At 57.6% G+C, this 56,365-nt stretch carries 63 protein-coding genes (2 of these 63 cut by a window edge); 17 read left to right on the top strand and 46 right to left on the bottom strand.

The genetic code is table 11. The annotated features are described in order from the left end of the window. The 4 genes from glgX to glmS all read right to left on the bottom strand — a co-directional run. Positions 1–2,158 carry the 5' portion of a glycogen debranching protein GlgX gene (gene glgX, locus ACQR35_RS02365; protein WP_430266410.1) on the bottom strand. 41 nt of this gene lie to the left of the window's left edge, so 2,158 of the gene's 2,199 nt are visible here — the first part of the coding sequence; the start codon lies at positions 2,156–2,158; its stop codon lies off the left edge, out of view. Positions 2,159–2,301: 143 nt separating this feature from the next. Beyond that, the gene (locus ACQR35_RS02360; RefSeq protein WP_430266409.1) at positions 2,302–3,933 is read right to left on the bottom strand and encodes an NAD(P)H-hydrate dehydratase; all 1,632 of its coding nucleotides are present in this window, start codon (positions 3,931–3,933) and stop codon (positions 2,302–2,304) included. A 22-nt stretch (positions 3,934–3,955) separates the two neighbouring features. Next, positions 3,956–4,303 carry a holo-ACP synthase gene (locus ACQR35_RS02355; protein WP_430266408.1) on the bottom strand — a complete coding sequence of 116 codons (348 nt, stop codon included), beginning with the start codon at positions 4,301–4,303 and terminating at the stop codon, positions 3,956–3,958. Positions 4,304–4,307: 4 nt separating this feature from the next. Continuing rightward, entirely contained in the window at positions 4,308–6,200 is a 1,893-nt protein-coding gene (gene glmS / locus ACQR35_RS02350) for a glutamine--fructose-6-phosphate transaminase (isomerizing) (RefSeq protein WP_430266407.1), read from the bottom strand. Between the two features lie 95 nt (positions 6,201–6,295). Between glmS and coaA the strand changes: the two genes are divergently transcribed. Further along, positions 6,296–7,261: a type I pantothenate kinase gene (gene coaA / locus ACQR35_RS02345; RefSeq protein ID WP_430269091.1), complete on the top strand. Its 966-nt coding sequence runs from the start codon at positions 6,296–6,298 to the stop codon at positions 7,259–7,261. Here coaA and ACQR35_RS02340 read toward each other — a convergent pair. Beyond that, on the bottom strand, positions 7,212–7,562 hold the full coding sequence (locus tag ACQR35_RS02340; protein WP_430269090.1) for a hypothetical protein: 351 nt from the start codon (positions 7,560–7,562) through the stop codon (positions 7,212–7,214). The genes coaA and ACQR35_RS02340 overlap by 50 nt on opposite strands. A gap of 19 nt (positions 7,563–7,581) precedes the next feature. Here ACQR35_RS02340 and ACQR35_RS02335 point away from each other — a divergent pair, with 19 nt between their 5' ends. Then, positions 7,582–8,151, top strand: a complete 570-nt coding sequence (locus ACQR35_RS02335; RefSeq protein ID WP_430269089.1) for a M15 family metallopeptidase — start codon at positions 7,582–7,584, stop codon at positions 8,149–8,151. Positions 8,152–8,299: 148 nt separating this feature from the next. Further along, on the top strand, positions 8,300–8,686 hold the full coding sequence (mscL, locus tag ACQR35_RS02330) for a large conductance mechanosensitive channel protein MscL (RefSeq protein ID WP_430269088.1): 387 nt from the start codon (positions 8,300–8,302) through the stop codon (positions 8,684–8,686). A gap of 87 nt (positions 8,687–8,773) precedes the next feature. Here mscL and glmM read toward each other — a convergent pair whose 3' ends face one another. The 3 genes from glmM to rplM all read right to left on the bottom strand — a co-directional run bounded on the left by glmM (position 8,774) and on the right by rplM (position 11,255). Continuing rightward, entirely contained in the window at positions 8,774–10,135 is a 1,362-nt protein-coding gene (gene glmM / locus ACQR35_RS02325) for a phosphoglucosamine mutase (RefSeq protein ID WP_430269087.1), read from the bottom strand. Between the two features lie 131 nt (positions 10,136–10,266). After that, the gene (gene rpsI, locus ACQR35_RS02320; protein ID WP_430266402.1) at positions 10,267–10,773 is read right to left on the bottom strand and encodes a 30S ribosomal protein S9; all 507 of its coding nucleotides are present in this window, start codon (positions 10,771–10,773) and stop codon (positions 10,267–10,269) included. Positions 10,774–10,811: 38 nt separating this feature from the next. Beyond that, positions 10,812–11,255 (bottom strand): 50S ribosomal protein L13, encoded by a 444-nt coding sequence (gene rplM / locus ACQR35_RS02315; protein WP_430266720.1) that lies wholly within the window; start codon positions 11,253–11,255, stop codon positions 10,812–10,814. 338 nt (positions 11,256–11,593) lie between these two features. On the opposite strand from rplM, the gene ACQR35_RS02310 reads away from it, so the two are divergent. From ACQR35_RS02310 to ACQR35_RS02270, 9 genes are all read left to right on the top strand, one after another. Continuing rightward, positions 11,594–12,253: a prepilin peptidase gene (locus ACQR35_RS02310; RefSeq protein ID WP_430269086.1), complete on the top strand. Its 660-nt coding sequence runs from the start codon at positions 11,594–11,596 to the stop codon at positions 12,251–12,253. Positions 12,254–12,478: 225 nt separating this feature from the next. Continuing rightward, the gene (locus ACQR35_RS02305) at positions 12,479–12,679 is read left to right on the top strand and encodes a Flp family type IVb pilin (RefSeq protein ID WP_430269085.1); all 201 of its coding nucleotides are present in this window, start codon (positions 12,479–12,481) and stop codon (positions 12,677–12,679) included. 111 nt (positions 12,680–12,790) lie between these two features. Continuing rightward, on the top strand, positions 12,791–13,243 hold the full coding sequence (locus ACQR35_RS02300; protein ID WP_430269084.1) for a TadE family protein: 453 nt from the start codon (positions 12,791–12,793) through the stop codon (positions 13,241–13,243). Then, positions 13,231–14,256 carry a TadE/TadG family type IV pilus assembly protein gene (locus tag ACQR35_RS02295; protein ID WP_430266398.1) on the top strand — a complete coding sequence of 342 codons (1,026 nt, stop codon included), beginning with the start codon at positions 13,231–13,233 and terminating at the stop codon, positions 14,254–14,256. Before ACQR35_RS02300 ends, ACQR35_RS02295 begins: the two co-directional genes overlap by 13 nt. Positions 14,257–14,316: 60 nt before the next feature. Beyond that, positions 14,317–15,087 carry a Flp pilus assembly protein CpaB gene (gene cpaB / locus ACQR35_RS02290; protein WP_430266397.1) on the top strand — a complete coding sequence of 257 codons (771 nt, stop codon included), beginning with the start codon at positions 14,317–14,319 and terminating at the stop codon, positions 15,085–15,087. Beyond that, positions 15,084–16,310, top strand: coding sequence for an AAA family ATPase (locus tag ACQR35_RS02285; RefSeq protein ID WP_430269083.1), 1,227 nt, complete (start codon positions 15,084–15,086; stop codon positions 16,308–16,310). The genes cpaB and ACQR35_RS02285 overlap by 4 nt, the downstream gene beginning before the upstream one ends. Then, on the top strand, positions 16,307–17,749 hold the full coding sequence (locus tag ACQR35_RS02280) for a CpaF family protein (protein ID WP_430266395.1): 1,443 nt from the start codon (positions 16,307–16,309) through the stop codon (positions 17,747–17,749). The genes ACQR35_RS02285 and ACQR35_RS02280 overlap by 4 nt, the downstream gene beginning before the upstream one ends. Beyond that, positions 17,746–18,699 carry a type II secretion system F family protein gene (locus tag ACQR35_RS02275; RefSeq protein WP_430266394.1) on the top strand — a complete coding sequence of 318 codons (954 nt, stop codon included), beginning with the start codon at positions 17,746–17,748 and terminating at the stop codon, positions 18,697–18,699. Before ACQR35_RS02280 ends, ACQR35_RS02275 begins: the two co-directional genes overlap by 4 nt. 9 nt (positions 18,700–18,708) lie before the next feature. Then, complete coding sequence (locus tag ACQR35_RS02270; protein ID WP_430266393.1) at positions 18,709–19,584, top strand: type II secretion system F family protein; 876 nt, start codon at positions 18,709–18,711, stop codon at positions 19,582–19,584. Between the two features lie 67 nt (positions 19,585–19,651). Here ACQR35_RS02270 and truA read toward each other — a convergent pair whose 3' ends face one another. The 7 genes from truA to infA all read right to left on the bottom strand — a co-directional run bounded on the left by truA (position 19,652) and on the right by infA (position 23,932). Beyond that, positions 19,652–20,542, bottom strand: coding sequence for a tRNA pseudouridine(38-40) synthase TruA (gene truA / locus ACQR35_RS02265; protein ID WP_430269082.1), 891 nt, complete (start codon positions 20,540–20,542; stop codon positions 19,652–19,654). A 31-nt stretch (positions 20,543–20,573) separates the two neighbouring features. Beyond that, positions 20,574–21,284, bottom strand: a complete 711-nt coding sequence (gene rplQ / locus ACQR35_RS02260; RefSeq protein ID WP_430266391.1) for a 50S ribosomal protein L17 — start codon at positions 21,282–21,284, stop codon at positions 20,574–20,576. 65 nt (positions 21,285–21,349) lie between these two features. Next, the gene (locus ACQR35_RS02255) at positions 21,350–22,360 is read right to left on the bottom strand and encodes a DNA-directed RNA polymerase subunit alpha (protein WP_430266390.1); all 1,011 of its coding nucleotides are present in this window, start codon (positions 22,358–22,360) and stop codon (positions 21,350–21,352) included. A 149-nt stretch (positions 22,361–22,509) separates the two neighbouring features. Then, positions 22,510–22,911: a 30S ribosomal protein S11 gene (gene rpsK / locus ACQR35_RS02250; protein WP_430266389.1), complete on the bottom strand. Its 402-nt coding sequence runs from the start codon at positions 22,909–22,911 to the stop codon at positions 22,510–22,512. A 50-nt stretch (positions 22,912–22,961) separates the two neighbouring features. After that, complete coding sequence (rpsM, locus tag ACQR35_RS02245; protein WP_430266388.1) at positions 22,962–23,339, bottom strand: 30S ribosomal protein S13; 378 nt, start codon at positions 23,337–23,339, stop codon at positions 22,962–22,964. Positions 23,340–23,524: 185 nt separating this feature from the next. Continuing rightward, positions 23,525–23,638: a 50S ribosomal protein L36 gene (rpmJ, locus tag ACQR35_RS02240; protein ID WP_011775570.1), complete on the bottom strand. Its 114-nt coding sequence runs from the start codon at positions 23,636–23,638 to the stop codon at positions 23,525–23,527. A 72-nt stretch (positions 23,639–23,710) separates the two neighbouring features. Continuing rightward, positions 23,711–23,932 (bottom strand): translation initiation factor IF-1, encoded by a 222-nt coding sequence (infA, locus tag ACQR35_RS02235; protein WP_009358723.1) that lies wholly within the window; start codon positions 23,930–23,932, stop codon positions 23,711–23,713. A 582-nt stretch (positions 23,933–24,514) separates the two neighbouring features. Here infA and ACQR35_RS02230 point away from each other — a divergent pair. From ACQR35_RS02230 to ACQR35_RS02220, 3 genes are all read left to right on the top strand, one after another. After that, entirely contained in the window at positions 24,515–25,393 is an 879-nt protein-coding gene (locus ACQR35_RS02230; protein ID WP_430266719.1) for a carbohydrate ABC transporter permease, read from the top strand. 119 nt (positions 25,394–25,512) lie between these two features. Next, positions 25,513–26,331: a carbohydrate ABC transporter permease gene (locus ACQR35_RS02225; protein WP_430266387.1), complete on the top strand. Its 819-nt coding sequence runs from the start codon at positions 25,513–25,515 to the stop codon at positions 26,329–26,331. Between the two features lie 44 nt (positions 26,332–26,375). Beyond that, the gene (locus ACQR35_RS02220) at positions 26,376–27,722 is read left to right on the top strand and encodes an ABC transporter substrate-binding protein (protein WP_430266386.1); all 1,347 of its coding nucleotides are present in this window, start codon (positions 26,376–26,378) and stop codon (positions 27,720–27,722) included. Between the two features lie 203 nt (positions 27,723–27,925). Here the strand turns inward: ACQR35_RS02220 and map are convergent, their stop codons facing one another. From map to rpoB, 30 genes are all read right to left on the bottom strand, one after another. Next, a complete protein-coding gene (map, locus tag ACQR35_RS02215) occupies positions 27,926–28,753 on the bottom strand; it encodes a type I methionyl aminopeptidase (protein WP_430266385.1) in 828 nt (275 codons plus the stop codon). Between the two features lie 122 nt (positions 28,754–28,875). Next, positions 28,876–29,448 (bottom strand): adenylate kinase, encoded by a 573-nt coding sequence (locus tag ACQR35_RS02210; protein WP_430269246.1) that lies wholly within the window; start codon positions 29,446–29,448, stop codon positions 28,876–28,878. Positions 29,449–29,453: 5 nt separating this feature from the next. Next, entirely contained in the window at positions 29,454–30,764 is a 1,311-nt protein-coding gene (gene secY, locus ACQR35_RS02205; protein WP_430266384.1) for a preprotein translocase subunit SecY, read from the bottom strand. 186 nt (positions 30,765–30,950) lie between these two features. Next, positions 30,951–31,445, bottom strand: a complete 495-nt coding sequence (rplO, locus tag ACQR35_RS02200) for a 50S ribosomal protein L15 (protein ID WP_430266383.1) — start codon at positions 31,443–31,445, stop codon at positions 30,951–30,953. Then, entirely contained in the window at positions 31,446–31,652 is a 207-nt protein-coding gene (gene rpmD, locus ACQR35_RS02195; protein ID WP_430266382.1) for a 50S ribosomal protein L30, read from the bottom strand. It abuts the gene before it with no gap. 2 nt (positions 31,653–31,654) lie between these two features. Beyond that, positions 31,655–32,335: a 30S ribosomal protein S5 gene (gene rpsE, locus ACQR35_RS02190; protein WP_430266381.1), complete on the bottom strand. Its 681-nt coding sequence runs from the start codon at positions 32,333–32,335 to the stop codon at positions 31,655–31,657. A gap of 29 nt (positions 32,336–32,364) precedes the next feature. After that, positions 32,365–32,751: a 50S ribosomal protein L18 gene (rplR, locus tag ACQR35_RS02185; RefSeq protein ID WP_430266380.1), complete on the bottom strand. Its 387-nt coding sequence runs from the start codon at positions 32,749–32,751 to the stop codon at positions 32,365–32,367. 2 nt (positions 32,752–32,753) lie between these two features. After that, on the bottom strand, positions 32,754–33,290 hold the full coding sequence (gene rplF / locus ACQR35_RS02180) for a 50S ribosomal protein L6 (protein ID WP_430266379.1): 537 nt from the start codon (positions 33,288–33,290) through the stop codon (positions 32,754–32,756). Positions 33,291–33,308: 18 nt separating this feature from the next. Continuing rightward, positions 33,309–33,707 carry a 30S ribosomal protein S8 gene (rpsH, locus tag ACQR35_RS02175; RefSeq protein WP_430266378.1) on the bottom strand — a complete coding sequence of 133 codons (399 nt, stop codon included), beginning with the start codon at positions 33,705–33,707 and terminating at the stop codon, positions 33,309–33,311. 79 nt (positions 33,708–33,786) lie between these two features. Then, positions 33,787–34,368 (bottom strand): 50S ribosomal protein L5, encoded by a 582-nt coding sequence (gene rplE / locus ACQR35_RS02170; RefSeq protein WP_430266377.1) that lies wholly within the window; start codon positions 34,366–34,368, stop codon positions 33,787–33,789. Further along, the gene (gene rplX / locus ACQR35_RS02165; protein ID WP_430266376.1) at positions 34,368–34,727 is read right to left on the bottom strand and encodes a 50S ribosomal protein L24; all 360 of its coding nucleotides are present in this window, start codon (positions 34,725–34,727) and stop codon (positions 34,368–34,370) included. Before rplX ends, rplE begins: the two co-directional genes overlap by 1 nt. Positions 34,728–34,730: 3 nt before the next feature. Next, a complete protein-coding gene (gene rplN, locus ACQR35_RS02160) occupies positions 34,731–35,099 on the bottom strand; it encodes a 50S ribosomal protein L14 (protein WP_056626628.1) in 369 nt (122 codons plus the stop codon). A gap of 384 nt (positions 35,100–35,483) precedes the next feature. Then, positions 35,484–35,780, bottom strand: a complete 297-nt coding sequence (gene rpsQ, locus ACQR35_RS02155) for a 30S ribosomal protein S17 (RefSeq protein WP_430266375.1) — start codon at positions 35,778–35,780, stop codon at positions 35,484–35,486. Then, positions 35,777–36,106: a 50S ribosomal protein L29 gene (gene rpmC / locus ACQR35_RS02150; protein ID WP_430266374.1), complete on the bottom strand. Its 330-nt coding sequence runs from the start codon at positions 36,104–36,106 to the stop codon at positions 35,777–35,779. The genes rpsQ and rpmC overlap by 4 nt, the downstream gene beginning before the upstream one ends. A gap of 2 nt (positions 36,107–36,108) precedes the next feature. Further along, positions 36,109–36,525, bottom strand: a complete 417-nt coding sequence (gene rplP, locus ACQR35_RS02145; protein ID WP_430266373.1) for a 50S ribosomal protein L16 — start codon at positions 36,523–36,525, stop codon at positions 36,109–36,111. After that, entirely contained in the window at positions 36,526–37,362 is an 837-nt protein-coding gene (rpsC, locus tag ACQR35_RS02140) for a 30S ribosomal protein S3 (RefSeq protein ID WP_430266372.1), read from the bottom strand. Continuing rightward, the gene (gene rplV, locus ACQR35_RS02135; RefSeq protein ID WP_430266371.1) at positions 37,363–37,728 is read right to left on the bottom strand and encodes a 50S ribosomal protein L22; all 366 of its coding nucleotides are present in this window, start codon (positions 37,726–37,728) and stop codon (positions 37,363–37,365) included. 38 nt (positions 37,729–37,766) lie between these two features. Beyond that, positions 37,767–38,048, bottom strand: a complete 282-nt coding sequence (rpsS, locus tag ACQR35_RS02130) for a 30S ribosomal protein S19 (protein ID WP_003803803.1) — start codon at positions 38,046–38,048, stop codon at positions 37,767–37,769. Positions 38,049–38,060: 12 nt separating this feature from the next. Next, the gene (gene rplB / locus ACQR35_RS02125; RefSeq protein ID WP_430266370.1) at positions 38,061–38,900 is read right to left on the bottom strand and encodes a 50S ribosomal protein L2; all 840 of its coding nucleotides are present in this window, start codon (positions 38,898–38,900) and stop codon (positions 38,061–38,063) included. 29 nt (positions 38,901–38,929) lie between these two features. Next, complete coding sequence (rplW, locus tag ACQR35_RS02120; protein ID WP_430266369.1) at positions 38,930–39,235, bottom strand: 50S ribosomal protein L23; 306 nt, start codon at positions 39,233–39,235, stop codon at positions 38,930–38,932. Beyond that, positions 39,232–39,852 (bottom strand): 50S ribosomal protein L4, encoded by a 621-nt coding sequence (gene rplD / locus ACQR35_RS02115; RefSeq protein ID WP_430266368.1) that lies wholly within the window; start codon positions 39,850–39,852, stop codon positions 39,232–39,234. Before rplD ends, rplW begins: the two co-directional genes overlap by 4 nt. A gap of 4 nt (positions 39,853–39,856) precedes the next feature. Further along, positions 39,857–40,507 carry a 50S ribosomal protein L3 gene (gene rplC / locus ACQR35_RS02110; protein WP_430266367.1) on the bottom strand — a complete coding sequence of 217 codons (651 nt, stop codon included), beginning with the start codon at positions 40,505–40,507 and terminating at the stop codon, positions 39,857–39,859. A gap of 17 nt (positions 40,508–40,524) precedes the next feature. Continuing rightward, the gene (gene rpsJ, locus ACQR35_RS02105) at positions 40,525–40,833 is read right to left on the bottom strand and encodes a 30S ribosomal protein S10 (protein ID WP_003803825.1); all 309 of its coding nucleotides are present in this window, start codon (positions 40,831–40,833) and stop codon (positions 40,525–40,527) included. Positions 40,834–41,290: 457 nt separating this feature from the next. Then, on the bottom strand, positions 41,291–41,419 hold the full coding sequence (locus tag ACQR35_RS02100) for a hypothetical protein (RefSeq protein ID WP_430266366.1): 129 nt from the start codon (positions 41,417–41,419) through the stop codon (positions 41,291–41,293). Between the two features lie 154 nt (positions 41,420–41,573). Further along, a complete protein-coding gene (tuf, locus tag ACQR35_RS02095) occupies positions 41,574–42,764 on the bottom strand; it encodes an elongation factor Tu (RefSeq protein WP_430266365.1) in 1,191 nt (396 codons plus the stop codon). 244 nt (positions 42,765–43,008) lie between these two features. Then, the gene (fusA, locus tag ACQR35_RS02090) at positions 43,009–45,123 is read right to left on the bottom strand and encodes an elongation factor G (RefSeq protein ID WP_430266364.1); all 2,115 of its coding nucleotides are present in this window, start codon (positions 45,121–45,123) and stop codon (positions 43,009–43,011) included. 69 nt (positions 45,124–45,192) lie between these two features. Further along, the gene (gene rpsG, locus ACQR35_RS02085; RefSeq protein ID WP_427015310.1) at positions 45,193–45,663 is read right to left on the bottom strand and encodes a 30S ribosomal protein S7; all 471 of its coding nucleotides are present in this window, start codon (positions 45,661–45,663) and stop codon (positions 45,193–45,195) included. A 1-nt stretch (position 45,664) separates the two neighbouring features. Next, complete coding sequence (rpsL, locus tag ACQR35_RS02080; protein WP_055239341.1) at positions 45,665–46,039, bottom strand: 30S ribosomal protein S12; 375 nt, start codon at positions 46,037–46,039, stop codon at positions 45,665–45,667. A gap of 484 nt (positions 46,040–46,523) precedes the next feature. Continuing rightward, a complete protein-coding gene (locus ACQR35_RS02075; protein WP_430266363.1) occupies positions 46,524–50,426 on the bottom strand; it encodes a DNA-directed RNA polymerase subunit beta' in 3,903 nt (1,300 codons plus the stop codon). A gap of 97 nt (positions 50,427–50,523) precedes the next feature. Beyond that, positions 50,524–54,033 (bottom strand): DNA-directed RNA polymerase subunit beta, encoded by a 3,510-nt coding sequence (gene rpoB, locus ACQR35_RS02070; RefSeq protein WP_430266717.1) that lies wholly within the window; start codon positions 54,031–54,033, stop codon positions 50,524–50,526. A gap of 413 nt (positions 54,034–54,446) precedes the next feature. On the opposite strand from rpoB, the gene ACQR35_RS02065 reads away from it, so the two are divergent. Both ACQR35_RS02065 and ACQR35_RS02060 read left to right on the top strand, forming a co-directional pair. Beyond that, positions 54,447–55,646 (top strand): acetyl-CoA C-acetyltransferase, encoded by a 1,200-nt coding sequence (locus ACQR35_RS02065; RefSeq protein ID WP_430269081.1) that lies wholly within the window; start codon positions 54,447–54,449, stop codon positions 55,644–55,646. Positions 55,647–55,655: 9 nt separating this feature from the next. Beyond that, positions 55,656–56,132 carry an aminoacyl-tRNA deacylase gene (locus ACQR35_RS02060; protein ID WP_430266361.1) on the top strand — a complete coding sequence of 159 codons (477 nt, stop codon included), beginning with the start codon at positions 55,656–55,658 and terminating at the stop codon, positions 56,130–56,132. 106 nt (positions 56,133–56,238) lie between these two features. Here the strand turns inward: ACQR35_RS02060 and ACQR35_RS02055 are convergent, their stop codons facing one another. Continuing rightward, positions 56,239–56,365, bottom strand: partial view of a bifunctional metallophosphatase/5'-nucleotidase gene (locus ACQR35_RS02055; protein WP_430269080.1) — the end only. 1,715 nt of this gene lie beyond the right edge of the window; only the last 127 of its 1,842 coding nucleotides appear in the window; its start codon lies off the right edge, out of view — the gene reads right to left on this strand; the stop codon is at positions 56,239–56,241.

Below are 56,365 nucleotides of genomic sequence, written 5' to 3'. Positions count from 1 at the left end.
TGGACAGTGCTGCTAGTGATGCCGCCACCGTGTGGCCGGCTTCGGACACGGGCTCGGTGTGAGCTCGAAGGACCACCATGGCTTTGGCATGAACCGGGACCTTAGCTCCGGCGGCAACGGGCCCGGAGTCAGCTCCCTCACCCGCCGTGTCGATGACCATGTCCCACTCTGATGCGTATTCGTCCGCAGGGATGGTGAATTCAACGGTGTCGTCATGGGCGTTGAAAAAGAGCAGGAAGTTCACGTCCGTAATTCGACGTCCCCGTGAATCGCGGCCATGAATGCCGTCCCCGTTGAGGAAAACGCCTACGGAACGGCCAAAGCCACTATCCCAGTCCTCGGGTTTCATGGGACTGGCATCAACGTCCAGCCAGACAATGTCCGGCAAAGGTTCGCCTTCACCACGGGACACGGGCCGGCCATCAAAGAAGCGGCTACGGCGGAATGTGGGGTGCTTAGCGCGGAGCGTGGTAACTGCTGCGGTAAATTCCACGAGCGGTTGGTCCTGAGTTTCCCAGTTGATCCAGGTCAGTTCTGAGTCTTGGCAGTAACCGTTGTTGTTTCCCTGTTGGGTGCGGCCCAACTCATCACCGTGCAACACCATGGGCACACCCTGCGAGAGCAAAGTGGTGGCTAAGAAGTTGCGTTGTTGGCGAGCTCGCAGCGCAAGGACGGCAGGGTCCTCAGTAGGCCCCTCCGCTCCGCAGTTCCACGAACGGTTGTGGGATTCGCCGTCGTTATTTCCCTCGCCGTTGGCTTCATTGTGTTTCTCGTTATAGGAAACTAGGTCAGCAAGCGTAAACCCATCGTGGGCGGTGACGAAGTTGATCGAGGCGACGGGACGGCGGCCGGAGTGCTCGTAGAGGTCAGCCGAACCGGTGATACGGGAGGCAAATTCGCCCAGTGTGGACGGTTCTCCCCGCCAGAAGTCGCGGACAGTGTCGCGGTATTTGCCGTTCCATTCCGTCCATTGCGGCGGGAAGTTACCCACTTGGTAACCGCCGGGGCCAACGTCCCACGGTTCGGCAATGAGCTTGACCTGAGAAACTACCGGGTCCTGCTGGATGAGTTCAAAGAAGGTGGAGAGTTTGTCCACATCGTAGAACTCGCGGGCCAAAGTGGAGGCCAGGTCAAAGCGGAAACCGTCCACGTGCATCTCGGTGACCCAGTAGCGCAGCGAGTCCATCAAGAGTTGCAAGGAGTGCGGCTGGCGGACGTTGAGGGAGTTACCGGTGCCCGTGTAGTCCATGTAGTACTGCTTGTCTTCATCGGTCAGCCGGTAGTACGCGGCGTTATCGATGCCTTTGAAGGACAGCGTGGGGCCAAGGTGGTTTCCCTCGGCGGTGTGGTTGTAGACCACGTCCAAGATGACTTCGATGCCGGCCTTATGCAGGGAGCGCACCATGGCTTTGAAGTCCTGAACCTGCTGGCCGGTGTCCCCCGTGGAGCTGTAGCTGTTGTGCGGGGCAAAGAAACCGATGGTGTTGTACCCCCAGTAGTTACTCAGCCCCTTGTCCTGAAGGGTGCCGTCATTGACGAACTGGTGAACCGGCATCAGCTCAATTGCTGTGATCCCCAGCTTCTGCAAGTGCGCGATCACCGAGGGGTGAGCCACACCAGCGTAGGTTCCACGTTGATCCTCGGGAACCTCAGGGTGCAATTGGGTGAGGCCCTTCACATGAGCCTCGTAAATTACTGACTTGTGGTACGGAATGCGGAGCTGCTGGTCCCCTGACCATTCGAAGAACGGGTTGATCACCACACCGAGCATCATGTGCGGTGCCGAGTCGGCATCGTTCCGTGAACTCGGGTCTCCCAAGTTGTAAGAAAACAGTGCCGGGTCCCAGTCAATCTGACCGTGAACGGCTTTCGCGTAGGGGTCCAGGAGCAGCTTGTTGGCGTTGAACCGGTTTCCCGAGGCGGGATCGTAGGGGCCGTGGACGCGGTAGCCGTACAGTTGCCCGGGCTGGACCTGCGGGAGGTAGCAGTGCCATACGTAGCCGTCCACTTCACGCAATTCGATCCGTTCTTCGGACCCATCTGCCGCGATCAGGCACAGCTCTACTTTCTCGGCGTGCTCACTAAACAAGGCAAAGTTGGTGCCGGTTCCGTCAAAGGTGGCTCCCAGCGGATATGCCGTTCCGGGCCAGATTTCCATTTTTGCTCCCTTGTTGTTTAACCGCAGCGTTGATAAATCATGACCCCGCCACCACATCCCGGTGCGCAGCAGCACCGCGCGGCTGCGGTTCTGCCTCCACACTAACCAGTGCAAGTGACATTTGTGTGACTAGCTCTTGTTCGTTACAGCGTGGATTCGTTGAGGATGTCGCGCCATGCTTCTGGGACGGCCTTGACGATGTCCGTGGCGTGTAGCGGGGCACCACCGTGGAGTTCAACGCGTCCAGGTCCCGCACTAGAGTTTCTAGAACGTCCGACGCCGACTCCTGCAGCAATACGTCCGGCGCGCCCATGAAGGCTGGCCGCCATGGAGGCAATCGCCGCCCAGGTATCGCTAGCTTCGATCCCGTGGCCTGCAAAGTCTTCGAGTACCTGTTCGTTGTTGTGGCCCAACTGTGCCAACAAGGCACCCAGAATTCCGGCCAGCACGTCCCCGCTGCCCGCCGTTCCCAGCCAGGAGGTTCCTTCGCTCTGGCTGAAGTTACTTCCGGCGGGCGTCGCAATAACGGTAGCTGCCCCTTTGAGCAACACCGTTGCTCCAAAGAGTCCAGCCGCGTGCTGTGCGGCTTCAAAGGTTCCAGCTTCCACTTGTTCTCGGCTGATTTCCAGCCCACGGTGGGTGAAAATGGCGGCTAGTTCGCCGGCGTGTGGGGTCAGAACCACATTTGGTGTCAGGTCCTTGGGGAGTTTGGGCAGGGCGGCAGCGTCTACCACCACTGGAACGTCAGTCTCCAAGGCTGCGGCACAACGGTCAAGTTGTTCGTCCCCGCTGACCCCGGGGCCTACCAGCCAGGCCTGTACGTGATTCTGCGCAACGTCCGGATGACCAAGCACCACTTCAGGGCAGGATTGTTGGACTAACGCACCTACCTCCGGCGGGCCGAGATATCGGATCATTCCCGCCCCCGCAGCGAGCGCAGCCTGGCAAGCTAAGACTCCTGCACCGGGGTATTCGGCGGAGCCAGCCACAATTCCAAGGACGCCACGGCTGTATTTGTGGGCCCGCCGGGACGGAGCTGGCAAAAGCGCAGCGAGGTCTGCAGTTTCGAGCCGACGCAGTTCTGCAGTGGGTAACCCTTGTTCGATGCCAATTTTTACTGTTTCAACATGCCCGGCGGCCCCGGCTCCGGGATCGCACAATAGGCCGATTTTTGCGGCGCCAAAGGTGACAGTGAGGTCTGCACCCAGCACGGGCGAATGCAACTGACCGGTGTCCGCATCAACACCACTGGGCAGGTCGCACGCCACCACTAAGCCGGGACGCACCCTAGTTAGGCGCTGCTCCCCCGTCCAGCGCCCCTCGCTGATGCGATGGACCAGCTCCGCCGCAGAGCCGCGGAGCCCACCAATAGCCCCGGTGCCCAGCACAGCGTCGATTAGAACGACGGCGGAGCAGGCAGCGTGGACGGCTTCGGACATGTTGTTCTCGGCTAGGCGGAGCACTCTGCCGCCGGCCCGTTCAAAGGCGCCCAGCGCCTCAGCGTGAGCTACAGCTGCGGTGAGTACCGCCGTCGTACGCATTCCCCGGCGCGCTAACAGAGCGGCGGCGAAAAGCCCGTCCCCGCCATTGTTGCCCTTGCCAGCTAGAACAGTGACCGAGCAGCCATAAAGCCGTTCGCCGCGGGAACGCAGCTCAGACACAATGGCGGAAGCTAGGCCATAGGAGGCCCGGCTCATAAGAACAGCGCCCATCCCGGAGTCCAGTAGCGGGCGTTCTGCCTCGCGAATCTGGGCTCCGGAATGGGCGCTAATCATGGCGTTGTTGTGGAAGCCGAGCCTAGGACTCGGCCACCACCATGGCTGTGGCGATCCCGCCGTCGTGACTCATGGATAAGTGCCAGCGTTTGATGCCCTTGGCGTCAGCCACTGCGAGCACCGTGTCCTTGACCTGAACGGTGGGACCGTGCTCGTCGAGGCCAATCCAGCAGTCCTGCCAGTTCATACCGGCTGGAGCGCCAAGGACCTTGGCCACTGCCTCTTTGGCAGCGAACCGGGCCGCAAGAGATCGTGTGTTGAGCTCTCGCTCTGCCGGAACAAAAAGTCTGTCCCGCAGACCTGGAGTGCGCTCCAGCTGCCGGCCGAACCGCTCAATGTCTACTACGTCTACACCAACGCCAACAATCATGGGCTTATTCTACGGTGACGCTCTTGGCGAGGTTACGCGGCTGATCGACGTCGTAGCCCTTCGCTGTGGCCAACGCTGCCGCGAAAATCTGCAACGGAACGGTGGTCAACAACGGTGCCAACAAGGTGGGGGTCTCCGGCACGTAGAAAACGTACTCGGCGTAGGCCTTGACCGCTTCGTCGCCTTCTTCAGCGATCACGATGGTCTTGGCACCGCGAGCGCGGACTTCCTGAATGTTGGAAACTACCTTGGCGTGCAGCGAGTCACGTCCACGCGGTGAAGGAACAACCACAAAGACCGGTTGGCCCTCTTCGATCAAGGCAATAGGACCGTGCTTGAGCTCGCCTGCAGCAAAGCCTTCAGCGTGAATGTAGGCGAGCTCCTTGAGCTTGAGTGCGCCTTCCATAGCTACCGGGAACCCAACGTGGCGGCCCAAGAACAGAACCGACTTGGCCTCGGCCATTTCGCGACCCAGATCCTGGATCACTGATTCGTTGTCCAAGATGTTCTGAATCTTGGCCGGGATCTTGTTCAGGTCTGCGAGGATGTCGCGGATTTCACCCTTGAACTTGTTGCCACGCAATTGAGCCAAGTACAGACCCAAGAGGTAAGCAGCCGTGATTTGAGCCAAGAATGCCTTGGTGGAAGCCACAGCAATTTCCGGGCCGGCGTGTGTGTATAACACGGCGTCAGATTCGCGCGGGATGGTGGAGCCGTTGGTGTTACAGATGGAAACCGTTTTTGCGCCCTGTTCGCGGGCGTAACGGACTGCCATCAGGGTATCCATGGTCTCACCGGACTGGCTGATGGAAACGATCAGAGTGTTCGCGTCAACGATCGGATCGCGGTACCGGAATTCGTGGGAGAGCTCCACTTCGGTGGGGATCCGGCACCAGTGCTCGATGGCGTACTTGGCTACCTGGCCGGCGTAAGCGGAGGTACCACAAGCCAACACGATGATCTTGTTGACCTTCTTGAGCTCTTCGGGGTCAATACGAAGTTCGTCCAAGATCAGGTTGCCGTCGAGGTCCGAGCGGCCCAAAAGGGTCTTAGCCACGGCGTCAGGCTGATCGTGGATTTCCTTCTCCATAAAGGACGGGAAGCCATCCTTCTCGGCGGAAGCCGGGTCCCAGTTGACCGTGTATTCCTTGCCCTCAGCCGGGTTGCCAAAGAAGTCTGTGATTTCTACTGAGTCAGGGGTGATCGAGACGATCTGGTCCTGGCCCAGTTCAACTGCACGGCGCGTGTAGTCAATAAAGCCCGAGACGTCTGAGCCCAGGAAGTTTTCGCCGTCACCAAGTCCCACCACAAGAGGTGAGTTGCGACGTGCTGCGACTACCAGGTCAGGTGCGTCGGCATGGACGGCGAGGAGTGTAAAGGCTCCTTCAAGCCGCTGGCAGGCCTTGCGCATAGCCTCGGTGAGGGCTTCTGCTTCTTTGCCGGGCTGAACGATCTGACGGTAGATGTTGCCAAGGAGCGCGGCTGCAACTTCGGTGTCTGTCTCGGAGAGGAACGTTGCTCCGGCTTGGGTGAGCTCAAGCTTAATTTCGGCGAAGTTTTCAATGATGCCGTTGTGGATCATAGCGAGCTTGCCGCCGTCCGCCAGGTGCGGGTGGGCGTTCTGATCTGTGGGTCCACCGTGAGTCGCCCAGCGAGTGTGGCCAATGCCGGTGACAGCCTCGGGCATCGGAGCAGCTTCGAGTTCTGCCAAAAGATTGGCGAGCTTGCCACTCTTTTTACGCGACTCAATGGTGCCATCGGCAATCACTGCTACACCGGCGGAATCGTACCCGCGGTATTCGAGCCTACGCAGTCCTTCGAGGACTACATCGAGGGCTTTATGACTTTTGTTTTCCATGCCGGCTACTCGGCCGGTGTATCCCACAATTCCGCACATGTACCTAGAGTAACTGCATGCTTAGTCAAGGGACGTGGGATCTATTGCCTGGATCACATTTCGCTCTCAGGCCCCGGGAGGGCAGAATCTCTTAGGTGACTTTGCACCGGAACGAGGCCCATGGCGAGGGTTCCTCCCCCTTCGTCGAACTAGATCGCCAAACCTGGTCCCGGTTGGCGGCCCAAATGGAGCAACCGCTTAACCAAGAGGATATTGTTCGGCTTCGTGGTCTTGGCGACCCCCTGGATCTCAAAGAAGTTCGCGAAGTTTACCTCCCTCTCTCACGCCTACTTCACCTATATGTAGAGGCTGCGGGCAGTTTGCACTCAGCAACTACAACGTTTTTGGGTGAGCAGACTGAGCGCACCCCCTTTGTGATTGGGGTGGCCGGTTCCGTAGCCGTAGGTAAATCCACCATCGCTCGTGTGCTGCGGGAAATGCTGCGGCGTTGGCCCGGCACACCCAACGTTGAGTTGGTCACCACAGATGGTTTCCTCTACCCCCTTGCTGAGTTGCGACGCCGGAATTTACTCAGCAGAAAGGGCTTTCCTGAGTCCTATGACCGCCGGGCGCTGTTGCGCTTTGTGAGCGAAATCAAAGGCGGCGCAGAGGAAGTTACGGCCCCCTGGTACTCACACGTCACCTATGACATTGTCCCGGACCGCCAAGTTGTGGTTCGCCGTCCTGACGTTTTAATCGTTGAGGGGCTTAATGTTTTGGCGCCCGCACGCCCGCGTTCGGACGGTAGGCAGGGTCTTGCGGTGAGCGACTTCTTCGATTTCTCCATTTACGTTGATGCAAAAACGTCGTATATCGAAGAGTGGTATGTGGACCGCTTCCGCAAATTGCGCAGCACTGCCTTCGCCCAGCCCGAGTCCTATTTCCATCGTTACGCATCGCTTAATGATGAAGAGGCGGAAACGACTGCTCGGGATATCTGGAAGAGCATCAATGAGCCCAACCTCGAAGAAAATGTCCGGCCCACGCGTGGAAGGGCACAATTGGTCCTGACTAAGGATTCGGATCATTCGATTCGACGCATGCTTTTACGAAAGGTGTAAAAGCGGCCTTGGCGAAACTAAACCGCAGAACGTTGTTGCAGGCTGCCCTGCCTCTCGCAAGCGCCGGCATTTTGACGTCGTGCACCTCCAAAGACTCAGCTGTAGCGCCGGGGTCTGTAAGTCCCAGCAACTCCCCTGCCGCTTCGGCTTCCACGGCCAAAACGACTGCCCCGGCGGTCTCTTCTGCCCCAAGCAGCAACAGCAGTACCACGGTCCCAAAAAGTACGACGGCGGCGATCCCCACAGCGGGCCTGGCGCCGAATGCGCCAGCTGCCTCCGCGCGTCGGACTTTTTCACTCACTGATCCAAAGAGTCAGTGGGTGGTGGTCAACAAACACCGGCCACTATCTCCCCTCGGTTTTGCTCCGGCTGATCTGGTGAAGCCTGCTATCCAAAGCGTTGCCTCCGGCGAGTTGGCGCTACTCAACGCCACCACAGCCCGAGCGGCGGAGATCATGTTCAAGGCTGCGGCTTTGGCAGGCGTCACCATGGTCTTGGCCAGCGGTTACCGTTCTTATGCTTCCCAGCAGATTCTGTACGGCGGATACGTCGCAGCCTGGGGACAGGCAAGTGCGGATACTGCCTCTGCACGGCCGGGGTACTCCGAGCACCAAACAGGCTGGTCCTTCGACATCGCCGACGGCAGTGGTTTGGCATCTTTTACCCCTGGATTCAAGGACCAACCGGCTGCCATCTGGGCTGCCGCTAACGCCTACCGTTTTGGATTTGTGGTCCGATACCCTTGGCTGCAGCACACCGTTACCGGCTTTTACTATGAGCCCTGGCATTTGCGCTTTATCGGAACCGAAGCAGCCGGAGCTATGCATCTGCGCGGGATCGAAACCCTCGAGGAATATGTAGGGCTTCCCGCAGCGCCGGGATATGTCTAAGGGACAGCTGCGATTCTCTAAAACGCGGTTGGCTTTCAGACACAGCAAAGGACTCAACGCTTGGCTAAGCGACATTGTTCCCGACACGTTCACGTGTTAATGGCTAAATGTCCCTGATTGTTCATTACTGTGCGGTAATTTGGTCAGCATGTTGAGTGGATTCAAAGATTTCATTATGAAGGGCAACGTCGTAGACCTTGCCGTAGCCGTAGTCATGGGTGGCGCCTTCGGAAAAGTAGTTACTTCTCTGGTGGAAAACGTCCTTATGCCTCTTATTGCTGCTCTGGTTGGTTCCCCCAACTTTGACAGCTTCGCTCAGATCACCATTCGTGGCAACGACATCAAGTTCGGTGTTTTGTTGACCGCGATTGTTAGCTTCATCCTGGTAGCTGCAGCGATCTACTTCGTCATCGTTTTGCCGATGAACAAGATGATCGAACGCCGCAACCGCAAACTCGGTATCACGGAAGCCGAAGAAGCAGTTGATCCTCAGATCGCACTGTTGACCGAAATCCGCGATTCCCTGAAGCGCTAAAGATTCACAGCAAATAATGAGGGCCCCCACCATTTGGTGGGGGCCCTCATTATTTGTCTCTAAGTTTTCTTAAGCTGAAGTGCTGTCTTAAGCTGCAGTTTCCGGTTCAAAAGCAAGACGCTCTTCAACCACTGCGGCTAGACGCTTGCAGATCCGCTCCGCGGTCTCCATGTCACCGGCTTCCACCATCACGCGAACCAGAGCCTCTGTGCCGGACGGACGCAGAAGCACCCGGCCAGTTTCACCTAACTCTTGCTCAGCGAGCCGTACAGCCTCAGCTACGCCCTCGTCCTTGCCAGCACGGGCTTTGTCCACGCCCTTGACGTTGATCATTAGCTGCGGGAGCTTGGTCATCACGGTGCCCAACTCCTTGAGCGTTTTGCCGGTCTTAGCTACCTGAGCAGCTAATTGCAGGCCAGTGAGTAGCCCGTCACCTGTGGTGGCGTAGTCGGCAAAAATGACGTGGCCGGACTGCTCTCCACCCAGGCTGTAGTTACCTTCACGCATACCTTCAAGAACGTAGCGGTCCCCCACTCCGGTTTCGCGAACCGTAATCCCAGCGTCACGCAGGGCGAGTTTCAGACCCAAGTTGCTCATCACTGTGGCAACCAAAACGTTCTCGCGCAGCAAGCCAGCGTCTTTGAGCGCAACGGCCAGAATGGCCATAATCTGGTCGCCATCAATCTCGTTGCCTTCATGATCTACAGCCAAGCAACGGTCAGCATCGCCGTCATGCGCAATACCTAGATCCGCGCCGTGCTCAAGCACAGCAGCCTTGAGCGGGCCCAAGTGGGTGGAGCCCACGCCGTCGTTTATGTTCAGGCCGTCGGGCTCAGCGCCAATCACCACAACCTCAGCACCAGCGTTGGTGAAAAGCTGCGGTGAACAACCGCTGGCAGCACCGTGGGCGCAGTCCAGAACTACTTTCAGTCCGTCCAAACGGTGCGGGAGGGTGCTCAGCAAATGAACAATGTAACGGTCTTCGGCATCAGCAAAGCGCTGGATACGGCCTACTTCACCGCCGATGGGACGCTGTGGTCCCAGCTTCATTTGAGCCTCAATAGCGTCTTCCACCTCATCGGGGAGTTTCTGACCACCACGGGCAAAGAACTTAATTCCGTTATCCGGTGCAGGGTTGTGTGAAGCGGAAATCATCACACCAAAGTCAGCTTCCAGATCTGCAATCAGGTAGGCCGCGGCTGGCGTAGGCAGAACGCCAGCGTCAAACACGTCAATGCCAGAACTTGCAAGTCCTGCTTCGACGGCAGCTGAGATGAACTCACCACTCGCGCGTGGGTCACGGGCAACCACGGCGCGCGGACGCGTTCCGTTACTCCGTTCGTGCCCCAGTACAACGGCGGCGGCCTGGGCAAGCTGCATGGATAGCTCTGCGGTTAATAGTCCATTGGCCAGGCCCCGGACCCCGTCTGTTCCAAATAATCTAGACATCGGATCTAGTCTAGACGACGCATTGGCCAGCGCTGGACGGAAAACCTCATGCCCTTAAACGCCAATAGGCTCCCCCTACCAGTTGGTAAGAGGAGCCTATTGAAGAACGAACGGATCGTTCTAAAGCGAAATTAACGCTTGGAGTACTGCTGAGCCTTACGTGCCTTCTTGAGACCAGCCTTCTTACGCTCGATAACACGAGCGTCGCGGGTCAAGAAGCCAGCCTTCTTGAGCGTTGCGCGGTTGTTCTCTTCGTCGATCCCGTTGAGGGAGCGGGCAACACCCAAGCGCAATGCGCCAGCCTGTCCGGAAGGGCCACCACCGTGGATGCGTGCGATGACGTCGTAGGCGCCTTCGAGATCCAGGATGCGGAAAGGCTCGTTGACTTCCTGCTGGTGCAGCTTGTTCGGGAAGTAGTTGTCCAGCTCGCGGCCGTTGACAATCCACTTACCGGAACCCGGTACAACGCGAACACGTGCAATGGCCTGCTTGCGGCGGCCAACTGCTGCGCCTGCAACAGTCAAAGCCGGACGCTCCTTCTTCGGCGCTGCGTCTACTGCAGAGCTTTCAGAGGTGTAGCTGGTCAGGTTTTCCTCGGCCTCGACGGCCTCGGTGGTCAGTTCTTCGTTCTGAGCCACGATTCTCCTTGTAATAAAAAGTTTGTTGGTGGCCAGGACTACTGGGCGACCTGGGTGATTTCAAAAGTCTTAGGCTGCTGAGCGGCGTGGGGGTGCTCTGCACCCCGGTATACCTTCAGCTTGGTCAACTGCTGTGCAGCCAAGGAGTTCTTGGGCAGCATGCCTTTGATTGCCTTCTCAACAGCGCGTACCGGGTTCTGTTCCAGCAGCTCTGCGTAGTTAACGCTGGTCAGACCGCCCGGGAAACCGGAGTGGCGGTATGCGCGCTTCTGCTCCAGCTTGGCGCCGGTCAAAGCGACCTTTTCAGCGTTGATGATGATGACGAAGTCGCCCATGTCCATGTGGGACGCAAAGGTCGGCTTGTGCTTTCCGCGCAGCAGTGTTGCGGTCTGGCTGGCAAGACGACCAAGGACAACGTCTGTGGCGTCAATGACGTGCCACTGGCGATTGATGTCGCCGGGCTTCGGGGTGTACGTACGCACGGTTTTTGCCTCGTTCTTGTTCTGGCGTTCTTGTGTTCGGCGGCAAGCAGTAGCATGCACCAATGTTTCTATGCGCGACCGGAACAGAGGTGAGGGCTCTATGTAACCAGTAATCCCCAGTCTCGAAAACGCCCTTCGAATATATGACCCTGCAACCGGGTCTCCGAGCGGGCGCGCATCAACGAGTTAGGACACGCACAACGACTATCTAGAATAGCGCGCCAAGAGGCCATCGGTCAAAAGCAGGAAGTAGTATGCGAAGATACACGCCGCTGGCAGCCGCCTGAGGCGAATGCTCTGTGCACCTTTTTAGCACCGCCTGAGACATCGGAGCCACCATGCGCCTCTTACTTCTAGTGGTACTCGGTGGTGGTTTGAACTGGGCAGCCGAGATCCTCGTGGCCCGTTTTATGCCGCGCGTGAGATTGGTCGCTTGGCAAGGCTTCTCGCAGCGCATTCTTCAAAGTACGACGGCGGTACTCACCGCTCTGCTCTTCGGCGCCCTGACCCTCCGCTTGGGTTGGACCTGGTCTCTGGCACCAGTTCTATTGTTGGCTTTCGCCGCCGTACTACTCTCCCGGATAGACCTGCAATACCAGCTACTGCCCAACGCTCTGGTGTTGCCACTCATCCCGGCGCTGGCGTTGACCTTGGCTTTTGCGGCAATTGCCGGCCCAGGCGGTGGCACCATGCTTCGGATGATGCTCGGTGGTCTGGTGTTTTTTGGGGTCTACCTACTACTGGCGCTTCTTACTCCCGCCGGACTGGGTATGGGGGATGTAAAGCTCGCGGCACCTTTGGGTTTGGTACTGGGCTACGTGGGTTGGAGCCAGTTGTTTCTTGGCGCAGCCTTAGCTTTTGTGCTGCACGCGCTGGTCTCTGTGGTCCTTGTGGCAGCAAAAAAGGTGGAAAAAACGAGCGAGTTACCTTTTGGGCCAGCCATGTTGGCAACAACCCTGTTGATGGTGTTTTTTCTTCCCGGGGCAGCTGCCGTCTAGGTTGAGCCGCCACAAAACTAAGTACTTAAATCCTCAAAACAAGTAGTTAACCAGTTTTGAGGGGCAAAAAACGAGTACAACTACGCGTTGTTAACCAACCAAATTGGCGTGTATTCCTTATCTCAACGAAGTTCCAGCGGCTTCGAATGGGGGCCCTGGGGAATTCGTGAATGTCATCCTCCTTGTTTCGTTCTTTTTTCATTCACATCTTTTAAGGACACTCCAATGAACACTCTTATGGTCTCCATGCTCGCTTTTGTTGCCGGCGTGAAGGAAAAGGTTTCTTCCGAAAAAGGCGCGACCGCCACGGAATATTCACTGCTGGTTGGTTTGATTGCCTTGGTCATCGTCGTCGGCGTAACTGCCTTTGGCAAGAATCTGAACACGTTCTTCAATGACTTGGCTACCCAGGTAGGAACGTGGTAGTTCGGCGCTAGAACTACGTTCCGCTCGAATCGATATGGTGTGCCGCACCCGCCACGTGCGGGAGCGGCACACCTTCTTTTTATTCGGCTATCACTATCCCTGGGGGATTCGTTGAAGCTCAAAACCCAGCCTTCCCGGAACCAACAACTCCGGCACAAACACCACAGTCATAAAGAACTTGGTGCTGTCGCAGTCGAGTTTGCGCTAGTAGCGCCGCTACTGCTTGCTTTGATCGCCGGCATTGTGGAATTCGCTTACCAATACAACGCACAGATCTCCACCACACAGGCCGCACGGGAAGCAGCCCGCGAGTACTCCATCTCCAAGGACTGGGGCAAAGCCACCACGGCTGGCATCAACGGCGCACCGGGGGCAGGACTGACAGCTGGCGACTTTACACTCACCTCTGGGGCCTGTTCCGCCAGCAATAAAACCGTGAAGGTCACGGTGCAACATGTAGCAAACTCCCCCACCGGCTTCTCGCTCAACATCCAGGGCGGAAACATCTCCTTCGCAAGTACCTTCACAGCTACCGGAGTAGGAGCCATGCGATGCGGCGGCTAATCAAACGAGTCTCCTGGGTATTACGCGAGCGCGGCGAACAAGGCGTCTCAGGTGTCCTCGTTGCATTGATGATGCTCGTTCTGATCGGGGTTGGAGCCATTGCCGTTGACGTAGGCCAGATTTATTCGGAACGTGCCCAACTCCAGAACGCCGCAGACTCCGGCGCGCTAGCCGTTGCCCAAAGTTGTGCAGCCTCAGCGTGCGACACTTCCCTCGCAGATCCGCTTGCAGATGCCAATTCACTCGACGGAAAGAGCACCGTCAGCTCAGTGGACACCACCAGCGTCGCTGGCCAAGTCACCGTGAAAACAACCACCAAAAACGGCGCCGACAACGGCTCAACCCTCACCAAACTCTTTGCTAGCGCGCTCAACGTGCCAGCTGTCTCAGTAGGTGCGAGTGCCAGCGCAGGCCTTTTTCCACCAAGTGGTGGTGGCGCCTTCCCACTCGCTTTCTCAAATAAGTGCTGGGATCTCAGCTCCGCTGTGGCCGCAGGAGTAGTACAGAAAATCTCATGGAAACCTGGGACCACCTGCACCAATGCTTCGGGGCATGTAGTGCCCGGCGGTTGGGGCTGGCTCAGTGACCCTGATGCGGACTGCTACGCGGTCACCACTACGGGCAACATTGCCAGGACCGATCCTGGTAACGACAAACCCGCCCAATGCGCAACCATCCTCCAAGGCTGGATCAACACGCTTAACGCAGGTCAAGACGTCAAAGTTACGTTTCCCGTTTACGACACTGCATCGGGTAGCGGAAGTGGCGCAGTCTTTCACGTCCTCGGCTACGCCACCTTTAGGATTCTGGGCTGGAAATTCGGTAACAACGATGTTTACGAATTCCGGAACACTACCGCAGCCACCGGCAATTCCAACCTCTCGTGTTCGGGTGGTGGCGATCGCTGCATCATCGGACAGTTCATCAAATACGTCACCACCGATGACGCCCCCTCAAGTAACCCGGCGCCCGGCCAGGACTTTGGCACCACAGAAGTGAAACTCATCAAATAGCGGACGGCACTAGCCCTTCGCCTCATCAACAAAATATAAGGATTTTCTAAGGGGAATCTCGTGAAAACACGCCTACTGGGAGGCATCGCCGCACTTGTTGTGGCAATCATTGGAACCATCATTCTCTTCAATTACGTCCAGGGCGCTGACAAGCGTGCCCTCGGTAACACGGAGACCGAAGAAGTTCTGGTGGTCAAGACCGACATTCCGGCCGGAACTCCCGCCAGTAAACTCTCCGAGTACCTAGAGAGCAAGTCGCTCCCTAAGTCCGCCGTAGCAGCTGAGACTCTGACCAGCCTGAGCGACATTGGCACCAAAGTCACCTCCGTTGAACTGCTCCAGGGCGAACAGCTCATCAGCAGCCGGTTAGTGGATTCCACCGCTTATCTTGGCCCTGCGCGGGTAGAAGTGCCCGCCGGAAAACAGGAAGTCAGCATCCGGCTGCCTATTGACCGTGTAGCAGGTGGCCGAATCCAAGCCGGTGATACGGCTGGGGTTTTCCTCTCCATCCCCAAAACTGACACCACCCCGGATCGCACACAGCTCACCTTCCACAAGGTGCTTGTAACGGCAGTCCAGTACAGCAGCGGGCAGGCTGCCCAAACGCAGGGCGAGGCTCAACAGTCCAGCGGCGGTGGCGCACTTAGTTCCAGCAAGTCCTCAAGCTCGTCCGCCAATGACACCTACCTGATGACCATTGCCGTCAGCGCAGCAGACGCCCAACGGATCGTCTACGCCGTCGAGTTTGGAAAAGTGTATTTCTCCAAGGAAACCTCTGCTTCAGTGGAAGACTCTAGCGGTGTGGTGGACTCCACCAAGGTGCTGAAATGAGCCGCTTCCTCCTCATCACACCAGACAAGGACTTTGCCCACCGGGTCCGCCTAGCCACCAATCCCATGCGTGGAATGCTGGCCCACTTTGAAGCCGACTACCTTCCACAAAGCCCCGAGGAGATCTTGGGCGAACAAGGCAGCCAGCAATACAGTCAAAAAGGTGGCGAACCACCGGAAGTGCTAATTTTTGGTCCAGGACTGCCACTGGATGAGACACTCAAGTTCGCCGCTGCGATGGACCTTCAGTGCCCGGACATCGCACTGCTTCTGGTTGCGACTGAGCAGGATGAACTCTCACTTCAAGCCATGCGCTCCGGCATCCGGGACATCCTTACTCCGGGCGCTGACACAGAGACCATCCGCGCAACAGTGGAACGCGCCGCACTCGCGGCGGCAGGTCGGCGTCGTGGTTTGGCACCATCCGCAGGAGAAGGACCAAACGCCGACGGCGGACGCGTCATAGCTGTAATGTCACCCAAAGGTGGGGTAGGCAAAACAACCATCGCCACCAACCTGGCAGTTGGTTTAGGCGGGATCGCACCCATGAGTGTGGTGATCGTTGACTTGGACCTGCAATTTGGTGATGTTGCCAGCGGGCTATTGATCGATCCCGAATACACCATCACTGATGCAGTGGCTGGCGCAGGCAGTCAAGACTCAATGGTCCTGAAAACCTACCTTTCCCTGCACCCCAGCAACATCTACGCGCTGTGCGCACCGCGGAATCCGATCGAGATGGACAACATCACTGCCGCGCACATCACCCATCTGCTCAAGCAACTTCGCCAAGAGTTCCAGTACGTGGTGGTAGACACCGCCCCGGGCTTGGGTGAACACGTCCTGGCAACCCTTGAGGAAGCCACCGATGCCGTATGGGTGTGCGGAATGGACATCCCCAGCGTTCGTGGCTTGCGCACCGGATTCAACGTGCTCGCTGAACTGGATCTGCTTCCCGAGGAACGGCACGTAGTACTCAATATGGCGGACCGGAAATCCGGGATCTCCATTCAAGACATCGAAGCGACGATCGGTTCTCCCGTGGACGTGGTGATCCCACGAACACGCACCATGCCCTTCGCCACCAACAAAGGTGTGCCAGTCCTTCAAGAGGGCCGGCGCGACCCTGCAGCGAAAGCACTCCGTCAATTGGTGGAGCGTTTCAAACCAAATTGGGAAGCCCGCCCCCACAAGCGGCTACACCGAAGGGCGGTTATGCAATGAACCTCTCACACCGACTTGCCGCAAAAAATTCGGGCCCAGAGGTGCTCGCGCCCCCGGCCACGGCCACTACTTTGGGAACCATTGCTACTGCGCACGCAGCTGAACAATCCGCTGTGGAAGTCAAGACAGAAACTCCGACGGCGTCTGCGGCGAGTGAGGCACTCAACGGGCTCAAGGAACGCGCCAGTGAAGCGCTGTACGAGCGGCTCGGTTCCCGAATCACCGATTCGTCCCTGGACGAAGTTGAACTCCATAAGTTCGTCAAAGACGAGCTCAAAGCCGTGGTGGATGAGGAACAAGTTCCACTCTCAGGCGGCGAGCGCCAACGGCTCATCCGCGAAATCATTGACGATGTCCTAGGCCACGGGCCCATCCAACGTTATCTCGATGACCCAAGTGTCACGGAAATTATGGTCAACAGCGCTGATCAAATCTACGTTGAACGCCAAGGCAAGCTCATCAAAACTGACACAAAGTTCGCCAGCGAAGATGCCTTGCGCCGGGTGATTGAGCGTGTGGTCTCCCGTGTAGGCCGGCGTATTGACGAGTCGTCCCCGTTGGTTGATGCGCGTTTGGCCGACGGCTCACGTGTGAACGCAATTATCCCGCCCTTAGCGCTCAACGGTGCAGCCCTCACCATCCGCAAGTTCGCCCGTGAAGCACTGACGGTTCAGAAGCTCATCGAGTTCGGAAGTATGTCACCGGAAATCGCCGAGCTGCTCAAGGCCTGTGTGCTGGCAAGGATGAACATCATCGTCTCCGGAGGTACCGGTACCGGCAAAACGACCATGCTCAACGTGCTCTCCTCCTTTATCCCTGCAACCGACCGCATCATCACCATTGAGGACGCGGTGGAGCTTCAACTCCAACAAGATCATGTGGTGCGTCTGGAAAGCCGGCCACCCAACATTGAGGGCCGCGGCGAAATCTCCATCCGTGACCTGGTCCGTAACTCGCTCCGTATGCGGCCAGACCGGATTGTGGTGGGTGAAGTCCGCGGTGGTGAAAGCTTAGACATGCTCCAAGCTATGAATACCGGCCATGATGGGTCACTTTCCACGGTTCACGCCAACTCGCCGCGTGACGCCATTGCCCGTTTGGAAACCCTAGTACTGATGTCCGGCATGGACTTGCCGCTCAGGGCCATCCGCGAACAAGTTGCCTCGGCAGTGAACCTCATTGTGCACATTTCCAGACTTCGAGACGGGACACGGCGCATTACCCATGTCACTGAGGTTCAAGGCATGGAAGGGGACACTGTCACCCTCCAGGACGCCTTTGTCTTCGACTACGCTGCCGGCATTGATCTGACCGGACGTTTCCTAGGTCACGCGGTTCCCACCGGTGTCCGTCCCCGATTCACTGACCGATTTGAAGAACTAGGAATCCACGTTTCACCACAAGTATTTGGTGCGCCAGTCGTCAGGGGCCACCGATGAATACCACCGAGCTTCCGGTGAGCATGCTCGTTGTGGGGATCATATTGGTCTTCGCAGCATTGGTGCTCTTATTTACGGTGGTTTTCCAACCGACCAGAGTCATACCTTTGACACGGCGGCGTCCAGACCAGGTCAATACAGTATCTGGCCTGACCCGGCTGACAGACTCGGCCGTGGGACTGATTAACAGGCGGCTCAAAACAGGAACAAGCGCCCCGGTGGACCGGGAGAAGATGGAGCGGGCCGGGCTGAAAATGCAGCCCGCCGACTTCCTTCTCATGATGGCAGCCGGTGCAGTCCTTGGAGGGCTGATTGGGTACATCCTCAGCGGCCTGGCGCTCGCCATTGTCCTGCTAGTTGCCTTCCCCGGTGGCATGCTGTTGTGGTTGGCCATAACTACCGCCAAGCGTCAAAAGGCCTTCGCAGACCAACTACCTGACACTCTACAAATGTTCACCGGAAGTATGCGCGCCGGGCACAGCCTTTTGCGTGCCATCGATGCAGCTGCGGCCGAAGGCGAAGCGCCCATGAGCCAAGAGCTAAGCAGAATCGTTAACGAGGTCCGCATTGGCCGTGCGCTCAACGAATCGATGCAGGACGTCGCCAAACGAACAGGTAGCGAGGACTTCGACTGGGTGGCGCAAGCCATTGAAATTCACCGCGAAGTAGGCGGTGAGCTCGCTGAAGTGCTGGACCACCTTGCAGAGACCATCCGTGACCGGAACCAGATCCAACGCCAAGTCCAAGCACTCAGTGCCGAGGGCAGGATGTCGGCAATAGTCCTTATGGCCCTTCCTATTGTTTTGTTCGTCGCGTTGTTGTTTATCAATCCAAGCTACGCAGTCACCTTCACCACTACCCTCCCTGGGCTGCTGATGTTGATCGTTGCGGCCATCATGCTAGCAATCGGCGGTTTTTGGCTCAGCCGTCTGATCAAGCCGAAGTATTAGGAGGACCTCATGTCACCCATAGCCCTCGGCGCAATGCTGGCAATAGTAGTTCCCATCTCCGTGATGGTTTGGCTTGTGTTGAGCCCAGACCGCGCCGGGATCCGCAATATTCAAAGCAACCTAGGTTTGCGTGAGAGAGTTCAATCCGACAAGCCTGCATTGGGCGAAAGTTGGACAACTTTCTCCCGGCAGCTCACACCCAAAAGCTACGAAGCTTGGCTTGACCGGCAGCTGGCGGCTGCAGGACGGCCTAAAGACTGGCCGCTCGAGCGGCTTATTTCAGTCAAACCTCTTCTTGCCCTGGTTCTGGGCGCGCTTGGGCTGATGGTGTTACTCGCCAGTCCTTCGCCCATACGCTTTTTGATCTTTATAGGATCCCTAGCCTTCGGTTTCTTCGCCCCTGATTTGCTATTGCGAAGCCAGGCAGAGAAACGCCGGGCTGCCATTCAAAAGGAGCTCCCCAATTCTCTGGACCAGATGCTCATTTCCGTCCAAGCAGGTTTGGGATTCGAAGCAGCCATGGGACGGGCAGGGCAAAATGGTGATGGGCCACTAGCTGAGGAACTCATCCGAACGCTTCAAGACATTCAGGTGGGGCGGTCGCGCAAAGAGGCCTACCAGGCCATGGCTGAACGAGTTCAGGTGCCGGAACTGCGCAGTTTTATCCGGGCTATTATCCAGGCCGATACCTACGGCGTACCGATTGCGAAGGTCCTCAAGATTCAGGCGCACGAGTTGAGAATCAAACGTCGTCAACGGGCTGAGGAACACGCCATGAAAATCCCGGTGAAAATTCTCTTCCCGCTCATCTTCTGTATTTTCCCCACACTGTTCATCATCCTGCTGGGCCCTGCAGTGATGAACATAATTGCCGCGTTCTCCTAGCAGCGCGGCCCCCAGTCAGGATCCCCTCGGCACCCAGAGCCGGGGGGATCCGTTATGTCATCCGAAACTACGCCCGGCGGGCTCGCGTCAGTTCTGCGCGGGCGGCGAGTTCCTCCGGCCCGGGGTAGGCAACCTCTTCTAGGACCAAAGGGTGTGGGGCAGCGAGAACTGACTTTGCGTCCCGAATACCAGCCTGCAAACGAGCGTACAGCCACTCAGGCTTTTCCCGGCCGTCTCCTACCCGCAGCGTAGATCCAACGAGTGCACGGACCATGTTGTGGCAGAACGCATCGGCTTGAACTGCCACGGTGATGACACCGTCTTGGCCTCGTGTGAACTCAAAGCGCTGAAGTTCCCGGATGGTGGTTGCGCCTTCGCGGGGTTTACAAAACGCCCGGAAATCTCGGAGACCCAAAAGCGTTCTGGCACCAGCATTCATGGCCTCAACGTCCAAGGCGTGCTTGTGCCACAAGGTCACTGTCCGGCTCAACGGGTCCCGGTACTGAGGCAGGTCAACAATGCGATAGCTGTAGCGGCGCCACAAGGCTGAAAAGCGCGCATCAAAACCAGGATCAGCCAATTCGCTTTTACGGATGACCAGTGCCGAATGGTCGTCGCCCAGAACCCGGTTGAGGGCGCCATCCAAGCGGCGGCGCAACGCCTCCCCCGGCGCGAGTTCATTCCCGCGAGGCAGCGAACCCCATTCCTCCGGGGTGAGATCGATGTGGGCCACTTGCCCACTCGCGTGTACTCCGGCGTCGGTACGGCCAGCAACCGTGACCCGTACCCGGCGTCGCAACATCAACGCAAGTGCCTCCTCGAGGCTGCCTTGAACCGTTACCAGCCCCGGTTGAGTGGCCCACCCGCTGAAAGGGCCGCCGTCGTACGCCAAATCTAAGCGGACACGCAAAAACCCGCCACCCCCAAAAGTGGGGGTGGCGGGTTTGAGCTCGTTCATCAACGAATACTACTGCGGACGTAGAGGCAGATTACTCTGCTTCTACTGCCTGAGCGGCTTCGCCACCTGCAGGCGCAAAGCCAGCAGCTGCGGCGGACTCAGCTGAGTCAAACCAAACTTCGGCAACAGTAGCGTCGTACCAGCGTGAGCCGGGAACGTGGAACTTCATGGAGTCCTCGTTGCCCTTGACCTCGTAGCCCTCAGGAGCAACGTTGTCCTCGGTAGCAGGCTTGGAGCCAGCGTACTTAGCTTCGGTGGACTCTGCAGCATCAGCCTCAACAGCTTCAACCTCAGAGGACTCGGCAACAACAGCTTCCTCAGCGGCCGGGGCAGCCTTGGCAGCAGCAGTGCTGGCCTCGGCAACAACGGACTGCTTAGCGGAAAGCGGCTCGAGAACGAGTTCAATCACGGCCATAGGAGCGTTGTCGCCCTTACGGTTACCGATCTTGGTGATGCGGGTGTAGCCACCGTCGCGGTTCTCCACTGCCTGGGCAATGTCGGTGAACAGCTCGTGGACAATGCCCTTGTTGCTGATCAAAGCAAGCACACGACGGCGTGAGGACAAGTCCCCGCGCTTTGCGAACGTCACGAGACGCTCTGCGTACGGCTTGAGGCGCTTGGCCTTGGTCAAGGTGGTGGTAATCCGCTTGTGCTCAAAGAGCGCTGCGGACAGGTTCGCGAGCATCAAACGCTCGTGAGCCGCTCCGCCTCCGAGGCGCGGACCCTTAGTGGGGGTAGGCATAGTTATTTCTCCTGTTGGAATGGCCAGCCGAATCGCTCAGCGAATCGGCAGCCGGAATCTGCTGTTTAGAGTTCGTCGTCGCCGAAAGCGGCGTCGTCCTCTTCAATGGCTGCGGCACGGGCTGCAAGATCAAAACCGGGAGGGGAGTCCTTGAGGGACAGACCCAGTTCAACCAGCTTTGCCTTGACCTCGTCAATGGACTTCGCACCGAAGTTACGGATGTCCATCAGGTCTGCCTCGGAGCGAGCAACGAGTTCACCCACGGAGTGGATGCCCTCACGCTTGAGGCAATTGTAGGAACGAACCGTAAGGTCCAGATCCTCGATCGGCAGAGCCATGTCAGCGGCCAAAGCAGCGTCCGTAGGCGACGGGCCAATCTCAATACCTTCAGCTGCGGTGTTCAGCTCGCGTGCCAGACCGAACAGCTCCACCAAGGTGGTGCCGGCGGAAGCCACAGCATCACGCGGGGTGATGGCTGCTTTGGTTTCCACGTCGACAATGAGCTTGTCGAAGTCAGTGCGCTGCTCAACACGGGTGGCCTCCACGCGGAAGGTCACCTTCATCACGGGTGAGTAGATCGAGTCAACCGGAATACGGCCGATCTCGGACTCGCCTGATTTATTCTGAGCTGCCGAAACGTAACCACGGCCGCGTTCGATGGTCAGTTCGAGTTCGAACTTGCCCTTCGAATTAAGCGTGGCAATGTGCAGATCCGGGTTGTGGAATTCAACACCGGCCGGAGGAGCAATGTCCGCGGCGGTGACGACTCCGGGGCCCTGCTTGCGCAGGTAAGCAACAACCGGCTCATCGTGCTCAGAAGACACCGAAAGGCTCTTGATGTTCAGGATGATCTCAGTGACATCTTCCTTTACACCGGGAACGGTGGTGAATTCGTGCAACACACCATCAATCCGGATGCTGGTTACAGCAGCACCGGGAATGGAGGAGAGCAGGGTACGGCGGAGGGAGTTTCCGAGAGTGTAGCCGAAGCCAGGCTCAAGCGGTTCAATGACGAACCGTGAACGGTTCTCGGAGACTACCTCTTCTGAGAGGGTGGGGCGCTGTGCAATGAGCACTTAGGTTTCCTTTCGGCGAGCATCCGCTATATGACGCAACACAGGTGGTGGAAATCGACGTCGGTCCGTACCAATCGTTTCCAGCCTAGCCAGCTAATGGTGCGTGGGAGTAATACTCCTCACGCACCATCGCTGGTGGCTATTAACAATTAGACGCGGCGGCGCTTCGGCGGACGGCAGCCGTTGTGAGCGCTGGGGGTGACGTCCTGAATGGAGCCAACCTCCAGGCCAGCAGCCTGCAGTGCGCGGATGGCGGTCTCGCGGCCTGAGCCCGGACCCTTTACGAATACGTCAACCTTGCGCAAACCGTGCTCCTGAGCGCGCTTTGCAGCGGACTCTGCGGCCTGCTGTGCGGCGAACGGAGTGGACTTACGCGAGCCCTTGAAGCCAACTTCACCGGCGGATGCCCATGAGATGACAGCACCAGTGGGGTCCGTGATGGACACGATGGTGTTGTTAAAGGTGCTCTTGATGTGCGCCTGGCCAAGCGCGATATTCTTCTTGTCCTTCTTACGCGGCTTGCGAACCGCGCCACGAGTCTTCGGGGGCATTTCTTCTCCTACAGAAAGTTATGGGGAAAGCTTCGTTAGTCCGGAAGGACTTAGCGAGTAGCCTTCTTCTTGCCGGCGACGGTCCGCTTCGGGCCCTTGCGGGTACGAGCGTTGGTCTTGGTACGCTGTCCGCGTACTGGCAGGCCCTTGCGGTGACGCAGGCCTTCGTAGCTACCGATTTCAACCTTGCGGCGGATATCTGCAGCTACTTCGCGGCGAAGGTCACCCTCAACCTTGTAGTTGCCTTCAATGTAGTCACGCAGCTGAACCAGCTCGGCGTCGGTGAGGTCCTTAACGCGGACGTCAGCGCTGATGCCGGTGGCAGCCAGGGTTTCGTGTGCACGGGTCTTGCCCACGCCGTAGATGTATGTAAGCGCAATTTCCAACCGCTTTTCGCGGGGAATGTCTACGCCAGCGAGACGAGCCATAGTGGCAGTGCTCCTTGTATAAACCGGAGGTCGTAGGCAGTACACCCGCACTTTCAGTGCGGCCCCAGCCTCCGACCGGGGGTTAGCTGTCCGGGCTCAATACGTCCCAATTCAGCTTGTGCTGCCTTTATTTACTTGCGTGGGTTAAGCAGTCCAGTTTCCTGGAGGGTAATTCCCTAAGGGAATTAGCCCTGACGCTGCTTGTGGCGCGGGTTCTCGCAGATCACCATGACCCGGCCATTACGGCGGATCACTTTGCACTTGTCGCAGATCTGCTTGACGCTCGGCTTGACCTTCATGGCATTCCTTTGCGTGTTTGCAGTGAGTACTGAGGTGGCCGTCGGTGAAATTCGCCTCAGGCTTTCAGCGGTTTATTTGTAGCGGTAGACAATACGGCCTCGAGTGAGGTCGTACGGGCTGAGCTCCACCACCACGCGGTCCTCTGGGAGGATCCTGATGTAGTGCTGACGCATTTTTCCTGAGATGTGTGCCAGAACGATGTGCTTGTTGGTCAACTCAACGCGAAACATCGCATTGGGAAGAGCCTCTGTCACAACGCCCTCGATCTCAATGACCCCGTCCTTCTTGGCCATATCCTCCGCTAACTGTTGTTGTCACGACGCATTCGAATCACACCGTGAACATTTTTGGGTTTTAGTTCTCTTTCCACCGGCACTAGGGCACGGCAGGGCAGACAACCAACAAATAACTCTACGTCATTTCCCTTCGGAAGTTAAATCGGCACATGTTAGCCCATGGTTCCTCAGAACGCACGCACTTGGCTCGGCGGAAGTCTTGGCCAAACCTGGGCCGTCGCTGAGTGAAACAACGCGTAAACGCCTAACAAAAGCTCGTCGAATAAATGCTTTAGGGGCCCAAAACGGCTCAAATGCGCTCCGTGCTTGTGGTGAAGTGGCCTAGAACCTGGTGCCGAGAATCAGGCGAGTCACTCCCTTCGGCTCCCGCTAAAGCTAAGCATCCACCGGCGCCAGAGAAATCAGATAGAGACCTACATGAGCCACAACGAATCCCTCACCCAGCCTCGGGGCAGCCTTGCGCCCGAGGCGGCTGGTGTTTCGCCAGGCCGGGCCGGCAAGGTCCGGCGGTCCACGAAACTAAGCACCGCCAACACGCAGGGCACGCCCAAGCAACCTCACCAACTCAAGCAGCGCGGTATGAGTGCGCGCAGTCGAAGAGACTTCTGGACTTTCTTGGCGTTCGCGTTCCCCAACCTTGCATTGATTGCTGTCTTCACTTATTTGCCGTTGTTCAACAACATCTACTACTCAACGTTGGACTGGACCTTAGGTTCGGCCAACGCCACAGTGGTCGGCCTGGGGAACTACATAACGTTCTTCACGAGTTCGGACGCGCCCCGCGTTCTGGGCACCACCGGGATATTCACCCTCGCTACCGTGGGCGGGTCAATGGTGCTGGGGTTGCTCGTGGCGTTGGCGCTCAATTCCAAAGTACGCGGCACCACCTTCGCCCGGTCCGCTGTTTTTGCGCCCTACGTTCTTTCCGGGGTGGGCGTTGGACTTGTGTGGCTTTTTATCTTTGATCCCGGTTACGGCGTTCTCGCCTGGATTCTACGCGGCTTGGGCCAGCAGAGCCCGGAGTGGATCAATGATCCCCAGCTCTCATTGCTGATGGTGATCATTGTCTATATCTGGAAGAACCTGGGCTATTGTGCGGTGGTTTACCTGGCCGGACTGCAGTCCCTACCCAAGGACGTAATGGAGGCAGCGGCCATCGACGGCGCTGGCGGTTTCCGGCGGTTCTGGAGCGTGAGCCTTCCACTCCTCTCCCCCACTACGTTCTTTTTACTGATCACCACCATGATCAGCTCACTTCAGGCCTTTGACCTGATCCGTATCATGACCCCCTTGGGCAACGGCACCAGCACGCTGATTTATGAGGCTTACCTTCAAGCCTTCGGCGCGTACAACCGTGCCGGCTATTCCGCCGCCGTATCGGTCATTCTCTTTGTGATCCTGCTAATCATCACTGTCTTGCAACTTCGCTTCGTTGAACGGAAGGTGCATTACGCGTGAGCCGCACCGATTCACCGACTGACCTCCCGGCGTCGTCCTTTCCAAAACCTCACCGTCCTGGGAAAGGGCATCGAAATAGCACAACTGGGCCACAACGCGTTTTTACTCGCAGTAATCTTGTGCAGACCATTGTGGGCGGATATGTGCCACTGATCCTGGCCACAATGGTGGTTTTCCTTCCCTTGCTGTGGATGATCTTGAGTTCCTTCAAACAGCCGGGAGAGATTGTCACCCTAGATTTGAAAGTCCTGCCGCAGACTCTGAACCCGGAAAACTACACAGTGGCTATGACCACTGTTCCTTTTGGGCAGTTCTTTGCTAACTCAGTGATCGTCACGGCTGTGGGATCCACCATCAAAGTGGTCCTCGCTATCCTCACCGCCTATGCGTTGGTGTTTGTGCGATTCCCCTTCAAAAACGTGATGTTTGTTTTGATTCTTGTGGCCCTGATGGTTCCGGCCCAAGTGTCCATCCTTCCCAATTACCTGCTGATCGCGGGTATGGGCGGCAAAAACACTCTCTGGGGCATCATCCTGCCCGGACTGGGAACTGCCTTCGGTACGTTCTTGCTTCGCCAACACTTTATGACTCTGCCCGGATCCATTCTTGAGGCTGCAGAGATCGACGGCGCTGGGCACTGGCGTCGTTTGTGGCAAGTGGTAGTTCCGGTGTCAGTTCCCTCCATCGCCACCGTGGGTCTGGTCACCGTGGTCAGCGAGTGGAATGACTACATCTGGCCACTCATCATCACTGACAAACCCGAGGCAATGACTTTGCCAGTGGGCCTAACGCTCCTGCAGAACTCCGAAGGCAACGGTTCTGGCTGGGGAATTCTTATGGCCGGCGCCGTCCTGGTGATTATTCCGATTTTGATTATTTTTGCCATGCTCCAGCGATACATCGTCGCGGGTCTCACTCAAGGTTCAGTCACCGGCTGAGCTAACTCCCTTCAAATAACACCACTCCCTCTGAAAGGTTCATCATGTCCCTCAATCTTGACCGCCGGCTCTTCCTTTCCTTAGCCGGCGCTGGCGCCGGAGCCGCTGCTATCTCCGCGTGTGGTGGCCCCTCCACTGCCTCCAACAACTCCTCGGCGTCAACCCAGGAAGTAGACTTTTCTGGCGTGAAGCCGGCAACGTCCATCGACTTCTGGTCCAACCACCCGGGCAAGTCCCAGGATGTTGAGAAGGAAATCATCGCCAAGTTCGAGGCGGCCAACCCCACAATCAAGGTCAACTTGGTCACTGCCGGTTCCAACTACGAAGAGATTGCGCAGAAGTTCCAGACGGCTCAGGCTGCCAAGAGCGGCTTGCCTGCTCTTGTGGTCCTCTCCGACGTGTGGTGGTTCCGTTACTACATGAACCAGAACATCATTTCCTTGGACTCTCTCATCAAGCAGCTGGACGTCAAGGTTGATGATTTCCGTAAGTCCCTAGTGGACGACTACAAATACGACTCAAAGCAGTGGGCGCTCCCCTACGGCCGCTCAACACCGTTGTTTTACTACAACAAAGACCACTTCAAGGCTGCTGGCTTGCCGGACCGCGCACCGAAGACGTGGCAAGAATTCGCTGAGTGGGCGCCAAAGCTCAAGGCCGCTTCTAAGGCCCAGTACGCATTTATGTACCCGGCGCTAGCTGGCTACGCTGGTTGGACTCTGCAGAACAACCTGTGGGGCGAAGGCGGCGGATGGTCCAAAGATTGGGACATCACGTGCGACTCTGACGCTTCGGTTGCTGCGCTGCAGTGGGCTCAAGATTCCGTGTACAAGGACGGTTGGGCAGGCGTTTCTTCCAAGGAATCTGCTGATGACTTCGCTGCTGGCATTGCCTCGGCAACGTTGTCTTCCACCGGTTCCCTCATCGGCATATTGAAGTCTGCGAGCTTCAACGTTGGTGTGGGCTTTTTGCCCGGTGGCTCCAAAGAGACCACAGGCGTTTGCCCCACCGGTGGAGCAGGTTTGGGTATCCCCAGCGGCGTAAGCAAGGAAGAGCAGCTTGCAGCCGGTATGTTCTTGAAGTTTATGACCGAACCGGAAAACACTGCTGCTTTCTCGGCAGCAACCGGCTACATGCCAACCCGCACCTCCGCCGACATGACTGCTGTTCTGGCCAAAACCCCACAAATCAAAACGGCGATGGACCAGTTGGCCGTGACCCGCGTTCAGGACAACGCACGCGTCTTCTTGCCGGGCGCTGATCAGGAAATGGCTAAGGCTGCAGCGTCAATCCTGACCCAAAAGGGCGACGTCAAGGAAGCCATGAAGACCCTCAAATCCACGCTTGAAGGCATCTACACCAAGGATGTTAAGCCCAAGCTCAAAGCGTAAGTTCCTAGTGGCTTAACTTAACTGACCAGCAGTTGTGGCTGTTCCCAGCTTGGGACAGTCACAACTGCTGGTCAGTTTGCGTTTGGCAGTGTTACTTGAAGTGTTACTTGAAGTGTTACTTGCAGTATTACTAGCAGCGTTACGGCGAGTCGTTACTAACGTTCGTTGCTAGCGTTCGGTGCTAGCGGCCGTTCCGCGGGTGGTTAGGGAATCGGAACGGGTACGACGCCGAGCGGCTCCAGTCGCGCTGCGCCGCCGTCGGGCGCCGTGAGAACCCAGATCCCCTTACTGTGCACTGCAACCGAGTGCTCCCATTGGCTCGCCCGCGAACCATCAGTTGTTACAACTGTCCAATCGTCTTCAAGGACAGCCGTTTCAATGTCACCGCGGACCAGCATCGGCTCAATGGCTAAGCACATTCCCGGACGCACCTTGGGCCCACGGTGCCGGCTGCGGTAATTCAAAACGTCGGGGGCCATATGCATTTCGGTTCCAATGCCGTGACCAACGTAGTCTTCAAGAATGCCCAGTTTTTTGCCGGGAACTGATGAAACGTAATCGTCAATGGCGTCGCCAATCTCCCCCACAAACTTAGCTTTGGCCAGGGCGGCGATCCCCCGCCACATGGCTTCCTCAGTGACATCAGACAAGCGCTGATCCTCCGGGTCCACAGTGCCCACCAAAACGGTGCGAGCAGAATCGGCATTCCAGCCCTTAACGATGCAACCGCCGTCAATGGAGATAATGTCTCCATCCTGCAGCACACGCGGGCCCGGGATGCCATGGACCACTTCTTCATTCACTGAAGCACAAATGTGTTTGGGGTAGCCGTGGTAGTTCAAGAAGTTGTATTGAGCGCCAGCAGCGTCCACTACCTCCGCGAATACCCGGTCCAAGTCATCCGTGGTAGCCCCCGGGACCGCCGCGGCCACCGCAGCATCCAGAGCACGACTGAGCAGTAGCCCAGCTTCCTGCATCAAGTGCATCTGCTCATCGGTTTTGAATTCAACGCGCGGCTGGCTGAAGGCCATGTACTTCCCTTTATTCGGTGTGCTGTGTTCTTACTGATGTGCCGCACAAGCGGCTCGGGCCGAGCTAACTGCTTTCGCAGCGCCCGGCCCGGAGGTCAATCATCTGAAGGCTCTCAGAAGTACTACTTGCTATCGGTGGCTGACTTGATGGCTGCCATCACACGATCGGTGACCTCGTCAATGCCGCCGATACCGTCAACCTGAGTCAAAATGCCACGGTTAGCGTATTTGCTGACAACAGCCTCGGTCTGCTCGTGGTAGAGGTCCAAACGGTGACGGATCACTGTCTCGTTGTCGTCACTTCGGCCAGTCTCAATGGCACGGCCCAAAAGGCGCTTAACGAGTTCCTCGTCGTCGGCCGTCAGTTGCAAAACGACGTCGAGCTTTTGTTCGCTGCTGGCCAGAATGTCATCTAGCTCATCCACCTGGGCGGTGGTCCGCGGGTAACCGTCGAGCAAGAAGCCAACTTCCACATCATCTTGGCTCAGACGATCGCGAACCATCTTGTTGGTCACGGAGTCCGGGACAAAGTCACCAGCATCCATGTACTTCCTCGCTTCAAGCCCCAAAGGCGTCTCGCCCTTAACATTGGCGCGGAAAATGTCTCCCGTGGAAATGGCAACAATTCCAAGGCGACCGGAAATCCGCTCGGCTTGAGTTCCCTTACCCGAACCGGGAGGTCCAATGATCAGCATTCTCGTCATCGCAAAAGCCCTTCGTAGTGCCGTTGTTGAAGCTGTGCGTCAATCTGCTTCACCGTCTCGAGTCCCACACCAACCATGATCAAGATGGAAGTACCACCAAACGGGAAGTTCTGATTAGCGCCAACTAACACCAGCGCAATCAACGGAATCAACGCCACCAAACCCAAGTACAAAGCACCGGGCAAGGTGATCCGGGACAGCACGTACTGCAAGTAGTCTGCAGTCGGCTTACCGGCCCGGATACCCGGGATAAATCCACCATACTTCTTCATGTTGTCGCTGACCTCTTCAGGGTTGAAGGTGATCGAGACGTAGAAGTATGTGAAGAAGATGATCATCAGGAAGTAGATGAGCATGTAGATCGGGTGATCGCCGCGCGTGAGGTTGTTGTTGATCCATTCAACCCAGCCCGGCATAGCGCTACCGTCACGCGGGGTGTTGAACTGAGCCAGCAGTGCCGGCAGGTACAACATCGACGAAGCAAAGATCACCGGGATAACACCGGCCATGTTCACCTTGATGGGGATATACGTGCTGGTTCCACCCACGGTGCGGCGGCCCACCATACGCTTGGCGTACTGGACGGGGACTCGCCGTTGCGACTGCTCCACAAAAACCACCAGCGCCACGGTCAAAAGACCGACGGCGATAACGATCAAGAAGGTGCCCCAACCCTTGGACGTCAGGATCGAGTTCATGGACGGGAAGAAGCCGGCTGCGATGGATGTGAAGATCATCAAGGACATGCCGTTGCCGACGCCCTTTTCAGTGACCAATTCACCCATCCACATAATGAGGCCCGTACCGGCCGTCAAGGTGATGATCAGCAAGATGGTTGTCACAATGCTGCTGTCCGGAATGATCGGCAACTGGCAGCCCTGCAATAACTGACCTGAACGTGCCAAGGACACCAATGTTGTGGCGTTCAAAAGGCCCAATGCAATAGTGAGGTAACGCGTGTACTGGGTCAGTTTGGTCTGCCCCTGAGCGCCTTCCTCATACAACTCTTGGAAGCGGGGAATCACTACGCGCAGCAACTGAACAATGATGCTCGAGGTGATGTAAGGCATGATGCCCAGCGCAAAGATGGACACCTGAAGGAGTGCACCGCCGCTGAACAGGTTGACGAGTTGCTGGAGACCACCTTGGGCCTGACCGCTATTCAAGCATTGCTGAACGTTCTGGTAGCTCACACCCGGCGAGGGGATAAAAGCACCCAAGCGGAAGATAGTGATGATTGCCAGTGTGAACAACAACTTGCGTCGCAGATCAGGCGTACGAAAGGCCCGTCCAAATGCGCTTAGCAAGCGTCCTCCTGAGTTGTTTATAAAGTCATGTGATGTAGGTCAAGCAAACCCAACAACCGAGTCTAACGGGTGCACGGGCAGGCACAGTAATTGAGTGCCCATAAAATGGCAAAAACTCCCGGTGCATGAAGTGTTATTCCATGCACCGGGAGTTCATTGCTAAGCGTCAAGCTTCACTGGATCTCGTTAGAGAGCAGTGGTGCTTCCGCCTGCGGCTGCGATCTTCTCTGCAGCGGATGCCGAGAATGCGTCGACGGTAACGTCAACCTTGACGGTGATGTCACCGGTGCCGAGCACCTTGACGGGCTGGTTCTTGCGAACTGCACCCTTTGCAACCAAGTCGGCTACTGTTACTGCGCCACCCTCGGGGAACAGCTCAGAGAGCTTGTCCAGGTTAACAACCTGGAATTCCACGCGGAACGGGTTCTTGAAGCCGCGAAGCTTCGGAAGACGCATGTGCAACGGCAGCTGGCCACCGGCAAAGCCGGCCTTGACCTGGTAGCGAGCCTTCGTACCCTTGGTACCACGGCCAGCAGTCTTACCCTTGGAACCTTCACCACGACCAACACGGGTCTTGGCGGTCTTGGCACCAGGAGCGGGACGCAGGTGGTGAACCTTCAGAGCGTTCTGCTTCTCAGCAGCAGCGTCCTGGACCTTGTCAGCGGTTTTCTTCTCTGCCATTTACTTCGCCTCCTCTACCTTTACCAGGTGCGGAACCGTGTTGAGCATGCCAACGGTAACGGCATCGGCGGTGCGAACAACAGTGTGTCCGATCCGCTTGAGGCCGAGGGACCGAAGAGTCTCGCGCTGGTTCGCCTTGACGCCAATGACGCCCTTAATCTGAGTGATCTCCAACTGTGCGTCGGAGGGAGTCAGGTTCTTAGCCATTACTAGGCACCTGCCTTCTGGTTCTGGAGTGCGCGCACCAGAGCAGCAGGAGCAACCTCATCCAGCGGCAAGCCACGGCGGGCTGCCACGGAAGCGGGCTCTTCGAGCTGCTTCAGAGCGTCAACAGTCGCGTGAACGATGTTGATTGCGTTGGAAGAACCGAGCGACTTGGAGAGGATGTCGTGGATACCCACGCACTCCAATACCGCACGGACCGGACCACCAGCGATAACACCGGTACCGGCGGAAGCCGGACGCAGCATTACAACACCTGCGGCAGCTTCACCCTGCACACGGTGCGGGATGGTGCTACCAACGCGAGGAACGCGGAAGAAGGACTTCTTAGCCTCTTCAACGCCCTTTGCGATAGCAGCCGGAACTTCCTTAGCCTTGCCGTAGCCAACGCCGACCATACCGTTACCGTCACCAACGACGACGAGAGCGGTGAAGCTAAAGCGACGACCACCCTTGACGACCTTGGCAACGCGGTTGATGGTTACAACGCGCTCTACGAACTGGCTCTTCTCGGCATCGCGACCACCATCGCGGCCACCACGGCCACCACGGTCGTTGCGGCCCTGACCACGCTCGCCGCGCTCACCACGCTTGCCGCCGCGGCGGTCATCGGTGGTGGTTGCTGCGTCAGTGGTCTCAGTTGCAACAGCTGCTGCAGCTTCAGTCACCTGAGTTTCCTTTTCGTTGTTCGCTTCGGTCACAGTGCCAGACCACCTTCACGTGCGCCATCTGCGACGGCGGCGATACGGCCGTGGTACTTGTTACCACCGCGGTCGAAGACAACAGCCTCGATGCCAGCAGCCTTGGCGCGCTCTGCAACGAGCTCGCCTACGCGCTTAGCCTTGGCAGTCTTGTCTCCATCGAATGCACGAAGATCTGCTTCCAAAGTGGAGGCGGAAGCCACGGTCAGGCCCTTGCTGTCATCGACAACCTGGACGAATACGTGACGTGCAGAGCGGTTTACCACCAAACGGGGGCGTACCGCAGTACCTACAACGCGCTTGCGAATACGGAGCTGGCGACGATTACGAGCCGCAGCCTTGCTCTTGTTGGCAGTGCGCTTCTTATTGATGCTGATGGCCATGGTTACTTACCAGCCTTTCCGACCTTGCGGCGGATAACTTCGCCGGCGTAACGGATGCCCTTACCCTTGTACGGGTCCGGCTTGCGCAGCTTGCGGATGTTAGCAGCGACCTCGCCGACCTGCTGCTTGTTGATTCCTGCAACGGAGAGCTTCGTGGGGCCCTCTACTGCGAAGGAGATACCATCCGGAGCAGTGATGCTTACCGGGTGGCTGAAACCAAGAGCGAACTCAAGGTCTGCACCCTTGGCCTGTACGCGGTAACCGGTACCAACGATTTCGAGCTTCTTCTCGTAACCGTTAGTAACGCCCTCGATCATGTTAGAGATCAGGGTGCGTGTCAGACCGTGGAGCGAGCGAGATTCGCGCTCGTCATTCGGGCGGGTAACCGTCAGGGTTCCATCTTCCAAGGTGACCTCGATCGGGCTGGCCACAGTGTGACTCAGCTCGCCCTTAGTACCCTTGACGGAGACGACGGAACCGTCGACCTTGACTTCTACGCCGGCCGGAACGGTGATGGGGAGACGTCCAATACGTGACATTATTCTCTTCCTTTCCCGTTACCAGACGTACGCGAGGACTTCGCCGCCCACGCCCTTCTTGCCAGCCTGCTTGTCAGTCAAGAGGCCGGAAGAGGTGGACAGGATTGCGATACCCAAGCCACCGAGCACGTGAGGCAAGTTGGTGGACTTTGCGTATACACGCAGGCCCGGCTTGGAAATACGGCGGACGCCAGCAATGGAACGCTCGCGGTTCGGACCAAACTTCAGCTCGAGGGTCAGCTTCTTGCCAACCTCTGCTTCTTCTTCCTTCCAGGAGGCAATGTAGCCCTCAGCCTTCAGGATGTCGGCAACGCGTGCCTTCAGTTTGGAGTACGGCATGGACACGGAGTCGTGGTATGCCGAGTTTGCATTGCGCAGACGCGTAAGCATGTCTGCGACAGGATCTGTCATAGTCATTTTGGGCTATAGCCCTTCCTCGTACTGGTTTCCTCGACGTGGCATAAAGCCTCGGCGAAGGACCTGTTACGTAGTTAGATTAGTCTTCGGCCTTGAACGGGAAGCCAAGCGCCTTAAGCAGTGCGCGGCCTTCGTCGTCGGTCTTTGCGGTGGTCACTACCGTGATGTCCATACCGCGAGTGCGGTCGATGGAATCCTGGTCGATCTCGTGGAACATAACCTGCTCGGTCAGACCGAAGGTGTAGTTACCGTTACCATCGAACTGCTTGCCGTTGAGGCCGCGGAAGTCACGGATACGCGGCAGTGCCAGCGTTACCAGACGGTCCACGAATTCCCACATACGGTCTCCACGCATGGTTGCGTGTGCACCGATGGGCATGCCTTCGCGCAGCTTGAACTGTGCGATCGACTTGCGAGCCTTAGTGACCTGCGGCTTCTGGCCGGTGATCAGGGTGAGATCGCGGACAGCGCCGTCGATCAGCTTGGAGTCCTTGGCGGCATCTCCAACACCCATGTTCACAACAACCTTGACCAAACGCGGAACCTGGTTCACGTTGGCGTAGCTGAATTCGTCCTGCAGCGACTTTTTGATGGTGTCTGCGTACTTGGTCTTCAGGCGAGGAACAATCTTGCCTGCTGGAGTCTCGAGAGTCTCAGTCATCAGATGTCCTTCCCGGAGCTCTTGGATACGCGGACGCGAACTTCGCGCTTTACGCCATTGCGCTCTACCGTCTCAACGCGGAAGCCAACGCGAGTGGGCTTCTTGGTGGACGGGTCAACGAGTGCAACGTTGGAAACGTGGATCGGGGCTTCGACGATCTCGATGCCACCGGTCTTGGTGCCGCGGTCCGACTGGCCAGCCTTGGTGTGCTTGGTGATGCGGTTAATGCCTTCAACCAACACACGGTTGGTCTCGGGGATTACGCGCAGAACCTTGCCCTGCTTGCCACGGTCGCCGCCGCGTTCCTGCTTTGCGCCGGTGATGACCTGAACGAGGTCACCCTTTTTAATTTTCGCCATGAGTTACAGCACCTCCGGGGCCAGAGAAACGATCTTCATGAACTTCTTGTCACGAAGTTCGCGGCCAACCGGTCCGAAGATACGGGTACCACGAGGGTCACCGTCTGCCTTCAAGATCACAGCTGCGTTCTCGTCAAACTTGATGTAGGAACCATCCACACGGCGGCGTTCCTTTTTGGTACGAACGATGACAGCCTTTACGACGTCACCCTTCTTGACGTTACCGCCCGGGATTGCATCCTTGACGGTTGCGACGATTACGTCGCCAATGCCTGCGTAGCGACGGCCAGATCCACCGAGAACGCGAATGGTAAGGATTTCCTTAGCACCCGTGTTGTCGGCGACCTTGAGTCGCGACTCCTGCTGAATCAATTTTTACTCCTTGCGTCGCGCTGGTTCTCAGACCGAAATCATGCTTACGGAATGAGCCTTGCGGAACGGTTGATCGGGGTGTCTCTTGACCTGCCTGGATTTTGCCAGCACAGGACTAAACGCTCGTTCCAGAAACATCTGAGTCCACGGCCGAAACCTGCCCTGGGGTGGTCTGGTCTGGCACAGTATGCACTGGCACGATTGTTTACGAGGAATGCATAACGCACGATTCGCGCCATACAAACTCAATATCCTAGCATGTTTACGCCTTCAGCCCTACTCGAGCCAATACCACAGGCAACGCAAGAACCCCCACACCCTAAGGGGCATGGGGGTTCTTTTAGCACAGTTGAGAGTGCCTCGAACTAGGTAGGGTATTGAACCTTACTTAGCCTTCTCGAGGATCTCGACCAGGCGCCAACGCTTGGTAGCGGAGAGCGGGCGGGTCTCGGCGAGGAGTACGAGGTCGCCGATGCCGGCCACGTTCTCTTCGTCGTGTGCCTTGATCTTGGAAGTACGGCGAATAACCTTGCCGTACAGAGCGTGCTTCACACGGTCTTCGACCTCAACAACGACGGTCTTATCCATCTTGTCGGAGACGACGTAGCCGCGCTTCGTCTTACGGTCACCGCGATCCTGAGCGGAAACAGTTTCCGTCACGTTCTTGTCCTTTTCAGTCACTTGGAGTCCTCCTTGGTCTCTGCCTTGTCAGCCTTGTCGGCCTTCTTGGCATCAGCCTTCTTGGACTTTTTTTCTTCCTTGGCCTCTACGGCTACGGGAGCAACCTCGGCACGAATGCCCAGCTCGCGCTCACGCAGAACGGTGTAGATGCGTGCGATGTCCTTTTTGACAGCGCGCAAACGACCGTGGTTCTCCAGCTGACCGGTGGCGGACTGGAAACGCAGGTTGAACAGCTCTTCCTTAGCCTTACCGAGTTCTTCAACGAGGCGCTCGTTGTCGAAACCGTCCAGCTGTGCGGATGCAAGTTCCTTGGATCCTACTGACATTTCTACTCACCACCTTCGCGACGCAAAATGCGTGCCTTCAACGGGAGCTTGTGGATCGCCAGGCGCAGGGCCTCGCGGGCTACCGATTCTTCGACGCCGGAGATCTCAAAGAGAACCCGTCCCGGCTTGACGTTTGCGACCCACCACTCCGGAGAACCCTTACCGGAACCCATGCGGGTTTCGGCCGGCTTCTTCGTCAACGGGCGGTCCGGATAAATGTTGATCCAGACCTTACCGCCACGCTTGATGTGGCGGGTCATCGCGATACGAGCAGACTCGATCTGACGGTTGGTGACGTATGCCGGGCTCAATGCCTGGATACCCCATTCACCGAAGGAGACCTTCGTGCCGCCCGTAGCAGCGCCGGAACGACCCGGGTGGTGCTGCTTACGGTGCTTGACTCGACGTGGGATAAGCATTTAAGCCTGTCCTCCTTCTACAGCCTGAGCCGGTGCGGCTACAGCTGCCTCAGCTGCCGGTGCTTCTGCAGCTGCGGGAGCTGCGTCTGCTGCCGGACGGTCGTTACGACGACGGCGGTCACCTGCCGGGCGGCCCGGACGGTCACCGGCGCCACGGCCGCGGGACGGAGCTGCAGCTTGCTGCTGAGCCAGTTCCTTGGAGGTGACGTCGCCCTTGTAGATCCAAACCTTCACGCCGATACGGCCGAAGGTGGTCTTGGCCTCGTAGAAGCCGTAGTCGATGTTCGCACGCAGGGTGTGCAGCGGCACACGGCCTTCGCGGTAGAACTCCGAGCGAGACATTTCGGCGCCACCGAGACGGCCCGAGCAAGCGATACGGATACCCTTGGCACCAGCACGCTGAGCGGACTGCATTGCCTTCTTCATTGCGCGGCGGAAAGCCACACGTGAAGTCAGCTGCTCTGCAACGCCCTGAGCAACAAGCTGAGCTTCCATCTCGGGGTTCTTGACCTCGAGGATGTTCAGCTGAACCTGCTTGCCCGTGAGCTTCTCGAGCTCGCCGCGGATGCGGTCTGCTTCGGCTCCACGACGACCGATAACGATACCCGGACGTGCAGTGTGGATATCCACACGAACACGATCGCGAGTGCGCTCGATCTCTACGCGGGCGATACCGGCGCGCTCCATGCCCGTGGACATAAGCTGACGGATCTTGATGTCTTCGCGAACGAAGTCCTTGTAACGCTGGCCCGGCTTGGTGCTGTCAGCAAACCAGTGCGAAACGTGGTCAGTGGTGATGCCGAGTCGGAACCCGTGCGGGTTTACTTTCTGTCCCACTTAGCGAGCCTCCTCTTTCTCAGGGGTAGCGACAACCACAGTGATGTGGCTGGTGCGCTTCTTGATCTGAAATGCGCGACCCTGAGCACGCGGCTGGAACCGCTTCATGGTCGGGCCCTCATCAACAAAGGCCTCGCTGATGAAGAGGTCGCCCTCGTCGAATGCGACACCGTCTTTGTCCGCAAGAACGCGGGCGTTGGCGATGGCCGACTGAACTACCTTGAAAACCGGCTCCGAAGCTGCCTGGGGGGCAAACTTCAGAATTGCCAGAGCCTCATTCGCTTGCTTACCACGAACAAGGTTGACGACGCGCCGGGCCTTCATAGGCGTTACGCGGATATGACGCGCAATTGCCTTGGCTTCCATTGCTTTCCTTCTCTCGTCTAAGACGTAAGTGCAGGCGCCTAGCGGCGCTTGCCCTTACGGTCGTCCTTAACATGGCCGCGGAATGTCCGCGTGGGAGCGAATTCGCCGAGCTTGTGCCCGACCATCGACTCGGTGACAAACACCGGAATGTGCTTGCGTCCATCGTGTACGGCGATCGTGTGCCCGAGCATGTCGGGGATGATCATCGAACGGCGGGACCAGGTCTTGATGACATTCTTGGTGCCCTTTTCGTTTTCCCTGGCTACCTTCACAAAGAGGTGCTGGTCAACGAAAGGACCTTTTTTCAGGCTGCGTGGCATGTGTCCAGGCTCCTATCGCTTGTTCTTGCCAGTACGGCGGCGACGAACAATAAGTTTGTCGCTCTCTTTGTTCGGGCGGCGGGTGCGGCCCTCGCGCTTACCGTTCGGGTTGACCGGGTGACGTCCACCGGAAGTCTTACCCTCACCACCACCATGCGGGTGGTCAACCGGGTTCATAGCTACACCACGGACTGTCGGGCGAACGCCCTTCCAGCGCATGCGGCCAGCCTTACCCCAGTTGATGTTGGACTGCTCGGCGTTGCCCACCTCGCCGACGGTTGCGCGGCAGCGCACGTCAACGTTGCGGATTTCACCGGAGGGCAGACGCAACTGAGCGAAGCGACCTTCCTTGGCTACCAGCTGTACCGAAGCACCAGCAGAGCGAGCCATCTTGGCACCGCCACCGGGACGCAGTTCAACTGCGTGGATGGTGGTACCAACCGGGATGTTGCGCAAAGGCAGGTTGTTGCCAGGCTTGATATCAGCGTTGGCACCTGCTTCTACGAAGTCGCCCTGGTTGAGCTTGTTAGGAGCGATGATGTAACGCTTGGTGCCATCAACGTAGTGCAGGAGCGCGATGCGAGCCGTGCGGTTCGGATCGTACTCGATTTCGGCAACGCGGGCGTTGACGCCGTCCTTGTCGTGGCGACGGAAGTCGATCAGACGGTACTGACGCTTGTGTCCACCACCCTTGTGACGGGTCGTGATCTTACCGGTGTTGTTACGTCCACCCTTTTTGGGCAACGGACGGACCAACGACTTTTCCGGAGTCGACCGCGTGATTTCTGTGAAGTCGGCTACGCTCGAGCCACGACGGCCCGGGGTAGTCGGCTTGTACTTACGGATTCCCATAATTTATTTCCTCGTTAAAGTGGTCTCCGCTACGAGAGCGGACCGCCGAAGATGTCGATTGTGCCTTCTTTGAGGGAGACAATGGCACGCTTGGTACCCTTGCGCTGACCCCAGCCGAATTTGGTGCGCTTGCGCTTACCGGCACGGTTGATGGTGTTGATCGATTCGACCTTGACAGAGAAAATCTTCTCTACGGCCAGCTTGATCTCGGCTTTGTTCGAGCGAGGGTCCACCAAGAAGGTGTACTTTCCCTCGTCGATCAGGCCGTAGCTCTTCTCCGAAACCACGGGCGCCAATACGACGTCGCGCGGGTCCTTGATGGTGGCTGCGCTCACTTGGCATCCTCCTCGTTCTTGCTGTCCTTCTGAGCAACGAATGCTTCGTAGGCAGCCTGGGTGAAGATCACGTCGTCGGCGACGAGCACGTCGTAGGTGTTCAACTGATCTACGTAGAGAACGTGAACACTCTCGAGGTTGCGCACAGACAGTGCTGCAACATCGTTGGCGCGGTCGATAACAACGAGCAGGTTCTTACGCTCGGATACGGAGCGCAGCGTGATCTGTGCTTCCTTGGTGGACGGCGCGGAGCCATTTACCAAGTCTGCAACCACGTGGATGCGGCCGTTACGTGCGCGGTCAGAGAGAGCGCCACGCAGTGCGGCAGCCTTCATCTTCTTGGGGGTCCGCTGGCTGTAGTCACGCGGGGTCGGGCCGTGGACAATGCCACCACCGGTCATGTGAGGAGCGCGGATCGAGCCTTGACGAGCGCGACCTGTACCCTTCTGCTTGAACGGCTTACGGCCTGCACCGGAAACTTCAGCGCGGGTCTTGGTCTTGTGAGTACCCTGGCGAGCAGCAGCGAGCTGTGCAACGACAACCTGGTGCAACAACGGCACGTTGGTCTGTACGTCGAAGATCTCTGCAGGCAGGTCTACCTTGACTGTGTTTGCCATTGAACTAGGCTCCCTTCACGGCGGTGCGTACGAATACGACCTGGCCGCGGGCACCGGGGACGGCACCCTTAATCAGGAGCAGCGACTTCTCAGCGTCAACAGCGTGAACCGTGAGGTTCAGCGTGGTGTGACGGACGGCGCCCATGCGACCGGCCATTTTCATACCCTTGAAGACGCGGCTCGGGGTGGATGCGCCACCGATGGAACCGGGCTTACGGTGGTTCTTGTGAGCACCGTGGGAAGCGCCAACACCGTGGAAGCCGTGACGCTTCATAACACCGGCAAAGCCCTTACCCTTGGAGGTTCCGACGACGTCGATCTTCTGGCCGGCTTCGAAGAGCTCTACGGAGAGCTCCTGACCCAGTTCGTAGGTGTCAGCGTCTGCGGTGCGCATTTCAACAACGTGACGGCGAGGCGTAACGCCAGCCTTCTCGAAGTGGCCGGCAAGCGGCTTGGTGACCTTGCGCGGGTCGATCTGGCCGTAGCCGATCTGTACGGCGACGTATCCGTCTACCTCTGCATTGCGCAGCTGGGTAACGACGTTTGAGTCAGCCTGGACGACAGTTACTGGGATGAGCTTGTTGTTCTCGTCCCAGACCTGGGTCATGCCGAGCTTCGTGCCCAACAGGCCCTTTACATTACGGGTTGCGGTCATAGTCTCTCAGCACCTCCCTAAAGCTTGATTTCGATGTTCACGTCAGCCGGCAGGTCGAGACGCATGAGCGAATCTACAGCCTTAGGCGTGGGGTCAATGATGTCGATCAGACGCTTGTGAGTACGCATTTCGAAGTGCTCGCGGCTGTCTTTGTACTTGTGGGGAGAACGAATTACACAGTAAACGTTCTTCTCGGTCGGAAGCGGCACTGGGCCAACAACCGTTGCGCCTGCGCGCGTGACCGTCTCAACGATCTTCCGTGCTGAAACATCAATGACCTCGTGGTCATATGACTTCAGCCGGATGCGGATTTTTTGTCCCGCCATGTCGCCTGACTCGCTTTCAGTAAGTGCGGCTCTAGGTATTAGGGCTGCTCTGTTCACTTTCCTGTTGCATGTGGCTGCCGAAGCATTCGAAGTCGTAACTACCACCCATCGCACAGGCTGAATCCGAATTTAATCCGGGTTCCTCAACCTGCCGAAGCAACCGACCCCCGCGGTCGGGCGTGTCGCGGTTTCTAGGACAAAAAAGTCACAGACCTGCGCCACATTCCATGGGGGTGGGTTATGTTTGGGCTTCAACCTGGACCCTGACACTCGGCATTATCCGAATCGGGACACGAAGAAGCGCTTGAACAACTCATCCAGTATTGCTGATTTTCGCCAAGATAGCGAATCCAGCTCCGCTCCCCCGCTTTGCACCAGGGATTAATCCACTCGCCGGCTGGACGCGATAATTTGGGGCTGCACTCAAGGTGCCGTCCCGTCGTCGACCTTTGGAAGACTACTCCCCGCGCTTGTTGGCGCGGTTTATCCGCTTGGCGCGGTCAATCTCCGAGGCAAAATTGCGCTTGATGTAAAAGTATCCACCAACGGCAACTACAACAACAACCAGAAAAATCAAGAATCCCATGCCCTGAAGGCTACCAGTCAGGTGATGAACTCCACACCACAAGCCAGACCGCAGACGCAGAAAAGCCCCAGTCCTCACACTCGAAAGTGTGTGGACCGGGGCCCTGCGGCACCGGCGAGTACCAGGTACTCAGTGGGCCAATCTCAAGTAATAATTACTTGATGATCTTGGTAACACGTCCCGAACCAACGGTGCGGCCACCTTCACGGATAGCAAAGCCGAGGCCCTCTTCCATGGCGATCGGCTGAATCAGCTCGACAGTCATTTCGGTGTTGTCGCCAGGCATAACCATTTCCGTGCCCTCAGGCAAGGTGATAACACCGGTAACGTCAGTCGTACGGAAGTAGAACTGCGGGCGGTAGTTGGAGTAGAACGGGTTGTGACGTCCGCCTTCGTCCTTGGAGAGGATGTAGACGTTGCCTTCGAAGTCGGTGTGCGGGGTGATGGAACCCGGCTTTACAACAACCTGGCCACGCTCTACGTCGTCGCGCTTCAGACCGCGAAGCAGCAGACCACAGTTCTCGCCAGCCCAAGCTTCGTCGAGCTGCTTGTGGAACATTTCGATACCGGTAACGGTGGTCTTCTGAACCGGACGGATACCAACGATTTCAACCTCAGAGTTGATCGCGAGGGTACCGCGCTCGGCGCGACCCGTTACAACGGTTCCACGACCGGTGATGGTGAAGACGTCTTCGATCGGCATCAAGAACGGCTTGTCACGGTCACGTACGGGGTCCGGAACGGACTCGTCAACAGCAGCCATGAGGTCCTGAACAGACTTAACCCAAACCGGGTCGCCTTCCAGAGCCTTCAAACCGGAAACGCGAACAACCGGAGCCTCATCGCCATCGAAGCCCTGCGAGCTCAAGAGCTCACGAACTTCCATTTCAACGAGATCCAAGAGCTCTTCGTCGTCAACCATGTCGGACTTGTTCAGTGCGACGAGCAGGTAGGGAACACCAACCTGGCGGGCCAACAGAACGTGCTCGCGGGTCTGAGCCATCGGGCCGTCGGTAGCAGCAACTACGAGGATTGCGCCGTCCATCTGAGCAGCACCGGTGATCATGTTCTTGATGTAGTCAGCGTGACCGGGGGCGTCTACGTGTGCGTAGTGGCGCTTCTCGGTCTGGTACTCCACGTGGGAGATGTTGATCGTAATACCGCGCTGGCGCTCTTCAGGAGCAGAGTCAATCGACGCGAAGTCGCGCTGCTCGTTGAGATCCGGGTACTGGTCGTACAGCACCTTGGAAATGGCTGCCGTCAACGTGGTCTTTCCATGGTCAACGTGACCGATGGTGCCGATGTTAACGTGCGGCTTAGTCCGCTCGAACTTTGCCTTTGCCACAGGTTCCTCCTAGAACGTTTTCAAAAGACTTACTTGCCGGCCGCGCTTCTCGCGGCAGAAACTCTAGCAAGTCTACTTGGGGGCTTGGGGTTTGATGAAATTGCAGATTCGGGAATTAATTCTAATCCCTAGAGCCTGTTTGCGCAGATGGCCGGAGTCCGGCTAGCTTCGTCCGGCCATCTGCACTGACTATGGGTCTGTTGCCAGACCAATAGCCAAGTTTTTGTGGAACTTAGTCCTAGGACTACTCTCCGCGGTTCTTCTGGATGATCTCGTCAGCAAATGCCTTCGGGACCTCAGCGTAGCTGTGGAACGTCATGGAGTACACGGCGCGGCCCTGGGTCTTGGAGCGCAAGTCACCGATGTATCCGAACATACCGGAGAGCGGGACGTGCGCACGGATGACCTTTACACCCTGTGCATCTTCCATGGACTGCATCTGGCCACGGCGAGAGTTGATGTCACCAATAACTTCACCCATGTATTCCTCAGGGGTGCGGACTTCAACATCCATCATCGGTTCAAGCAAGATCGGGTTAGCCTTGCGTGCAGCTTCCTTGAAAGCCATACGGCCGGCGATCTTGAACGCCATTTCCGAAGAGTCAACGTCGTGGTAGGCGCCATCGAGCAGGATTGCCTTGATACCAACAACCGGGTAACCGGCCAAGACACCATCGTTGAGTGCATCCTGGATACCAGCGTCAACGGAGGGGATGTATTCGCGAGGAATACGGCCACCGGTGACCTTGTTCTCGAACTCGTACAGTTCTCCATCGGAAGTATCCAACGGTTCGATCGCAATCTGGATCTTTGCGAACTGACCCGAACCACCAGTCTGCTTCTTGTGCGTGTAGTCGTGACGCGCAACAGGGTTCTTGATGGTTTCACGGTAGGCAACCTGAGGCTTACCAACGTTGGCTTCAACCTTGAATTCGCGGCGCATGCGGTCCACAAGGATATCCAAGTGGAGCTCGCCCATGCCGGCGATGATGGTCTGGCCGGTGTCTTCGTCAAGGTTGACCTGGAAGGTCGGGTCCTCGGCGGAGAGCTTCTGGATAGCGGTGGAGAGCTTCTCCTGGTCACCCTTGGTGTTGGGTTCGATCGCAACGGAGATCACGGGAGCCGGGAAGCTCATGGATTCCAAAACGATCTGGTCGTTAGAGTCGCACAAGGTATCACCGGTGGTGGTGTCCTTGAGGCCGATAGCTGCGTAGATGTGGCCAGCGGTAGCGCCCTCAACAGGCATTTCCTTGTTGGCGTGCATCTGGAACAGCTTACCGATGCGCTCTTTCTTGCCCTTGGTGGAGTTGACCACCTGTGCACCAGCTTCAACGTGACCGGAGTACACGCGGATGAAGGTGAGCTGACCGAAGAACGGGTGAGCCGCAATCTTGAACGCGAGAGCCGAGAACGGCTCCTCGGAGGAAGGCTTACGGGTCAATTCCTTCTCTTCGTCGCGAGGATCGTGACCGATCATCGGGGGGACGTCGAGCGGGTTCGGCAAGTAGTCAATGACAGCGTCAAGCATCGGCTGAACGCCGCGGTTCTTGAACGCAGAACCACAGAAGACCGGGTAGAGCTCGGAAGCGATGGTCATCTTGCGGATGCCAGCCTTGAGTTCCTCAACGGTGATTTCTTCACCTTCGAGGTACTTCTCCATGAGCTCTTCGGAGGACTCAGCAACGGTCTCTACGAGAGCTGCACGGTACTCCTCTGCCTTTTCCTTGAGGTCAGCGGGGATCTCCTGAACCTCGTACTTGGCGCCCATTGTGACGTCACCCTTAGCGTCACCAGGCCATACCAAGGCACGCATTTCGAGCAGGTCAACAACGCCAATGAAGTCGTTCTCAGCACCGATCGGGAGCTGCATAACCAAAGGCTTTGCACCGAGGCGGTTGATGATGGTGTCTACGGTGAAGTAGAAATCAGCACCGAGCTTGTCCATCTTGTTGACGAAGCAGATGCGCGGAACATCGTACTTGTCAGCCTGACGCCACACGGTCTCCGACTGAGGCTCAACGCCCTCTTTACCGTCGAATACAGCAACAGCACCATCGAGGACGCGCAAGGAGCGCTCAACCTCAACGGTGAAGTCAACGTGACCGGGGGTGTCGATGATGTTGATCTGGTTCTGGTTCCAGAAGCAAGTCACGGCGGCAGACGTGATGGTGATGCCGCGTTCCTTTTCCTGTTCCATCCAGTCGGTCGTCGAAGCGCCGTCGTGCGTTTCGCCGATCTTGTGGTTCACACCTGTGTAGAACAGGATGCGCTCGGTGGTAGTGGTCTTGCCAGCATCAATGTGGGCCATGATGCCGATATTGCGGACCTTATTAAGGTCGGTAAGCACGTCCTGTGCCACAGTGTTTCCCTTTCGGATGGACAACACGTTCGCCGCTGGCCAAGTAGACCAGCGGCGAACGCTGCAGTGTTACCAGCGGTAGTGTGCGAAGGCTTTGTTCGACTCGGCCATCTTGTGGGTGTCTTCGCGACGCTTTACAGCAGCGCCAAGACCGTTAGAGGCGTCGAGGATCTCGTTGCGGAGACGCTCGGTCATAGTCTTCTCGCGGCGAGCCTTGGAGTAACCAACCAGCCAGCGCAGAGCCAGCGCAGTGGCGCGACCCGGCTTGACCTCAACCGGAACCTGGTAGGTGGCGCCACCGACACGGCGGGACTTCACCTCGAGGCTCGGCTTGATGTTTTCCATGGCCTTCTTGAGGGCTGCAACGGGGTCGCCGCCGCTCTTCTCACGAGCACCTTCGAGTGCGCCGTAAACAATGCGCTCTGCGGTGGACTTCTTGCCGTCTACGAGCACCTTGTTGATCAGCTGAGTGACCAAAGGGGAACCGTATACGGGATCTACAACAAGCGGCCGCTTAGGGGCCGGACCCTTGCGAGGCATATTACTTCTTCTCCATCTTTGCGCCGTAGCGGCTGCGAGCCTGCTTGCGGTTCTTTACACCCTGGGTATCCAGTGCGCCACGAACAATCTTGTAGCGAACACCGGGAAGGTCCTTAACACGACCACCGCGAACGAGCACGATGGAGTGCTCCTGGAGGTTGTGACCAACACCGGGGATGTAGGCGGTTACTTCTACGCCACCGTTAAGGCGCACACGTGCAACCTTACGCAGAGCCGAGTTCGGCTTCTTCGGGGTGGTGGTGTATACGCGGGTGCAAACACCGCGACGCATCGGGCTGCCCTTCAGGGCGGGAGCCTTGGTCTTGGAGACCTTAGGCGAGCGGCCCTTGCGGACCAGCTGCTGAATCGTAGGCACTTTCGTGTTCTCCGTTTTGTCTGGAACGGCCGTTCCCGGCCGTTCACTTGTTGCTTTGCCCCGCCGCCTGAGCCTAAAGATGAATCTCTTAGCAGTCGAGGCGAAGCACTTAATAGTCGGATCGCATGATCGGGGAAGATCCACTGCCAACGCCGGTCAAAGACCTACCATCGGCATCCCGGGATCAAACAGCTCCTAGGCATGCAAAAATGTGGCATTCGTTGCACAAGGACCCTGCAACCCGGAATTCATCCACTGCCACACTAACAATTGGTCACTAGCCTACCATGCGCGGGGCCAGACGCCCAATGGAGCCGGCACAGGTGACTATCCCCCAACCGGCCAGCCAGCGCCATGCTCCAACCACTAACCCGCATCCAACCATTAACTCTCACTACAACCGTTAACGCGCGACGGCGGTCACTCACCTAAGGTGAGTGACCGCCGTCGTGATTGAACTACTGATGTGAACTAGGCGTGAATCTTAGTTAGAGAATCCTGCGCCGAGGTCGTAGTCGTCCAAAGGAATGGCGTGGAACTCAGGAGCTCCGTCACCACCCAAGGTGTCGTAGGAGAAGTCGCTGAATGCGCTGGGGCCGGTGAACAGATTGGCCTTTGCTTCTTCAGTGGGCTCCACGGTGACGTCGGTGTAGCGCGGGAGACCCGTGCCGGCCGGGATCAACTTACCAATGATCACGTTCTCCTTTAGACCCAAGAGCGGATCGCTCTTGCCTTCCATAGCCGCCTGCGTCAGAACGCGGGTGGTTTCCTGGAAGGAGGCTGCGGAGAGCCACGACTCGGTAGCCAACGATGCCTTGGTGATACCCATCAGTTCAGGACGACCTGCAGCAGGCGTCTTGCCCTCGGATACAACACGACGGTTCTCGTCTTCGAAGCGTCCACGCTCTGCGAGCTCGCCCGGAAGCAAGTTCGAGTCGCCGGACTCAATGACGGTAACGCGACGCAGCATCTGGCGGACGATAACCTCGACGTGCTTGTCGTGGATACCAATACCCTGGCTCAAGTACACACCCTGCACTTCGTCCACAAGGAACTTCTGTGCAGCACGCGGACCCATAATGCGCAGAACCTGCTTGGGGTCAACCGGACCCTGGATCAGCTTCTGGCCCACCGTGACGTTCTGGCCATCTTCGATGAGAAGGCGTGAACGGCGCAGTACCGGGTAAGCAATTTCCTCGGAACCATCGTCCGGGGTAATCACCAAGCGCATCTGACGCTCGGACTCTTCAATGGTGATGCGGCCGGCCGCTTCAGCGATCGGTGCAACACCCTTCGGGGTACGGGCTTCGAAGAGCTCCTGGATACGGGGCAGACCCTGAGTAATGTCATCTCCACCACCGGCAGAAACAGCACCACCAGTGTGGAAGGTACGCATGGTCAGCTGAGTACCGGGCTCACCGATGGACTGCGCGGCGATAATACCAACGGCCTCGCCGATGTCTACGGTCTTACCCGTAGCCAAGGAGCGGCCGTAGCACAGTGCACAGGTTCCAACGCTGGACTCACAGGTCAGCACGGAGCGAACCTTGATCTCAGTGATGCCTGCAGCGAAGAGCTCAGCAATAACAACGTCACCGCAGTCAGTTCCGGCAGCAGCCAAAACGTTGCCCTTAGCGTCAAGAACATCAACGGCCAAGGTACGGGCGTAAGCGCTGTTCTCAACGTTCTCGCCCAGAACCAGCTCGCCGTTAGCGTCAGCAACAGCGATCGGGGTCATCAGACCACGCTCGGTGCCACAGTCTTCTTCACGAACAATAACGTCCTGAGAAACGTCCACCAGACGGCGAGTCAAGTAACCCGAGTTGGCGGTACGCAGAGCGGTATCAGCAAGACCCTTACGAGCACCGTGAGTAGCGATGAAGTACTCGAGAACGGACAAGCCTTCGCGGTAGGAAGACTTGATCGGACGCGGGATGATCTCACCCTTAGGGTTAGCCACAAGACCACGAATACCGGCAATCTGGCGAACCTGCATCCAGTTACCACGTGCACCAGAGGACACCATGCGGTTAATCGTGTTCATCGGAGAGAGCGAATCGCGCATGGCCTGTGCGATCTCGTTCGTAGCCGAGTTCCAGATCTCGATGAGTTCCTGGCGACGCTCGTCGTCGTCAATCAAGCCCTTGTCGTACTGGCCCTGAATCTTGGCGGCCTTAGTCTCGTAACCGGCCAGGATGGCGGGCTTGGACTTCGGAACCTCAATGTCAGAGATTGCCACGGTGACACCCGAACGGGTGGCCCAGTGGAAACCAGCATCCTTCAAGTTATCCAGCGTTGCTGCGGTAACTACCTTCGGGTAACGCTCTGCGAGATCGTTAACAATCCGGGAAAGTTCGCCCTTGTCAGCAACAGCTTCAACCCACGGGTAGTCCTCGGGCAAGGTGTCGTTGAAGATCACCTGTCCCAGCGAAGTCTGAACGAGAACCGGAGTACCGGGCTCCCAGCCTTCCGGAGCTTCCCAACCTGCGTAAGGCACAAAGCCTTCAAGGCGGATCTTGACCTGCGAGTTCAAGTGGAGCTCGCGGGAATCGTAGGCCATGATGGCTTCCGAAACCGAGGAGAAGATACGGCCTTCGCCAGCAGAACCAACACGCTTGGTGGTCAAGTGGTAGAGACCGATGATCATATCCTGCGAAGGCAAGGTCACCGGGCGGCCATCAGAAGGCTTCAAGATGTTGTTCGAGGACAGCATCAAGATACGAGCCTCAGCCTGAGCTTCGGGGCTCAGCGGCAAGTGAACTGCCATCTGGTCACCATCGAAGTCAGCGTTGAATGCGCCACAAACCAGCGGGTGAAGCTGGATTGCCTTACCTTCAACAAGCTGCGGTTCGAACGCCTGGATACCCAAACGGTGCAGGGTAGGTGCACGGTTGAGCAGTACCGGGTGCTCGGTGATGATCTCTTCGAGAACATCCCAAACCTGCGGGCGGTAACGCTCCACCATACGCTTAGCGCTCTTGATGTTCTGAGCGTGGTTGAGGTCAACCAAGCGCTTCATAACGAACGGCTTGAAGAGCTCAAGTGCCATCTGCTTAGGCAGACCACACTGGTGCAGCTTCAACTGCGGGCCAACAACAATAACCGAACGGCCAGAGTAGTCAACGCGCTTACCCAAAAGGTTCTGACGGAAACGGCCTTGCTTACCCTTGAGCATGTCGCTCAGGGACTTCAACGGGCGGTTACCCGGGCCAGTTACCGGACGTCCACGACGACCGTTATCGAAGAGGCTGTCAACAGCTTCCTGCAGCATGCGCTTCTCGTTGTTAACGATGATCTCGGGGGCACCAAGATCAAGCAGACGCTTCAAACGGTTGTTGCGGTTGATCACACGACGGTAGAGGTCGTTGAGGTCAGAGGTCGCAAAGCGGCCACCGTCCAACTGCACCATCGGGCGCAATTCCGGCGGGATCACCGGAACAGCGTCAAGAACCATACCCAGAGGGCTGTTGTTCGTGGTCAAGAACGCGTTGACAACCTTCAAACGCTTCAGGGCACGGGTTTTACGCTGGCCCTTACCGTTGGCGATGATGTCGCGCAGGAGCTCAGCTTCTGCTGCCATGTCAAAGTTCTCAAGACGCTTCTTGATAGCTTCGGCACCCATGGAGCCTTCGAAGTAGAGTCCGTAGCGGTCGCGCAGCTCGCGGTACAGTCCTTCGTCACCTTCAAGGTCAGCAACCTTGAGGTTCTTGAAACGGTCCCAAACCTGCTCGAGACGCTCGATCTCAGCATCGGCACGCTTACGGACGTTCGCCATCTGGCGGTCAGCCGAGTCGCGGGCCTTCTTTTTGTCGGCAGCCTTAGCACCTTCACCTTCAAGGCGAGCAAGCTCGTCCTCGAGGTCACGGGCGATCGTGGCAATGTCAGAGTCGCGGTTGTCGATGAGCTGCTTCTTCTCAACGTCATGCTCAACCTGGAGGTTAGGCAGTTCGTTGTGACGAGCTTCTTCGTCCACGCTGGTGATCATGTAAGCAGCGAAGTAAATGACCTTTTCGAGGTCCTTCGGTGCCAAGTCAAGGAGGTAGCCCAAACGGGAAGGAACACCCTTGAAGTACCAAATGTGGGTTACCGGAGCGGCAAGCTCAATGTGGCCCATGCGTTCGCGGCGAACCTTTGCGCGGGTGACTTCAACGCCACAACGCTCGCAAATGATTCCCTTAAAGCGCACGCGCTTGTACTTACCGCAGTAGCACTCCCAGTCGCGGGACGGGCCAAAGATCTTCTCACAGAAGAGGCCGTCCTTCTCAGGCTTGAGCGTGCGGTAGTTAATGGTTTCCGGCTTCTTAACCTCGCCGTAAGACCAACCACGGATGTCATCCGCAGTGGCGAGGCCGATCTGCATGAGGCCGAAGGAGGATTCGCTGGACATATGGTCCCTGTTCTCTCTTGTTCTCTAAATTCTTCAAGTCTGTGGTTACGGTAAAGAGGTGGACGACGGCGGGTTCCCACCCGCCGTCGTCGCGGTATTAAACCTCTTCTACGGAGCTGGGCTCTGCGCGGGACAGATCAATACCCAGTTCCTCCGCAGCCGTGAAGACTGCGTCATCAGAGTCACGCATCTCAATCGTGGTGCCATCGGTGGAAAGTACTTCCACGTTCAAGCACAGCGACTGCATTTCCTTGATGAGGACCTTGAACGATTCCGGAACACCAGGCTCCGGGATGTTCTCGCCCTTGACGATGGCTTCGTAGACCTTAACGCGGCCGTGGATGTCATCCGACTTGATCGTCAACAGTTCCTGGAGCGTGTAAGCGGCGCCATATGCTTCGAGCGCCCAAACTTCCATTTCACCGAAGCGCTGGCCACCGAACTGTGCCTTACCACCCAGCGGCTGCTGCGTGATCATGGAGTACGGGCCAGTGGAACGTGCGTGGATCTTGTCATCCACCAAGTGGTGGAGTTTCAGGATGTACATGTAGCCAACGGAGATCGGGTCCGGGAACGGCTCGCCGGAGCGGCCGTCGAACAGACGAGTCTTTCCGGAGGAGTCGATCAGACGCTCGCCATCGCGGGTGACGTTGGTGGAATCCAGCAAGCCGGAGATTTCCTCTTCACGCGCACCATCGAACACCGGAGTAGCAACGGTGGTCTGGCCGGTTTCACGAGGCAAGTTCGGGAGGTTCTTGACCCACTCCGGCTCGCCTTCGATCTTCCAACCGGTCTTAGCAACCCAACCGAGGTGGGTTTCCAAAACCTGACCGACGTTCATACGTCCCGGAACACCCAAGGGGTTCAGAACGATGTCAACCGGGGTTCCATCAGCAAGGAAGGGCATGTCTTCGATCGGAAGGATCTTGGAAATAACACCCTTGTTACCGTGACGGCCAGCAAGCTTGTCACCATCGGTGATCTTGCGCTTAGCAGCAACGTAAACGCGAACCAGCTGGTTCACGCCCGGGGGCAACTCGTCATCAGCGTCGCGGTCGAAGACGCGAACACCAATAACAGTTCCGGACTCACCGTGGGGCACCTTGAGGGAAGTGTCGCGAACTTCGCGAGACTTCTCACCGAAGATGGCACGCAGCAAACGCTCTTCCGGAGTCAGTTCGGTTTCACCCTTAGGTGTGACCTTTCCAACCAGAATGTCGCCAGCTTCAACTTCAGCACCGATGTGGATGATGCCGCGCTCGTCCAATCCGCCGAGGACTTCCTCGGAAACGTTCGGGATGTCGCGAGTGATTTCCTCGGCACCAAGCTTGGTGTCGCGGGCGTCGATCTCGTGCTCTTCGATGTGAATCGAAGAGAGAACGTCCTCAGCAACAATGCGCTGAGAAAGGATGATGGCGTCCTCGAAGTTGTGACCTTCCCAAGACATAAATGCCACGAGCAGGTTCTTACCAAGAGCCAATTCACCCTGGTCCGTTGCAGGACCGTCAGCGATGATGCCGCCAACTTCCAGACGCTGGCCTTCGTTGACCAAAACGCGGTGGTTGTAGCAGTTGCCCTGGTTAGAGCGGGAGAACTTGTCGATGCGGTAGTTAGTCTCGGTACCGTCGTCGTTCAGCATGACCACGAGGTCAGCGGAAACTTCGCTAACCACACCGGCCTTCTTAGCGATAACAACGTCACCGGCGTCTACTGCAGCTGCACGTTCCATACCGGTACCCACAAATGGGGCCTCGGAGCGAACCAACGGCACAGCCTGACGCTGCATGTTGGCACCCATCAGTGCACGGTTAGCATCGTCATGCTCGAGGAACGGAATCAAAGCCGTTGCAACAGACACCATCTGGCGCGGGGAAACGTCCATGTACTCAACGTCTGCAGCCGGGATAAGCACAGGCTCACCCGAACCGCCACGTTCACGCACAAGAACCATGTCTTCAGCGAAGTGGTTGTCCTCGGTCAAAGGTGCGTTTGCCTGAGCAATAACAACCTCAACCTCATCATCGGCGGTGAGGTAATCGACGTCGTCAGTTACCTTGCCGTTGATGACCTTGCGGTAAGGAGTCTCAATGAAACCGAAGGGGTTAATACGTCCGTAGGAAGCCAAAGAACCAATCAGACCAATGTTCGGGCCTTCAGGAGTTTCGATGGGGCACATACGTCCGTAGTGGGACGGGTGAACGTCTCGAACTTCCATGCCTGCACGGTCGCGGGACAAACCACCCGGGCCCAATGCTGACAAACGACGCTTGTGGGTCAGACCCGAAAGCGGGTTGTTCTGGTCCATAAACTGCGACAGCTGGGAAGTTCCGAAGAACTCCTTGATCGCAGCAACAACCGGGCGGATGTTGATCAGGGTCTGCGGCGTGATGGCCTCAACGTCCTGAGTGGTCATACGCTCACGAACAACGCGCTCCATACGGGACAAACCGGTACGGACCTGGTTTTCGATCAATTCACCAACGGCGCGAATACGGCGGTTACCGAAGTGGTCGATGTCATCGATCTCAACGCGCAAATCAACTTCTTGACCTTCGCGGTTGCCCTTGAGAGTCTTCTCGCCGGCGTGCAAAGCAACAAGGAACTTGATCATTGCCACGATGTCTTCGATGTGCAATACAGAAGCATCCGGGTCGCCGAGCGGCTTGTCGATGCCGAGCTTGCGGTTGATCTTGTAACGGCCAACCTTGGCAAGGTCGTAGCGCTTGGCGTTGAAGTACAAGTTGTCCAACAAAGCCTGAGCGGCGTCAACGGTGGGCGGCTCTCCCGGGCGCAGCTTGCGGTAGATATCCAAGAGCGCGTCTTCGCGCGTCTCAGTGGCATCCTTCTCAAGCGTGGCGCGCATGGAATCGTACTGGCCGAATTCTTCGAGGATCTGGCCTTCGGTCCAACCAAGTGCCTTGAGCAAAACAGTCACAGACTGCTTGCGCTTGCGGTCCAAACGGACGCCGACCTGATCGCGCTTGTCGATTTCGAGCTCGAACCAAGCACCACGGGACGGGATGATCTTCGCAGTGAAGATGTCCTTGTCGCTGGTCTTGTCAGCTGTGCGCTCGAAGTAAGCACCCGGCGAGCGAACCAGCTGGGAAACGACAACACGCTCGGTGCCGTTCACCACAAAGGTGCCCTTTTCAGTCATCAGCGGGAAATCGCCCATGAACACGGTCTGCTGCTTGATTTCGCCCGTGTTGTTATTCATGAACTCGGCCTTGACGTACAGCGGGGCCGAGTAGGTGGCGTCGCGGTCTTTGCACTCAGCCATGGTGTACTTCGGGTCAGCGAACTCCGGCTCCGAGAAGCTCAAGGACATGGTGCCCTGGAAATCCTCGATCGGGGAGATCTCTTCGAAGATATCCGAGAGGCCAGAAGTGGTAGCGACTGAGTCGTCCCCAACTTCTACGGCCTTTGCAACCTTTGCCTGCCAGCGTTCGTTCCCAACGAGCCAGTCGAAACTGTCCGTCTGCAGGGCAAGGAGGTTCGGAACATCCAACGGTTCGTGAATCTTCGCGAATGAGAGCCGGCGAGTCGCACCATCGGTGGTGCCGGCGTTGTTAGCGGTTTGGTTATTAGAGGTGCTCGAGGCGACCAAGAGGGATCCTTCCACAGACCTTCAGGCTTGTTCAGCTCTCCCCCGCATGGCACCTGGTGGTGCTACCTGACCGGTTCCGCTATATGACCCGGTGCTGGCGACAACCGCTACGGGACGATCCGTGTGAATCGCACCGCTTAAACGGCAATAGCACAGCTAGCCCACCGCTATATGAAGGCTGAAGGTATTGAGGGAAGACGCAAATATCAACGATACGGCATCTTCAGGCGCGTGTCTACCCCAGAATTGCTCTGGAGGCAACTATGCTGAATGGCTAGTCAAATGGCTATTCAGCCGCCAGTCCCCTCGGCAAAGCGCACTAGCGAAGTTCACCACCGGGATGTCATTTAGCTCACACCGTTCCGGGCGGTAATCTGGCCATATACGGATCAAGAACGGAAGAGCTACATCACATGAGCACCGCTGAAAACAACAACGACGTTGTCATCGTTTCCGCCGCGCGCACCCCGCTGGGCAGGCTCAATGGACAACTCGCACCTTTTACCGCCGTCGAACTCGGAGCACATGCCATCCGTGCAGCCTTGAAAAACTCCGGCGTTGACGTTGCGGACGTAGACACCGTCATTATGGGCCACGTCCTTCAGGCTGGCACAGGTCAAAACCCCGCCCGCCAGAGCGCCATTGCCGCCGGAATCGGCTGGGATGTCCCGGCACTGACCATCAACAAAGTTTGCCTCTCCGGGCTCACTGCCGTGATCGACGCGGCGAGATTAATCCGCAGCGGCGAGGCCGCCGTCGTGGTTGCCGGTGGCCAAGAGTCCATGACCCGCGCACCGCACTTGCTGCCTGGCTCCCGCCAAGGCTGGACGTACGGCTCCATTGAGGCCTTGGACGTTGCTGCCCATGACGGCCTCACCGACGCCTTCGACGGTCAGTCCATGGGGCTGTCCACCGAGACTAACAACGGCTCACTGGGCATCAGCCGCATTGCTCAGGATGAAGTTGCCGCGGCCTCCCACCAGCGCGCGGCGGCCGCGCAGGCCGATGGCGTATTCACCGCCGAGATCGCACCGATAACAGTGCCTCAGCGCAAGGGCGAACCGCTAGTGCTCGACGCCGATGAGGGTGTGCGCCCACAGACCACTGTTGATTCGCTCGCTCCCCTGCGCCCGGCTTTTGCCGCCGATGGAACGATTACCGCCGGTAACTCCTCGCCGCTTTCTGATGGCGCTGCCGCGTTGGTCTTGACCTCGCGGGCGTACGCTCAAGACCACGGGCTCGAATACTTGGCAGTGCTTGGTCATCCGGGTCAGGTTGCCGGCCCGGATAACTCTTTGCACTCACAGCCTGCAAATGCGATTTCCAGTGCGTTGAAGAAGGCTGGCTGGAGCATAGATGATCTGGACTTTGTTGAGATCAACGAAGCCTTTGGTGCGGTAGCTGTCCAGTCACTCAAGGACCTCGACTACCCGCTGGAAAAGTGCAACATTCACGGTGGCGCCATTGCCATCGGCCACCCACTTGGCGCTTCAGGCGCCCGGCTGGCCGTGCACGCAGCATTCGAACTCAAGCGACGTGGAGGCGGTAAAGCTGCTGTGGCGCTGTGTGGCGGTGGCGGTCAGGGCGAAGCGCTCCTGCTCTTCCGCGACTAAGTAGTCACCATGGAAAACCACGACGGCGCACGCCGCTTTGTTGAGGACGCTCAGCTGCGGGGTCTGGACATAGAGATTGTGGAGAGGCCCGCTGCGCGGAGCCTTGAGCATGCGGCCGAACTTCTGGGAATTGATCCGGCAGAGATTGTGAAATCGCTGGTGGTCAAGCACAAAGATGGTTCGTTCTTGTTTGCGCTCATTCCGGGCGACAGGCAAATTTCGTGGCCGAAGTTGCGCACGCTATTGGGCGTCAACAAGTTATCCCTTCCACCGGCAGAGGTTGCCCTCGAGGCCACGGGATACGAGCGCGGCACCATCACACCGGTGGGCAGCACAACCGCTTGGCCGGTTTATGCTGACGCTTCAATGCAGGGCAAACGGATTTCCTTGGGTGCCGGGGCGCACGGGCGAAGTGCATTTGTGGACGCTGATGCTCTGCTGGAGTCCTTGGATGCTGTGGTTGCTGACATTAGCGAGCCGATGTAATTCTTATTGGGTCTGACGAAGGCGGGCTCCGGGTGTATCCCCGGAGCCCGCCTTGTGTTTACTGGGTTGTTTTTGCTGAACTGTTTTTCTCTGGGACTCTATCCGGCTACGGGGTGACGGTCAGGGGGCTTCCGTTGACCGTGAGCTTCCAGTCAGTCTTGGCGAAAATAGCGGCGTCCAAGGTGCCGGTGTTCACCACGTAGTCGATGATGAGCTGGCGGATTTCTTGTTGG

The sequence above is a fragment of the Pseudarthrobacter sp. J1738 genome (assembly GCF_050490315.1).
Taxonomy (GTDB): Bacteria; Actinomycetota; Actinomycetes; order Actinomycetales; family Micrococcaceae; genus JBNPEO01.
The sequence above is the reverse complement of the archived record's forward strand: the minus strand, read 5'-3'. Positions and strand labels throughout refer to the sequence as shown.

Excerpts from the sequence above, each read along its gene's own strand:
- ACQR35_RS02360 (WP_430266409.1), bottom strand. The coding sequence starts at position 3,933 with ATGATTAGCGCCCATTCCGGAGCCCAGATTCGCGAGGCAGAACGCCCG.
- ACQR35_RS02355 (WP_430266408.1), bottom strand. The coding sequence starts at position 4,303 with ATGATTGTTGGCGTTGGTGTAGACGTAGTAGACATTGAGCGGTTCGGC.
- glmS (WP_430266407.1), bottom strand. The coding sequence starts at position 6,200 with ATGTGCGGAATTGTGGGATACACCGGCCGAGTAGCCGGCATGGAAAAC.
- mscL (WP_430269088.1), top strand. The coding sequence starts at position 8,300 with ATGTTGAGTGGATTCAAAGATTTCATTATGAAGGGCAACGTCGTAGAC.
- glmM (WP_430269087.1), bottom strand. The coding sequence starts at position 10,135 with ATGTCTAGATTATTTGGAACAGACGGGGTCCGGGGCCTGGCCAATGGA.
- ACQR35_RS02310 (WP_430269086.1), top strand. The coding sequence starts at position 11,594 with ATGCGCCTCTTACTTCTAGTGGTACTCGGTGGTGGTTTGAACTGGGCA.
- ACQR35_RS02305 (WP_430269085.1), top strand. The coding sequence starts at position 12,479 with ATGAACACTCTTATGGTCTCCATGCTCGCTTTTGTTGCCGGCGTGAAG.
- ACQR35_RS02295 (WP_430266398.1), top strand. The coding sequence starts at position 13,231 with ATGCGGCGGCTAATCAAACGAGTCTCCTGGGTATTACGCGAGCGCGGC.
- ACQR35_RS02285 (WP_430269083.1), top strand. The coding sequence starts at position 15,084 with ATGAGCCGCTTCCTCCTCATCACACCAGACAAGGACTTTGCCCACCGG.
- ACQR35_RS02280 (WP_430266395.1), top strand. The coding sequence starts at position 16,307 with ATGAACCTCTCACACCGACTTGCCGCAAAAAATTCGGGCCCAGAGGTG.
- ACQR35_RS02275 (WP_430266394.1), top strand. The coding sequence starts at position 17,746 with ATGAATACCACCGAGCTTCCGGTGAGCATGCTCGTTGTGGGGATCATA.
- ACQR35_RS02270 (WP_430266393.1), top strand. The coding sequence starts at position 18,709 with ATGTCACCCATAGCCCTCGGCGCAATGCTGGCAATAGTAGTTCCCATC.
- truA (WP_430269082.1), bottom strand. The coding sequence starts at position 20,542 with ATGAACGAGCTCAAACCCGCCACCCCCACTTTTGGGGGTGGCGGGTTT.
- rplQ (WP_430266391.1), bottom strand. The coding sequence starts at position 21,284 with ATGCCTACCCCCACTAAGGGTCCGCGCCTCGGAGGCGGAGCGGCTCAC.
- rpsK (WP_430266389.1), bottom strand. The coding sequence starts at position 22,911 with ATGCCCCCGAAGACTCGTGGCGCGGTTCGCAAGCCGCGTAAGAAGGAC.
- rpsM (WP_430266388.1), bottom strand. The coding sequence starts at position 23,339 with ATGGCTCGTCTCGCTGGCGTAGACATTCCCCGCGAAAAGCGGTTGGAA.
- rpmJ (WP_011775570.1), bottom strand. The coding sequence starts at position 23,638 with ATGAAGGTCAAGCCGAGCGTCAAGCAGATCTGCGACAAGTGCAAAGTG.
- infA (WP_009358723.1), bottom strand. The coding sequence starts at position 23,932 with ATGGCCAAGAAGGACGGGGTCATTGAGATCGAGGGCGTTGTGACAGAG.
- ACQR35_RS02230 (WP_430266719.1), top strand. The coding sequence starts at position 24,515 with ATGAGTGCGCGCAGTCGAAGAGACTTCTGGACTTTCTTGGCGTTCGCG.
- ACQR35_RS02220 (WP_430266386.1), top strand. The coding sequence starts at position 26,376 with ATGTCCCTCAATCTTGACCGCCGGCTCTTCCTTTCCTTAGCCGGCGCT.
- map (WP_430266385.1), bottom strand. The coding sequence starts at position 28,753 with ATGGCCTTCAGCCAGCCGCGCGTTGAATTCAAAACCGATGAGCAGATG.
- ACQR35_RS02210 (WP_430269246.1), bottom strand. The coding sequence starts at position 29,448 with ATGCTGATCATTGGACCTCCCGGTTCGGGTAAGGGAACTCAAGCCGAG.
- rplO (WP_430266383.1), bottom strand. The coding sequence starts at position 31,445 with ATGGCAGAGAAGAAAACCGCTGACAAGGTCCAGGACGCTGCTGCTGAG.
- rpmD (WP_430266382.1), bottom strand. The coding sequence starts at position 31,652 with ATGGCTAAGAACCTGACTCCCTCCGACGCACAGTTGGAGATCACTCAG.
- rplR (WP_430266380.1), bottom strand. The coding sequence starts at position 32,751 with ATGGCCATCAGCATCAATAAGAAGCGCACTGCCAACAAGAGCAAGGCT.
- rplF (WP_430266379.1), bottom strand. The coding sequence starts at position 33,290 with ATGTCACGTATTGGACGTCTCCCCATCACCGTTCCGGCCGGCGTAGAA.
- rpsH (WP_430266378.1), bottom strand. The coding sequence starts at position 33,707 with ATGACTATGACAGATCCTGTCGCAGACATGCTTACGCGTCTGCGCAAT.
- rplE (WP_430266377.1), bottom strand. The coding sequence starts at position 34,368 with ATGACTGAGACTCTCGAGACTCCAGCAGGCAAGATTGTTCCTCGCCTG.
- rplX (WP_430266376.1), bottom strand. The coding sequence starts at position 34,727 with ATGGCGAAAATTAAAAAGGGTGACCTCGTTCAGGTCATCACCGGCGCA.
- rpmC (WP_430266374.1), bottom strand. The coding sequence starts at position 36,106 with ATGTCAGTAGGATCCAAGGAACTTGCATCCGCACAGCTGGACGGTTTC.
- rplP (WP_430266373.1), bottom strand. The coding sequence starts at position 36,525 with ATGCTTATCCCACGTCGAGTCAAGCACCGTAAGCAGCACCACCCGGGT.
- rplV (WP_430266371.1), bottom strand. The coding sequence starts at position 37,728 with ATGGAAGCCAAGGCAATTGCGCGTCATATCCGCGTAACGCCTATGAAG.
- rpsS (WP_003803803.1), bottom strand. The coding sequence starts at position 38,048 with ATGCCACGCAGCCTGAAAAAAGGTCCTTTCGTTGACCAGCACCTCTTT.
- rplB (WP_430266370.1), bottom strand. The coding sequence starts at position 38,900 with ATGGGAATCCGTAAGTACAAGCCGACTACCCCGGGCCGTCGTGGCTCG.
- rplD (WP_430266368.1), bottom strand. The coding sequence starts at position 39,852 with ATGGCAAACACAGTCAAGGTAGACCTGCCTGCAGAGATCTTCGACGTA.
- rplC (WP_430266367.1), bottom strand. The coding sequence starts at position 40,507 with ATGACCGCAACCCGTAATGTAAAGGGCCTGTTGGGCACGAAGCTCGGC.
- rpsJ (WP_003803825.1), bottom strand. The coding sequence starts at position 40,833 with ATGGCGGGACAAAAAATCCGCATCCGGCTGAAGTCATATGACCACGAG.
- ACQR35_RS02100 (WP_430266366.1), bottom strand. The coding sequence starts at position 41,419 with ATGGGATTCTTGATTTTTCTGGTTGTTGTTGTAGTTGCCGTTGGTGGA.
- rpsG (WP_427015310.1), bottom strand. The coding sequence starts at position 45,663 with ATGCCTCGCAAGGGTCCGGCCCCTAAGCGGCCGCTTGTTGTAGATCCC.
- ACQR35_RS02075 (WP_430266363.1), bottom strand. The coding sequence starts at position 50,426 with ATGTCCAGCGAATCCTCCTTCGGCCTCATGCAGATCGGCCTCGCCACT.
- ACQR35_RS02065 (WP_430269081.1), top strand. The coding sequence starts at position 54,447 with ATGAGCACCGCTGAAAACAACAACGACGTTGTCATCGTTTCCGCCGCG.
- ACQR35_RS02060 (WP_430266361.1), top strand. The coding sequence starts at position 55,656 with ATGGAAAACCACGACGGCGCACGCCGCTTTGTTGAGGACGCTCAGCTG.